This window comes from Pedobacter miscanthi, assembly GCF_032678605.1.
Classification (GTDB): domain Bacteria; phylum Bacteroidota; class Bacteroidia; order Sphingobacteriales; family Sphingobacteriaceae; genus Pedobacter; species Pedobacter miscanthi_A.
The window spans coordinates 1-57,671 of the sequence record NZ_JAVTSU010000019.1 but is presented as its reverse complement, the minus strand read 5'-3'; the positions used below and the strand labels follow the sequence as shown (position 1 = coordinate 57,671).

The 57,671-nt window shown below is 39.0% G+C and carries 39 protein-coding genes and 1 tRNA gene (1 of these 40 running past the window's edge); 21 read left to right on the top strand and 19 right to left on the bottom strand.

The features are described from left to right. Together R2R28_RS23340 and R2R28_RS23335 are read right to left on the bottom strand one after the other, a co-directional pair. Positions 1-1,073 carry the 5' portion of a tyrosine-type recombinase/integrase gene (locus tag R2R28_RS23340; protein WP_316828064.1) on the bottom strand. The gene continues 79 nt to the left of window position 1, outside the view, so the window shows 1,073 of its 1,152 coding nt (coding positions 1-1,073); its start codon is at positions 1,071-1,073; its stop codon lies off the left edge, out of view. A gap of 101 nt (positions 1,074-1,174) precedes the next feature. After that, a tRNA-His gene (locus R2R28_RS23335) sits at positions 1,175-1,248 on the bottom strand. 173 nt (positions 1,249-1,421) lie between these two features. On the opposite strand from R2R28_RS23335, the gene rnhA reads away from it, so the two are divergent. After that, positions 1,422-1,892, top strand: coding sequence for a ribonuclease HI (gene rnhA, locus R2R28_RS23330; protein ID WP_316828063.1), 471 nt, complete (start codon positions 1,422-1,424; stop codon positions 1,890-1,892). On the opposite strand, the gene fbp is transcribed toward rnhA, so the two are convergent. The 5 genes from fbp to R2R28_RS23305 all read right to left on the bottom strand — a co-directional run bounded on the left by fbp (position 1,889) and on the right by R2R28_RS23305 (position 6,639). Then, on the bottom strand, positions 1,889-2,968 hold the full coding sequence (fbp, locus tag R2R28_RS23325; protein WP_316828062.1) for a class 1 fructose-bisphosphatase: 1,080 nt from the start codon (positions 2,966-2,968) through the stop codon (positions 1,889-1,891). The genes rnhA and fbp overlap by 4 nt on opposite strands. Before the next feature lie 19 nt (positions 2,969-2,987). After that, positions 2,988-3,479 carry a metallophosphoesterase family protein gene (locus R2R28_RS23320; protein WP_316828061.1) on the bottom strand — a complete coding sequence of 164 codons (492 nt, stop codon included), beginning with the start codon at positions 3,477-3,479 and terminating at the stop codon, positions 2,988-2,990. A 186-nt stretch (positions 3,480-3,665) separates the two neighbouring features. Then, complete coding sequence (locus tag R2R28_RS23315) at positions 3,666-5,477, bottom strand: serine hydrolase (protein WP_316828060.1); 1,812 nt, start codon at positions 5,475-5,477, stop codon at positions 3,666-3,668. A gap of 75 nt (positions 5,478-5,552) precedes the next feature. Then, positions 5,553-6,254, bottom strand: a complete 702-nt coding sequence (locus R2R28_RS23310; protein ID WP_316828059.1) for a tRNA1(Val) (adenine(37)-N6)-methyltransferase — start codon at positions 6,252-6,254, stop codon at positions 5,553-5,555. Position 6,255: 1 nt separating this feature from the next. Further along, entirely contained in the window at positions 6,256-6,639 is a 384-nt protein-coding gene (locus R2R28_RS23305; RefSeq protein ID WP_316828058.1) for a VOC family protein, read from the bottom strand. A gap of 259 nt (positions 6,640-6,898) precedes the next feature. On the opposite strand from R2R28_RS23305, the gene purL reads away from it, so the two are divergent. After that, positions 6,899-10,600, top strand: a complete 3,702-nt coding sequence (gene purL, locus R2R28_RS23300) for a phosphoribosylformylglycinamidine synthase (protein ID WP_316828057.1) — start codon at positions 6,899-6,901, stop codon at positions 10,598-10,600. 872 nt (positions 10,601-11,472) lie between these two features. On the opposite strand, the gene R2R28_RS23295 is transcribed toward purL, so the two are convergent. Then, positions 11,473-11,823, bottom strand: a complete 351-nt coding sequence (locus tag R2R28_RS23295; protein WP_316828056.1) for a hypothetical protein — start codon at positions 11,821-11,823, stop codon at positions 11,473-11,475. A gap of 10 nt (positions 11,824-11,833) precedes the next feature. Next, entirely contained in the window at positions 11,834-12,682 is an 849-nt protein-coding gene (locus R2R28_RS23290; protein ID WP_316828055.1) for a TonB family protein, read from the bottom strand. Positions 12,683-12,885: 203 nt separating this feature from the next. On the opposite strand from R2R28_RS23290, the gene R2R28_RS23285 reads away from it, so the two are divergent. Both R2R28_RS23285 and R2R28_RS23280 read left to right on the top strand, forming a co-directional pair. Then, positions 12,886-15,060, top strand: a complete 2,175-nt coding sequence (locus R2R28_RS23285; RefSeq protein WP_316828054.1) for a glutamine synthetase III — start codon at positions 12,886-12,888, stop codon at positions 15,058-15,060. A gap of 645 nt (positions 15,061-15,705) precedes the next feature. Then, complete coding sequence (locus R2R28_RS23280; protein ID WP_316828053.1) at positions 15,706-16,887, top strand: AIR synthase related protein; 1,182 nt, start codon at positions 15,706-15,708, stop codon at positions 16,885-16,887. Positions 16,888-17,012: 125 nt separating this feature from the next. Here R2R28_RS23280 and R2R28_RS23275 read toward each other — a convergent pair whose 3' ends face one another. The 3 genes from R2R28_RS23275 to R2R28_RS23265 form a co-directional block, all read right to left on the bottom strand. Further along, positions 17,013-18,212, bottom strand: a complete 1,200-nt coding sequence (locus R2R28_RS23275) for a M12 family metallopeptidase (RefSeq protein ID WP_316828052.1) — start codon at positions 18,210-18,212, stop codon at positions 17,013-17,015. Between the two features lie 435 nt (positions 18,213-18,647). Then, on the bottom strand, positions 18,648-19,172 hold the full coding sequence (locus R2R28_RS23270) for a hypothetical protein (RefSeq protein ID WP_316828051.1): 525 nt from the start codon (positions 19,170-19,172) through the stop codon (positions 18,648-18,650). Positions 19,173-19,213: 41 nt separating this feature from the next. Continuing rightward, positions 19,214-22,555, bottom strand: a complete 3,342-nt coding sequence (locus R2R28_RS23265) for a TonB-dependent receptor (RefSeq protein WP_316828050.1) — start codon at positions 22,553-22,555, stop codon at positions 19,214-19,216. Between the two features lie 697 nt (positions 22,556-23,252). Between R2R28_RS23265 and lpdA the strand changes: the two genes are divergently transcribed. The 9 genes from lpdA to R2R28_RS23220 all read left to right on the top strand — a co-directional run bounded on the left by lpdA (position 23,253) and on the right by R2R28_RS23220 (position 33,095). Next, entirely contained in the window at positions 23,253-24,641 is a 1,389-nt protein-coding gene (lpdA, locus tag R2R28_RS23260) for a dihydrolipoyl dehydrogenase (protein ID WP_316828049.1), read from the top strand. 35 nt (positions 24,642-24,676) lie between these two features. After that, on the top strand, positions 24,677-25,918 hold the full coding sequence (locus R2R28_RS23255; RefSeq protein WP_316828048.1) for a hypothetical protein: 1,242 nt from the start codon (positions 24,677-24,679) through the stop codon (positions 25,916-25,918). A gap of 148 nt (positions 25,919-26,066) precedes the next feature. Continuing rightward, a complete protein-coding gene (locus tag R2R28_RS23250) occupies positions 26,067-26,906 on the top strand; it encodes an MBL fold metallo-hydrolase (protein WP_316828047.1) in 840 nt (279 codons plus the stop codon). Further along, the gene (locus R2R28_RS23245; protein WP_316828046.1) at positions 26,907-27,467 is read left to right on the top strand and encodes a GNAT family N-acetyltransferase; all 561 of its coding nucleotides are present in this window, start codon (positions 26,907-26,909) and stop codon (positions 27,465-27,467) included. A 113-nt stretch (positions 27,468-27,580) separates the two neighbouring features. After that, positions 27,581-27,940, top strand: coding sequence for a hypothetical protein (locus R2R28_RS23240; protein WP_316828045.1), 360 nt, complete (start codon positions 27,581-27,583; stop codon positions 27,938-27,940). A 527-nt stretch (positions 27,941-28,467) separates the two neighbouring features. Beyond that, on the top strand, positions 28,468-28,995 hold the full coding sequence (locus R2R28_RS23235) for a ferritin (RefSeq protein ID WP_025146143.1): 528 nt from the start codon (positions 28,468-28,470) through the stop codon (positions 28,993-28,995). A 602-nt stretch (positions 28,996-29,597) separates the two neighbouring features. Then, the gene (locus R2R28_RS23230; protein ID WP_316828044.1) at positions 29,598-31,046 is read left to right on the top strand and encodes a circularly permuted type 2 ATP-grasp protein; all 1,449 of its coding nucleotides are present in this window, start codon (positions 29,598-29,600) and stop codon (positions 31,044-31,046) included. A gap of 10 nt (positions 31,047-31,056) precedes the next feature. Next, the gene (locus R2R28_RS23225; protein WP_316828043.1) at positions 31,057-31,992 is read left to right on the top strand and encodes an alpha-E domain-containing protein; all 936 of its coding nucleotides are present in this window, start codon (positions 31,057-31,059) and stop codon (positions 31,990-31,992) included. 110 nt (positions 31,993-32,102) lie between these two features. Further along, positions 32,103-33,095, top strand: a complete 993-nt coding sequence (locus R2R28_RS23220; protein ID WP_316828042.1) for a transglutaminase family protein — start codon at positions 32,103-32,105, stop codon at positions 33,093-33,095. Between the two features lie 72 nt (positions 33,096-33,167). On the opposite strand, the gene R2R28_RS23215 is transcribed toward R2R28_RS23220, so the two are convergent. Beyond that, on the bottom strand, positions 33,168-34,499 hold the full coding sequence (locus tag R2R28_RS23215; protein WP_316828041.1) for a MutS-related protein: 1,332 nt from the start codon (positions 34,497-34,499) through the stop codon (positions 33,168-33,170). Positions 34,500-34,751: 252 nt separating this feature from the next. Here R2R28_RS23215 and asnS point away from each other — a divergent pair, with 252 nt between their 5' ends. Next, the gene (asnS, locus tag R2R28_RS23210) at positions 34,752-36,200 is read left to right on the top strand and encodes an asparagine--tRNA ligase (RefSeq protein ID WP_316828040.1); all 1,449 of its coding nucleotides are present in this window, start codon (positions 34,752-34,754) and stop codon (positions 36,198-36,200) included. 471 nt (positions 36,201-36,671) lie between these two features. Here asnS and R2R28_RS23205 read toward each other — a convergent pair whose 3' ends face one another. Continuing rightward, positions 36,672-38,333, bottom strand: coding sequence for an FMN-binding glutamate synthase family protein (locus tag R2R28_RS23205; protein WP_316828039.1), 1,662 nt, complete (start codon positions 38,331-38,333; stop codon positions 36,672-36,674). An 84-nt stretch (positions 38,334-38,417) separates the two neighbouring features. Between R2R28_RS23205 and R2R28_RS23200 the strand changes: the two genes are divergently transcribed. The 7 genes from R2R28_RS23200 to R2R28_RS23170 all read left to right on the top strand — a co-directional run bounded on the left by R2R28_RS23200 (position 38,418) and on the right by R2R28_RS23170 (position 50,378). Next, positions 38,418-39,038: an L-threonylcarbamoyladenylate synthase gene (locus R2R28_RS23200; RefSeq protein ID WP_167293758.1), complete on the top strand. Its 621-nt coding sequence runs from the start codon at positions 38,418-38,420 to the stop codon at positions 39,036-39,038. 975 nt (positions 39,039-40,013) lie between these two features. Then, positions 40,014-45,782 (top strand): CehA/McbA family metallohydrolase, encoded by a 5,769-nt coding sequence (locus tag R2R28_RS23195; protein WP_316828038.1) that lies wholly within the window; start codon positions 40,014-40,016, stop codon positions 45,780-45,782. Between the two features lie 38 nt (positions 45,783-45,820). Next, positions 45,821-46,711, top strand: coding sequence for a PorP/SprF family type IX secretion system membrane protein (locus R2R28_RS23190; RefSeq protein ID WP_316828037.1), 891 nt, complete (start codon positions 45,821-45,823; stop codon positions 46,709-46,711). Positions 46,712-47,419: 708 nt separating this feature from the next. Beyond that, positions 47,420-48,577, top strand: a complete 1,158-nt coding sequence (gene nhaA / locus R2R28_RS23185; protein WP_316828036.1) for a Na+/H+ antiporter NhaA — start codon at positions 47,420-47,422, stop codon at positions 48,575-48,577. A gap of 386 nt (positions 48,578-48,963) precedes the next feature. Further along, a complete protein-coding gene (locus R2R28_RS23180) occupies positions 48,964-49,383 on the top strand; it encodes a transposase (RefSeq protein ID WP_316828035.1) in 420 nt (139 codons plus the stop codon). A gap of 122 nt (positions 49,384-49,505) precedes the next feature. Continuing rightward, positions 49,506-50,099: a transposase gene (locus tag R2R28_RS23175; protein WP_316828034.1), complete on the top strand. Its 594-nt coding sequence runs from the start codon at positions 49,506-49,508 to the stop codon at positions 50,097-50,099. Between the two features lie 15 nt (positions 50,100-50,114). Continuing rightward, positions 50,115-50,378 (top strand): hypothetical protein, encoded by a 264-nt coding sequence (locus tag R2R28_RS23170; protein WP_316828033.1) that lies wholly within the window; start codon positions 50,115-50,117, stop codon positions 50,376-50,378. 457 nt (positions 50,379-50,835) lie between these two features. Here R2R28_RS23170 and R2R28_RS23165 read toward each other — a convergent pair whose 3' ends face one another. The 5 genes from R2R28_RS23165 to R2R28_RS23145 form a co-directional block, all read right to left on the bottom strand. Further along, positions 50,836-52,242 (bottom strand): TolC family protein, encoded by a 1,407-nt coding sequence (locus R2R28_RS23165; RefSeq protein ID WP_316828032.1) that lies wholly within the window; start codon positions 52,240-52,242, stop codon positions 50,836-50,838. After that, positions 52,229-55,432: an efflux RND transporter permease subunit gene (locus tag R2R28_RS23160; RefSeq protein WP_316828031.1), complete on the bottom strand. Its 3,204-nt coding sequence runs from the start codon at positions 55,430-55,432 to the stop codon at positions 52,229-52,231. Before R2R28_RS23160 ends, R2R28_RS23165 begins: the two co-directional genes overlap by 14 nt. A gap of 24 nt (positions 55,433-55,456) precedes the next feature. Beyond that, positions 55,457-56,659, bottom strand: coding sequence for an efflux RND transporter periplasmic adaptor subunit (locus R2R28_RS23155; RefSeq protein WP_316828030.1), 1,203 nt, complete (start codon positions 56,657-56,659; stop codon positions 55,457-55,459). 72 nt (positions 56,660-56,731) lie between these two features. After that, on the bottom strand, positions 56,732-57,337 hold the full coding sequence (locus tag R2R28_RS23150; protein WP_316828029.1) for a TetR/AcrR family transcriptional regulator: 606 nt from the start codon (positions 57,335-57,337) through the stop codon (positions 56,732-56,734). 117 nt (positions 57,338-57,454) lie between these two features. Further along, positions 57,455-57,671: hypothetical protein (locus R2R28_RS23145; protein WP_316828028.1), on the bottom strand; the 217-nt coding region annotated here is incomplete at its 5' end.

The window sequence follows — 57,671 nt, the reverse complement described above, 5'->3', positions numbered from 1 at the left end:
AAACTCGAATGTCCTAACTGCTGTTGCAGGCTCTTTATGTCGATCCCTGCACGGTAATGCTCCACGACACCGGTATGCTTCCAGCTGTACAGTGTGTAATCACTACCGTATTCCAATTGTTTTACGATTGCCGCGTGCAGCTTCCCTGCAAAATTTTTGGAAAGTGTTTCATTACCCGGGTGCAGATTTTTACCGAAAACATTATCGTTACTTTTTGCTTTTTTAAGATCGAGGGCTTGAATAACTTCTAAAAAATTATGCGATAACCTCACATAACGAATTTTACGGTTTTTGGTTATGTTCGCGGGCATTACGATCTGCCTATTTTTAATGTCGATCATGTTTACCTTTAAACGGCCTATTTCTGCCGGTCTGATGAAGCCATAAAACATAAACTGCACAAAGTACCACAAACGGATATTTTTTTCGGTCATGACCTCTTTTAAGGCTTTTACCTGGTCGGGATCGTAAGCGATATTTTTTCCGATTTCTTCCGGTTCCTTCTTTATGCCTGCCGCGGGATTGGCCTCGATCATCTTACGTTCGACCATCATACCGAGCATGGCCTTTATTGCCGATCCGTATTTGTTCCTGGTTACATTGTTCAGTCCGTTTGCCTGTTTATAATCCAAAAAACCGATTACATCCTCTTTTTTAAGCGATTTGATCAACCATTTTTCCCAGCCTTGTATTTTGCAGTAGGCAATAAACAGGTTGGCAATGGATGAATAGCTGTTGAAGGTAGCGAGGCGCCGGCTGTTCTTTATCGTCTGAACGATTATTTTGAATGCCTGGCCAATGGTGTGTTCGTTACGGAGGTTGACGGCAATAATTTTCTGTTCCGCGTGTTTTGCTTCGTGGATATGAAACCCGTTTGTAAGCATTTTGTTTATTTCCCTGATCCGGATTTCTGCAAAAGCTTTTTTGGCTTTTTTGTTCGGCTGTTTATCGACCTCATAATCGCGTTTACGAACTAAAATGCCTTTTTGGGCATCCCAAACGTAGAATACGATATACCAGCGTAAAGTTTCGCTTTCGATCAGTCTTGCAGGTTTATAGGGAGGTTCGGGCATTTGGTCGAGGTCATCAATTAGTTTAAATCTGTCTTTTACTGACGCTACAAGTGCCGCAAAAAAGAAAAAACCGCCCTCACATATATGTAAGGGCGGTAACGGGTGGCTGATGGGGCTCGAACCCACGACCCTCGGCACCACAAACCAATACTCTAACCAACTGAGCTACAACCACCGTTTTTAGTGTCACAAAAGTACGACTTTTAATATTTCCTGCAAATATTTTTTTCGAAGTTTTTACAACAAATTTTTAATTCCTTAACATTCAATTATTTGAAATCAAAATAATTTTCAATAAGTAGATAAAACAAGCTATTTTAAACCTAAAAACATAACTTTACAACGTTTATGATCGAAATTTATACAGACGGAGCAGCTAGCGGAAACCCCGGACCAGGTGGTTGGGGTACCATTTTAAGGGCAGGCCAACACTATAAAGAATTGAGTGGTGGTTTTAGGATGACCACAAATAACCGCATGGAGTTATTGGCTGTAATAAAAGGCTTAGAAGCTTTAAAAAGTTTAAACCAGCAGGTAACCGTTTATTCTGATTCGAAATATGTGGTTGATGCTGTGGAGAAGAAATGGGTTTTCGGCTGGGTAAGTAAAGGTTTTAAAGACAAAAAAAACAAAGATCTTTGGTTGCGTTTCCTCGAGTTAAATAAAATGCACAAGGTAAAATTCATCTGGATCAAAGGTCACAACGATCATCCGGAGAATGAGCGTTGCGACCGTTTAGCTGTTTTTGCTTCACAAGACAAGCAAAATTTAGCGATAGATACTTTTTTTGAAGTGGAAAGAAGTAAAGCACAGCTTTAGTCTATTCCACCGATTACATTTAAATCTTCTAGTTTAGCTTCTACCCTGCTATCAACTGAAATTGATTTTGCGGTATAAAGCAACATCATTTCTTCTGCTTTTTCTACCATTTTTCTGGAGCCGATAAAAACAGGAACCCGTTGGTGCAGTTCAGAAGGCTGGATATTGAGTATACGATCGAAACCTGTGCTTGCCTTACCTCCAGCCTGTTCGATAATAAAAGCCATTGGGTTACATTCATACAGTAACCTTAATTTTCCGTTCGGCGAGCGAGAAGTAGTTGGATAAATATAAATTCCACCCTTAATTAAATTACGATGAATATCGCCCACCATTGAGCCAATATAACGTGAAGTATATGGGCGTTTGGTAGCTTCATCTTCTACCTGGCAATATTTGATGTATTTTTTTACCCCATCAGGAAAATGAACGTAATTTCCTTCATTTACTGAATATAAATAGCCCATTTCAGGTATTTTCATTTGAGGGTGCGAAAGGCAAAATTCACCGATGGATGGATCGAGTGTAAAGCCGTTCACTCCTTTTCCGGTAGTATATACCAACATCGTAGAGGAACCATAAATAATATAACCTGCAGCAACCTGTTCGGTTCCTTTTTGCAATACATCATCTAAACTGGCTCTTCCTTCTACCGATTTTCTACGGTAAATAGAAAAAATAGTACCGACTGCAACATTCACATCCGTGTTAGACGAGCCATCTAAAGGATCGATGCACACAATATATTTGGCATTTTGCGAAACAGGTGATTCGATATGAATAATCTCATCTTCTTCTTCGGTAGCCACAATACAGCATTCGCCACCACTGGTTAAGGCGGCAATAAACTGTTTATCGGCATAAACATCTAATTTTTTTTGCTCTTCTCCCTGGATATTCGTGGTTCCCATATCGCCAAGAATATCAACCAAACCAGCCTTGTTAATTTCGCGGTTTACAATTTTTGCTGCAATGGCAATATCCCTTAATAATCTGGAAAGTTCACCTTTGGCATAAGGGAAATCTGCCTGTTTTTCTATAATAAATTGTCCTAGTGTTTTAACGCCACAAACCATACTTAGTGTACATTTTACATTATCTACCCGATAATTCTATAACCTCTAAGGTATGAATATTTTCGTCAGTAATGCAAAATCTGATCAGCGTACGCACCTTATGCCAGCCATGTTTTCCGGCCGCACCGGGGTTTATATGCAAACATTTTATTTTCTCATCAAACATCACCTTCAAAATATGGGAATGCCCGGTGATGAATAATTTCGGAGGGTTAGTGTATATTTCAGGCTTTACGTAAGATGAATATTTACCAGGATACCCGCCAATATGTGTCATCCACACATCAACCTTCTCGCAGCTAAATCGATTTTGTTCAGGAAAGACTGATCTTATTGCCCCGTCATCAATATTTCCGAACACACCACGCAAAGGCTTAAATTCAGCTAAAGGTTCGGCCACGTCAGGACCAAAATCGCCCGCATGCCAGATTTCATCCACCCCATCAAAATGCTTAAAAACGGCTTCATCCAAAAAACCATGCGTATCAGAAATTAATCCTATTTTTTTCATGAGGTAAAGTTAATACCAATCTTGTTTCCCCTATTTAACATCCTTAAAAATTATTTTTCAATCGCAGAAAACCCTTTAAAAAAACATTTTTTCTAATTTGAGAAATGGGTAAACCAAGAGAAACAATCAATTTTTATCTATAGGATATTATCATCGGTACTGCTCATAATTTAAAGGTATAGCCTATTAATTCTGTCTTACCTGTTTAAATGTTCCGTTTGGCTGTATAAACGAAACAGCTGAGGCTTTCGCCTCCCCTTCTTTCTTTTCGAATTTTAAGCTAAAGTCCTTTAAATTTTTAAAATTAAAAGTATCATTCCCCATAGAAACGGTTTCGTACTCTGGCTGGCCGGGTACTGATACAAATAATACTTTACCCTTTAAATATACTTTACTCATTCCTTTTTCACCATAACTACCAATGTAGCTTTCTAACACTGCAGTGCTTAAATCAACCATTTTGGGTTTGTAAGTAAAAATAGCTGGCTTCATTCCCCTTTCTAGTGGAATACTGATGCTTTCAATTTTACCATCCTGTCCGGTGATAAAATTAAACCGCAAATCGCTTACAGCAGTATCAATTTTACCACTTTTATCTATCCCACTAATGCTGAATACATCGTAATGATAATGTCTGAATAAAAGTTTTTCTTTTCCCATCACTGCAAATAGTGAATCGTTTTTAAATGATACACTGATTACTCCATAAGCAGGATTTTCAAACAAACCATCATAATCTTTTAAAAGATGCGAAGGTTTGGTATTTAAAACATGGGCATTTTCAGCCGTTTTCTTTGCAGTCTTTTCCCTTTCTTTCGCCTCAGCTTTTTCTTTATTGGTTCTGCCGTTCCAATCAATATTTTTCAATCCCAACAACCTGTCGGCAATGCTGCTGTATACAATTTCCGGAACATTAGAAGTATTTTGATTGGTTAACACCACAATCCCTAATTTATCAGTAGGAAAAAAGGATACACTAGCGGAGAAACCATTGATATTACCTCCATGCTCTACCATATAATGCCCCCTGTAAGAATTGATCATCCAGCCAAAACCATAGGTAGAAAGGTAAATGTCCTGATCTTCAGCCGGCAAGCCTCCGGCCCTAACCATTTGAGAACTTGCAGCCTCTCTCACATAAGATGTAGGTAAAATCTCTTTCCCTTTGTAAGTACCACCATTGATCCAGACTTTTAACCAATGTGTCATGTCATTTACACTACTATTGATACTTCCTGCAGGCCCCATTCCATCGATATTGAAATAATCGACCTTTTCAATGGCATCTTTACTATTTACGGTGTATGGTAAAGAAGCTTCGCTATCCTTTTCAAACTCAAAAATATTGGTATTGGAATGGCTCATTTCCAGGGGATCGAAAAACTTTTCTTTAATATTCTGTTCCCATGTTTTTCCGGTCAGTTTTTCAACAATCATACCCTGCGCCAAAAACATAAAGTTATTGTATTGCCATTTTTCGCGTATGCCAGCGGTTGGCTCCATGTAACGCACCCTTTGTATAATACTATCGCGATTGGAGGTATTGAATATAAACCAGGATAAATCATAACGCGACAAACCCGTGCGGTGGCACATCATATCGCGCACCGTAATCTGGTTGTTCATATTATCGTTATAAAACTTCAGTTGTGGTAAATAAGAGGTTGCAATACCATCATACGATAGCTTTCCTTCTTTTTGCAGCAAACCAATAAGTGAAGAAGTAAAGGCCTTTGTGCTCGAGCCTATTGCAAAAAGCGTATTCGGGGTTACCGGTTTTTTATTTTCCACATCGCGGTAACCAAAACCTTTGCTATAAATTACCTGGTCGCCTTTTACAACTGCAACCGCAAAACCGGCTACTTTCTGGTCCTTAAGCACCCTGTTTAATAAGGTATCAATCCCGGCTAAAGGATCTGTGTTTTTTTGTTTTTTTGATTGAGCAAGAGATGACAGTGCTATGAAGCATAGCATTAGCACATTTAGGGTACGTTTCATTTTAATTTAGGTGAGATTTACACGCCCTAAATTACAAATGATTGCGGGATTACAAACTGAATAAATTTCAGCTATTTAATAAGCCAGAAAAAAATCTTTAAGTAAACCCTTATATTCATCCGTATGCTCTTTTAAAGATTCATAAATATTAAAATCACTTTCTTTTAAAAGCGCCTCACCTTTTTTCAAACCAATCATCTGCCTGAAAGTGGGTTTATTCTGATCAGAATGAATATTGATTCGTTCAGCAAGCGATAAGCCATATTGAAATGCAATATCGATTACCTCACTAGACTGTTTAACAGGAAGGACAAACCAGATCTGCCCTCCATCAGCCAAAAGTGCGTTTGATTTTTCAACCAGCATTGCAAAAAAGTCTTCATCGGCATGCCTGGCAATTCCTTTCCTAACTTCCTCATTCTTTAAATCATTTACAAAAAAAGGCGGATTGGAAATGATCAGGTCAAATTGCTCCTTATTGTTATATTTTTCAATTGCTACATGCTCAATGGTTAACCGTTTATTAAAAACTGACTGCTGAAAATTCCTTCCGGCGGTTTCAGCGGCTTGTTCATCAATCTCTACAGCCTCTATAAGTGCATCAGGAAAACGTTGTGCCAGCATCAGGGCAATTACCCCTGTACCTGTTCCAATATCTAAAATCCTTTTTGGCGAAGGATGCGAAGCTTTTGCTCCAAGCAACACCCCATCGGTATTGATTTTCATCGCACAGCCCGTTTGATCTACTTCAAATTGTTTGAATTTAAAAACACCCATCTTAAATTTCGTACAGCTCTAAAGGTAAACCATCCGGATCGGCAAAAAAAGTAAAACGTTTATCTGTAAATTCATCAATTCGGATCGGTTCGGTTACGATTCCCTGTTTATTTAAGCGCGAGATTTCTTTTTCAATATCATCAATTTCAAACGCTAAATGACGCAAACCCTGCGCTTCTGGTCGTGAGGGCCTCGCCGGAGGATTTTCAAACGAAAAAAGCTCGATCTGATACACGCCATTTACCGCTAAATCCAGCTTATACGATTTCCGTTCGGCCCGGTAAACCTCGGCTAAAACCGTAAAGCCTAATTTATTGACATAAAATTCTTTCGATTTTTCGTAATCAGAACAGATAATGGCGATGTGGTGGATTTTATTGAACATAGATTTAATTTTTATAAATTTTGTACTGCATTTCACAACCACTAACGGGCTTTACAAAAATGAATGTCATCTCGACTGGAACGCAGTGGAATGGAGAGATCTGATTCGGATAGATCTCTCGACTACGTTGCACTCCGCTCGAGATGATCGTTAATTGGAGATAAATTAAAGTCAAAAGTAATAAAAGCGCAATTATATTGTCTACTACAATAAGCTTTTTAAATTTTTAACGCTATTTTTGCAACTTCAAAAAAAAAGCATGATTCATTTCTTCCATTGTCATCCTGAGCCTGTCGAAGGGCAATCGCAGGCGATTTTTGTTCTACAAACAGACAAAGCGCTTTCTACCACTGATATTACTAAACTCGAATGGTTATTTGGCGGTGCCAAAATCTCTCAGGAAACAGCCCTAACAGGCTTTTTTGTTGGACCAAGAGCAGCAATGATTACTCCATGGAGTACCAACGCGGTAGAAATTACCCAGAATATGGACATGCAGGGCATCATCAGAATTGAAGAATTTAAGCAGGTTGATGCAGATTTTTCAGATTTCGACCCGATGCTTTCTCAAAAATACGACAAACTTGATCAGGAGGTTTATACCATCAACATCAAACCTGAGCCGATTTTAGAAATCACTGATATTGCCGCTTATAATAAACAGGAAGGACTTTCTTTAAGTGATGAAGAGGTTGAGTACCTAAATACACTAGCGCAAAAACTAGAAAGGCCTTTAACCGATTCTGAAGTTTTCGGTTTCTCGCAGGTAAACTCGGAGCATTGCCGTCACAAAATTTTCAATGGTAAATTTGTAATTGATGGTGTAGAGCAGCCTACTTCTTTATTTAAACTGATCCGCAAAACTTCTGAAGAAAACCCTAACGATATTGTTTCGGCTTATAAGGATAACGTAGCTTTTATAAAAGGTCCGAAAGTACAGCAATTTGCACCTAAACGTGCCGATGAGCCTGATTTTTATACCACAAGTGATTTCGAATCGGTAATTTCGTTAAAAGCAGAAACGCACAATTTCCCTACTACTGTTGAGCCTTTTAATGGTGCAGCAACAGGTTCGGGAGGTGAAATCAGAGATCGTTTAGCTGGTGGACAGGGCTCACTACCTTTGGCAGGAACAGCAGTTTATATGACAGCACTTTCGCGCCTGGAAGATAACCGCCCATGGGAAAAAGGTGTTGAAGAAAGAGCATGGTTATACCAAACCCCGATGGATATCCTGATCAAAGCATCAAACGGTGCTACTGATTTTGGCAATAAATTTGGTCAACCACTAATTACAGGTTCAGTTTTAACTTTCGAACACGAGCACTTCGACAAGCTCAGTATGACATCGCGCAAGTTAGGTTTCGATAAAGTAATTATGCTTGCAGGCGGTATCGGTTACGGTAAAGCCAGCCAGGCGCAAAAACTTAAACCACAGGAAGGCGATAACATCGTTATCCTTGGTGGCGAAAATTATAGAATCGGGATGGGTGGTGCAGCCGTTTCATCTGCTGATACCGGTCAGCACGGAAGCGGCATCGAATTAAATGCGATCCAGCGTTCAAATCCTGAAATGCAAAAACGTGCAGCCAACGCAGTTCGCGGTATGGTAGAAAGCGATCACAATTCGATTATTTCTATCCACGATCACGGTGCAGGCGGTCACTTAAACTGTTTATCAGAACTGGTTGAAGAAACCGGTGGGTTAATCGACCTCGATAAATTACCCGTTGGCGACCCTACCCTTTCGGCAAAAGAAATTATCGGTAACGAATCGCAGGAAAGAATGGGATTGGTAATCGGTAACGAACATATCGAAACCCTTCAAAAAATAGCCGATCGCGAACGTTCGCCAATGTACACCGTTGGTAAAGTAACCGGCGATCACCGTTTTACCTTTAAATCGGCAACAACAGGTTTAAAACCGATGGATTTAGAACTGGCCGCCATGTTTGGCAGTTCTCCAAAAATCGTAATGGATGATAAAACCATCGACCGTAAATACGAAGCCATTGAATACAACAACAACGAATTAAACACCTATTTAGAGCAGGTGCTTCAGTTAGAAGCTGTTGCAGCTAAAGATTGGTTAACCAATAAAGTAGACCGTTGTGTGGGTGGCCGTGTAGCCAAACAACAATGTGCTGGTCCGTTACAGTTACCATTGAACAACTGTGGTGTAATGGCTTTAGATTTTCAGGGTAAAGAAGGTATTGCCACTTCAGTTGGCCATGCACCACTTTCAGCTTTAATCGACCCTGCAGCGGGTAGCCGCAATGCCATTGCCGAATCGCTTTCGAATATTGTTTGGGCACCTTTAAAAGATGGCTTAAAAAGTGTTTCACTTTCTGCCAACTGGATGTGGGCCTGTAAAAACGAGGGCGAAGACGCCCGTTTATATGCAGCCGTAAAAGCCTGTTCTGATTTTGCCATCGATTTAGGAATCAACATCCCAACCGGAAAGGATTCGTTATCGATGAAACAGAAATACAAAGATGGTGATGTAATTGCGCCGGGTACTGTGATTATTTCTGCAGGTGCTAATTGCGATGACATTACCAAAGTAGTTGAGCCGGTATTGCAGAAAAATGGCGGATCGATTTATTACATCAACCTATCAAACGATAGCTACAAGCTAGGAGGTTCATCTTTTGCACAGATTTTAAATAAAATTGGTACAGAAACGCCTGATGTAAAAAATGCTGGTCGACTTAAAACAGCTTTCAATACACTTCAACAATTAATTAAAGCTGATAAAATTCAGGCTGGTCATGATATAGGTAGCGGTGGTTTAATTACCACTTTATTAGAAATGTGTTTTGCTGATCGCAATTTAGGTGCTTCGATAGATTTATCTTCATTAGCAGAGGCTGATAGCATTAAAGTATTATTTGCCGAAAACATTGGTATTGTTTTCCAGGCCGATGCTTCGGTTGAAGAAACCTTTACACATGCTGGTGTTGCTTTCCACAAAATCGGTGAAGTAAACGAATCGGCTAAATTGGAAGTTAAAAATGCTGCAGATAGCTTTAGTTTCGATATCGACCATTTACGCGATGTTTGGTTCAAAACCTCATACTTATTAGATAGTAAACAAACGGGTAACGGTTTAGCTAAAGAACGTTACGATAATTACAAAAACCAGGTTTTAAACTATACTTTCCCATCGCAATTTGATGGTAAAAAACCGGTAATTGATGCTGGCAAACCACGTCCGAAAGCAGCCATTATCCGCGAAAAAGGCAGTAACTCCGAACGCGAACTCGCCAACGCCATGTATTTAGCAGGTTTTGATGTGAAAGATGTACACATGACCGATTTAATCACCGGCAGGGAAACTTTAGAAGATATCCAGTTTATCGGTGCAGTTGGTGGTTTCTCTAACTCTGATGTTTTAGGATCAGCAAAAGGCTGGGCTGGTGCATTTTTATACAACGAAAAAGCAAAGGTGGCTTTAGAGAAATTCTTTGCCCGTCCTGATACTTTATCGGTTGGCGTTTGTAACGGTTGCCAGTTATTTGTAGAGTTGGGCTTAATTAATAAAGATCATGCAGAAAAACCAAAAATGCTGCACAACAAGAGTGGTAAGCACGAAAGTATTTTCACTTCCTTAACCTTACAGGAAAATAATTCTGTAATGTTATCAACCTTAGCGGGAAGCACATTAGGGGTTTGGGTATCGCATGGTGAAGGTAGATTCTCCTTGCCTTACGAAGAAAATAAATATAAAATCGTAGCAAAATATGCTTACGAAACCTATCCGGCTAGTCCGAACGGTTCTGATTACAACACCGCAATGATGTGTGATGAAACCGGCCGTCACCTGGTAATGATGCCACACATTGAGCGCTCATTGTTCCAATGGCACTGGGCAAATTACCCGCAAGGCCGTAAAGATGAAGTTTCGCCATGGATGGAAGCCTTTGTAAATGCACGTAAGTGGATTGAGAACAAGGGGTAATACCTTGATGGAAGATGTAAAATGGATGATGGAATTTAAAAACCATCATTCATTTGTTTACAGACCACCGTGCCACTATCGATGAAAATCGGGATCAACACTAACAAACTGCATTCTGATTGATTGCTTTATTAGGAAATGAGCGTTCCGCTTTTCATAGCTGCTGTACACCCGCCATCTCTTATAGTCCTCGTTTCGTTGCACTACACTGCGGGCTAACCGCTCTGTCAGGTTTATTGAACAAAAGCCTGTTCTTCGACATACGGCCTTTTTCTGCGCTCGCAATAAACCTTTAATAGCGATACCTGCCCTGCCACCTAAACCCGACCAAAGTGGAAAACCCGCAGCCTGAGGTGTGAGGGCGGGGATTTGAAACAAAGGGCGGGACTGCAATTACAAAAAGGTACTTTGCCTGCTTTCCAAAAAACAGTGATAATATTTAATATTATTAATGCAAAACTAATTGATCTTATAGATTTCTCCATTTCGCTACATTAACAGACTCTAATAAAAGTTCGTCCTCTCGGCTGAAACGCAGTGCAATGGAGAGATCTGTCTAAAGATAGATCTCTCGACTTCGTTGCACTCCGCTCGAGATGACGATCTGTGATGGGTGGCTAAACAAAAAAACGGCCCGGGCACCGCCCAAACCGTTTCAATTTATCCAACCCTACATTTCCTAAAAACCTGGAGCGTTAATAGAAAATTCATCTTTTAATAAAAAAGGAGGTGTCATCCTGAGCGTAGTCGAAGGATCTTTTTTGATTTCTCATATAATATTAGGTCTTCGGCTACGCTCATACTGACAACGAGTACGTGTATGCAATTGACGCCCCTCCATCATCCATTTCCCACCTCACATCATTACATCATCATATCCCCTGCACATCCTTCCTCACTTCTTTTCTCCAACCCTTTCCATATTTCTTATCCATAAAAGAAGCCACTACTTTATTATAATCTTCAATCGAAATATTTGAAGGCATTACACATCCAAAATCACGGTAAGCAATGCCATACTTTTTTTCAAATATTTCCTGCCCTTTAACATAAGTAGATACGATCCCACCGCGGAGCAAAAACTTCACACTTCCGTTTTTTAAATCGGTATCGGCCAGTTTAATACTGTACTTTTTTGAAGTATCTGCAGGATTTACAACTTTAGCATTTAAATAAGTAGCCGCTAAGCAAACCAACATTAATATTAACAGGGACTTTTTCATTTTTAAAAATTTAATTAGAAATCTGGAAATTGATTGCCATATTATACCTCACCCGTACCGGAACACCTTTATTTTTACCTGGTTTCCATAATGGCGATTTTTTAATCACTTTCATTGCTTCTTCGTCACAACCAAAACCGATTCCTTTAATTACTGATACATCAGTGATGGAACCATCTTTCTCTACCACAAAACTTATAAATACTTTTCCTGTAGCATTTTCCTCCTGCGCCCTTGATGGATACCTTAAATTACGCTCCATATATTTAGACCAGGCTTTGGCACCGCCTGTAAACTCAGGGTACTCATCAACGCCAGTTGTAGTATATTCTGTATTATCGATCGTTCCTGTACCTTCTTTAGCCGTTCCGGTTCCATCACCGTTACCTTTATTAACATTAACAACGGCAGCTGGTGCTATAATCCCTTCCTGCGTTCTATCGCTAATTACTGCTAATTTTATATCATCAACTGTTGGCGGTGGCGGAAGTTCTACTTTATTAACCACTACAATCTGCGATGGAAGTGCTATTGTTTTAACCTTTACCGGATCGGCTTTTGCAGGTTCAGGCTTTTTTTCTTCTGGTTTAGGAACATCCGGTTTCATTTGATGAATAACTTTATCAAGGTTAACAACGGTTGGCGGAGTTTCAACTACAATTTCTTTTGGAAACAACTTTGCATAAATTAAAGGCGAGAAACACAACAGTACAAATAAACTACCTGATACAAAAAGTGCCCTCGTCATAATCTTTGAAGATTTAGACCTTAAATCGTAAGCACCATAGTTTTTGTTGCGGTTTGCAAATACAAGATCGAGCCACTCGGTTTTGTATACGTTAATAGAAGAGTTGAACATAGCTTTTAAGTTTTATTGGATGATGCAGCAAAATCACCGATTCCATAAAACATTTAAAAAATCTATTTTCTTTGCAAAAAATGAAATTTTCCATCTGAAAAACATTTTTTTATTTCATTTTCAATAAAATTCACATATTTCTTACGATTGTCTTACAAAAATTAATAAAATATACTATTTTTGACAAAAAACATAACAAATTAATGAAAAGCTTAAGAACCATCGCATTAAAAGAGGCTCAAAATAGAATTTCACCTGAAGTTAAATCCCCTTCAGCTAAAATTTCTGATTTTTACGGCTCGAATGTATTTGATAAGAAAAAAATGAGAGATTTCTTATCTAAGGACGTGTATGAAAAATTAATTTCATCTATCAACCAAGGTGAATTAATCAATTCTGACGATGCTAACCAAATTGCAACAGCGATGAAAGCTTGGGCAATGAGCGCTGGCGCAACGCACTACACGCACTGGTTCCAACCATTAACAGGTACAACAGCTGAAAAACATGATTCGTTTTTTGAGCCAAGCGGTGATGGTGCTATCGAAAAATTTGCTGGTAGCGCATTAGTTCAACAAGAACCAGATGCATCAAGTTTCCCTAACGGCGGTATCCGTAATACTTTCGAAGCACGCGGTTATACTGCATGGGATCCTTCATCTCCAGCTTTCATTATGGAAAGCAAAGCAGGTAAAACCCTTTGTATCCCTACCGTTTTTGTATCATACACTGGCGAAGCCCTTGATTATAAAGCGCCATTATTAAAAGCATTAGCTGCGCTTGATAAAGCTGCTGTTGATGTTTGTCAATATTTCGATAAAAGCATTACTAAAGTAAACGCATCTTTAGGTATTGAGCAAGAATACTTCTTAGTTGATGAGTCATTATTTAATGCCCGCCCGGATTTATTGTTAACCGGTCGTGCTTTATTCGGACACATGTCTGCTAAAGGCCAGCAATTAGAAGATCATTATTTCGGTTCTATCCCTGAGCGCGTATTCAGCTACATGGTCGATTTCGAAAATGAAGCTTTAAAATTAGGTATTCCTTTAAAAACCCGTCACAATGAGGTTGCACCTTCTCAGTTTGAGTGTGCTCCGATTTATGAAGAAATCAACTTAGCGATCGATCACAATCAATTATTGATGGATTTGATGGAAAAAGTTGCCCGTCGTCACCATTTCCGTGTATTATTACACGAAAAACCATACGCAGGTATCAACGGATCAGGTAAACACAATAACTGGAGTTTAATTACCGATACCGGTAAAAACTTGTTGGCGCCAGGTAAAACGCCTAAAAACAACTTAATGTTCCTTGCTTTCTTTGTAAATACCATTAAAGCGGTTAGCGAGCATGCAGATTTATTACGTGCAAGTATTGCATCAGTAAGCAACGATCACCGTTTAGGTGCAAACGAAGCGCCACCTGCAATTATCTCTATCTTCTTAGGTTCTCAATTGAACGATGTATTAGATGAGATCGAGCATTCACGTATCAGCAAAAAAATTAAAGAAGATAACGCACTTTGGTTAGGTATCCCTAAAATCCCTCAGATTTTGTTGGATAATACCGACCGTAACCGTACTTCTCCTTTCGCATTTACAGGTAACAAATTTGAGTTGAGAGCTGTTGGTTCATCAGCAAACTCTTCTGCTCCGATGACGATCTTAAACGCGATTATGGCCGAGCAATTGGTTAAATTTAAAGTTGAGGTTGATAAATTGATCAAAAAAGGTGATAAAAAAGACATCGCTTTATTAACGGTGATCAAAAAATACATCAAAGAATCTAAAGGTATCCGTTTCGAAGGTAATGGTTACAGCCAGGAGTGGGAAGATGAAGCTGCAACACGCGGTTTATCAAACATCAAAACCACGCCAAAAGCTTTAGATGCTTATTTAACTGAAAAATCTGCTGAGTTATTTGCTACTACAGGTATTTATAGCACACGTGAAATTCATGCCCGTCATGAAATCATGTTAGAAAACTTCTACAAAAAACTTCAGATTGAAGCACGTGTAATGGGCGAAGTTGCCAATACAGCCATTATTCCGGCTGCTATTGCTTACCAAAACTCTTTAATTACAAACGTACAAGGTTTAAAAGCAATTGGTGTAGAAAGCAAAGTTTCGATCGATATCGTTAAAAAACTATCTGAGCATTTAGAAATTGTGAAAACCAATATCGATGCGATGTTAGAAGAACGTAAAGTAACCAACAAAATCGAAGATACCCGCGAAAAAGCGATTGCCTACGATGAAAAAGTTAAATCTTACTTCGATATCATCCGTTACCATGCTGATAAATTAGAACAAATCGTTGACGATAGCGTTTGGCCTTTACCAAAATTCAGGGAATTATTATTCATGAAATAAGAAAGGCGTAAGCTAAAAGGTTTAAGGCGTAGGGTTTACTCTGCGCCTTTTTTTGTTTCTATAAATTCGCCACTGGTAGAGGTTAGCATTTTTCAAATACATCGGCGATTTAATTACAGTGCGTAGAATCGTCATTGTCAGCTCTGACTGGCGATCGTAATGCCTTGGTAGGGGTGGCAGGTTGCGGCGGCGGACCTGTACCGATTTTCCATCGGTAGCCGGGGAAAGACTGTGCGGATGTACAACGTCCATTAATATTGATTTTTATACCATAAATTATCCCTCAGGATTGACAAAAATAGTTAACTGTAATTACAACTCTACCCTTCACAATCAGTCTTCCTACCCGGGGTGTCATCTCGACTGAAACGTACTGAATACTCGGGAGAGAGATCTATTTCCTATATTTTCCATTTCAAAAGATCCTTCATTGCATTCAGGATGACCATCCATCTAGAGTTTTTCAACTCTTAACATGATCGCTATTGGTAATTGATTATTGGTCTATTAGTGATTGAAAAAAACCGGTTACCTGTCGCCAAATGACATATGCCAAACTTATCCTTGCTCGTTTAGCACAACAATTTAAAACCTTTTACCTTTTACCTTCCACCTTTTACCTCTAATCGCTATCTTTGCGGCAACATGAGTGATAACAGGTACAATCAACGTGGCGTTTCTGCCTCAAAAGAAGATGTGCACAATGCCATCAAAAATATCGATAAAGGAATTTTCCCTAAAGCGTTCTGCAAAATCATCCCTGATATTTTAGGTGGTGATGAGGAATACTGTAATATCATGCATGCCGATGGCGCGGGTACCAAATCTTCCTTAGCTTATGTTTATTGGAAAGAAACCGGTGATATTTCGGTATGGAAAGGCATTGCACAAGATGCCATCATCATGAATATCGACGATTTGATCTGCGTAGGCGCTACCGATAATATCCTTTTATCATCAACCATTGGCCGCAACAAAAACCTGATTCCTGGTGAAGTAATCGCAGCGGTAATTAACGGAACAGAAGAAATTTTGGCCGATTTACGCGAACAGGGCATTTCCATTTATTCTACGGGCGGCGAAACTGCTGATGTTGGCGACCTTGTTAGAACCATTATTGTTGATTCTACGGTAACTTGTCGTTTAAATCGGGAAGATGTCATCAGCAACGATAACATTCAACCAGGCGATGTAATTGTAGCCCTGGCATCATACGGACAAGCAACCTACGAAACAGAATATAACGGTGGCATGGGATCGAACGGATTAACTTCTGCCCGCCATGACGTTTTCGAAAAATCTGTTGCCAATACCTACCCTGAAAGTTTTGATCCGGCCGTTCCTTTCGATCTTGTATTTTCAGGCCAGAAACAACTTACTGATGAAATTGAAATAGAAGGTCATGGCAAAATAACCGTAGGTAAATTGGTGCTCTCTCCTACCCGCACCTATGCTCCGGTAATTAAAAAGATATTAGAAAAGCATGCAGGTGAAATTAATGGCATTGTACATTGCAGTGGTGGTGCACAAACAAAGGTATTACACTTTGTAAATGATGATATCCATGTCATCAAGAACAAGCTGTTCCCTATTCCACCGCTATTTAAATTGATACAAGAGCAATCGGGCACCGATTGGAAGGAAATGTATAAGGTATTTAATATGGGGCATAGAATGGAGCTATACGTACCACAGGAAATTGCAGATAGTATTATCGAAATATCAAAAAGCTTTAATATCGATGCTCAGGTAATTGGCCATGTAGAAAAAGGCGATAAAAAACAGGTAACCATCGAAAGCGAAAAAGGTACTTTTGTATATAATTAAGCAATAACATGATAATTTAAAAAGCCTGCTGAAATTAAATTTTCAGCAGGCATTTTTGCGTTGTATATAAACTTGTGAAGACCTTGTTTAAGTAAATGGTTTTGATTATAATAAAATTAATCTGATTATGTTCCTGGTATAATGTAACCTACCCCCTTCTCAGCAAAAACATTATAATAGTTATGAAATCGATATTGCCCATAATCCATATAATATTCTTCAATATTCTGCCCAATAATAACTGAATGAGTACCAGAAGGTACAATGACCTTTGATTTAACAGGATTATCGTTGTAATAATTGATTATATTAATAGATAAAGGGCTAGAAAAAGTCATAGGGAGTGTTAATTCATAATTACTATAGAGCTCTATAGATATATCAAAAACAGTTTTCACATCATCAGTCCCTCCTTGGCTATTAAAATAGGATTCATTTTCATTATAATTTGCAACATATTTTATATAGATTTTAGGATTATAAAGAAAATTTACCCCATTTATATCTCCTTGTGAAAGAACATCAGAAGCATACCAAGTGGTTCCATCTTTTCTTGTCATTTGTGGAGTAGTGTTTCCAGGATAAGCAGGATTCCCAGTCCCCCCTGCATAAGAAGGATAGATCATAACTGATTCGTAATCAAATGGTCCTATTTGATAGCCAGTTCCAGGATTAAATATAGTATATTCAGAAACCCAACTCTGTTGAATATTGGAGTAATTTATGTTAATATACTGATCCCTGTCAGCTCTTAATTGTTCGTGCATTAAACCAACTGCATGACCAATTTCATGTATCACCGTCCCAGATCCCGAATAAGGTTGAAGCTTAATTGCTTGCCGCCCTCCTACCATACCCAATTGCGAAGAACCACCTCCTTGTGACGGAGCGCCACTAAAATCAACATAATTCGTTTGATTTGTCCTTTGTATAAAACGTATTGGAGTATTTGCTTCCCAATGATTTATAGCTGTTGCGATACTTGAGCTATTAGTAGGATCGTTAACAGTATAATAAACGATACCATCCGTCCATAGCTTTTGAAATTCAGCAGTAAAAGTACTTCTTGGGGTAGTCTCTTTACCATTACCAACTTTATTGTATTCCAAATAAGCAATCTGGTCTTTTGATAAAATAACGTCACCCCCAACAACATATTCTCCTTTGCTATTAATTTGAGCGGTAACTTGTCCTCCATTCTTTAAATGATAGGTAATTACATTTCCTGGATTATCTTGTGATTGTTCTTCTTTAACAGAAGTTTCCTTCTTACATGCGCTCAAAAAAATGAAGAGTACTGCAATAGCGTAATAGATTTTTTTCATGTTTAGATGTTTTTAAATTTTAATTCATACTGATTTAATCATTAGGTAAAACAATAGATGATTTACTATAAAAAGCACAAAAGTTTAGGTGTTAAAATTGAATTAGATTTGGAGGGATGAACTACTAATAACAGAGCAGCACATAAATAACCTAATTAGCGAAAAGGAATGTTTTCTGAGAGAGCGTGCGTTTCATAGTTTTTTTGTTTTCCGTATTAAAAATAAACATCAACTATTAAAACGGTTATTTTTTTTACATGAAGTAGTTGGTTTATTACATGAAAGTCTTATCATAACACATCTTTAAAGTAAACTGCATAAATTATATTTTATATAAGACGCAATAAATAAATTTAGTTCGTTTTTAAAACAATAAGAAAACGAAAAGCCGCAGACGATTAAATCTGCGGCTTTAAAACTATTTATGTTTATTACTTAGATTGTTTTGAAAAACGATAACTGAGTAATAACAGATGTTTTTGTACCATCAGCACTTAATGCAGTAGCCCTTACTGAATAAGTACCACCTGCTGTTAAACCAAGTGCACTCAATTTAAGTAAGATACTTCCGGCATAAACACTAGTCGTAGGATAAGTTGTATCCTGTAAAGTATATGAAATACTGTGTGGGCCATTCGGTACATTTGAAGTGATTACACTATCATCCTTACCATTCCAAGAAGGAAAATTAACGGTTTTAATCACAGGTGAAGTGGCAGCTGTACCATTTAGTATTTCAATCTTAAATGCCCCTGTAGAAATACCTGTAGAAGTTGCTCCAAAATTAAGTTGCAAAACTGTTGTTGGTATAGTAAAAGGACCAGTTTGTTGATATCCCAAACTACTTAACTGTAACGCTGGGAGTTTTGTTTCGATACCTGCTACGTCTGCTTCTTTTGTACAAGAAGCAAGGCTTATTGTTAAAAGTGCAAATAAAGCTATTGATATATATTTTTTCATTTTATCTTATTTAATGTGGTTAACAATAGAAAATCAGCTACTTAAAAAATGTATTTAGCGCCAATTAACAAACTCCAGGTTGTTGCCGCAGTAGCTACATCTTGGAATGGTTGAGTTACCAATTTACCATTCAATTGACGCATGTTATACGATGGAACACCATTGGCATCAATACTTACGTAAGATAATGGATTACTGTATGTTACTTGTTGTTGTACTCCCCAATATTTATTCAATAAGTTAGGTAAGTTTATCACAACAGCACTTAACTGTAATGTATGTTTAGTATTACCGGTTTTGATATAAAAATCTTGCAATATGCTTGCATCAACACGATTGTACCATGGTAAAAATGCAGCATTTCTTTGTGCGTATTCGCCTCTGTGTTTTCTTAAATAAGGAGTATTATTAATGAATTGCTCTAATGCAGCTGCCTGTTGTGCAGGTGTATAATTATAAACAACGCCATTTACAGTTGCTGAGTATGGAGCAAAAGTAAGTTCATTTACTTTTTTAGGGATATACATTAAATCAGAGCCTGATCCATTACCATCACCATTTAAGTCACCATTGATTGTATAACTGATTGGGGTAAGACCACCAGCCTGTCCTTGATATGTTATACCAATAGTAGTAGATGCATGTTGCAAATAATCAAATTTGTAAGAGAATGATCCAATAACACGATGGGGCACATAAAACTGAGTATATCCCATCTCTACATCATTTGTTGTCCCAACATTTGCAGTTGTTGCCCAAACACTCGCAGCAGTTGATCCTGCAGTTGCAAAAGCTTCTTTAGCAACGGTATATGTATAGGCTAGGTTTGCATTAAAGCCACCTTCAAATGCTTTATTTACTTGAGCAGTTAATGAAGCGGCATATCCTTTGCTTGTGTTTTCTAAAACAACTACAGAAGAAAGATTAGGATAAATTGCTCTATCGTTTGCTGTAACCGTATTATTTGCTCCAGTACCTACATAACGCACTCTAGTCATATCACCTTCAGTAATTACACCAGTTGGCGATTTTAAGTTAGCATTACGCATTTTAGTAGCATTAATATCTTTTGTAAATAAACCTTCTATGTTGGCTGATAATCCATCGCCAAAGTTTTTCTCTAGCGCTAAATTAACCCTGAAAACCTGAGGAAATTTATAATTCTTATCGATAACTACTGTTGAGGGTTGAATCGCTGTACCAGCAGATTGAGGAAACAAATTAGCATAAACACTTGGATCGGCGTTTAATTTAATATTTTGCAATTGTGCTGCTGTTGCAACTGCTCCAAAACTATACATGGCACTGTTACTTGGGCTATTTGTTAAGTATACATAAGGAATTCTTCCTGTAAAGATACCCATGCCACCACGAAGAACTAACGAGTTATCCGCTAACAAATTAGCTCTGAAACCAACCCTAGGAGACAACATGATTCTTGATTTTGGCCAAGCACCAGAATTGTAAGAAGTTAAGTTGCCATTTGCATCAGGAAGCTGTAAAGCTGTAATCTGAGGATTTTCAATCGGGTTTTCTAAATAAATACTTTTATCTGCACGCAATCCATAAGTAATTTTAAAATTACTATTTACAGCATACTCATCCTGAGCATATAAACTCAAAGTACCTACCTTAAGGTTAGCAGAGTAAACCTGATCCTGTCCAGGAACTAAAGAATAATTGTATGTAAACTGAATTGGAGCTCTGTCATTTAAGAAATCATCTAATGAATTGTAGATGTACGAACCCGCTGCACCAGGCATAAACGAATTACCTACTCGTTGGAATTCATAATTAACACCTGCTGTAATGGTGTGCTTACCTGCGTAATAAGTTAAGTTATCATAAATACTCGTTGTATTATCAATAACCGCATTATATTTAGTATAAGGATCAGAACCTGCAGTAATATAATTGCTTCCCTGTCCATTATAAATATCAATTGTTGGAAAAATACTACCTTTTGATGTACGAGGATTGTCGTATCTTTTAAATGTAAATAACAATTGATTAGAAAAACTAGGACTGATTTTACTGTTTAACTCAGCAGTTCCGGTGGTTACTTTATTTAAAAAACCGTAGTTAGAATTTTCGAAAGCAATTGATTGGTTGCTGTAACGACCATTTACTAACCCTCCCGTACCACGGGTTGTTGGTACGTTGGTAGTTGTATTTGTCCATGTGTAGGCACCATTGTTAGGTGTACTGGTTGAATTAACAATTTGATCGTTATTTGCATTTAAATAACTATATTTCAGTGTCAATTTGTTTTTGTCATTGATATTCCAGTCAACTTTAGCTAAGATTTTATAATTTTTATCTTGAAAAGCAGGGAAATTATCATAACCTCCAGTTTCATAACCATATTTTGTTCTCAAATAATTTGATACAGATTGCAGATCAGCAACTGTGGTAGCAGCCTTTACTCCAGAACCACTTCCGCCAGTTGGGTAAAAACCTATACCAGGAGAAGTTGATTTCTCTTGCTCAAAATTTGCGAAGAAAAACAATTTATTTTTAATAATTGGTCCACCTAAAGTAAAACCATAAGTTTTTGTACTTGCCTTAGCAACATTACTACCAATATTAAGATCACCTATATTTGTACCATTAAAAGATTGATCCTTATAATATGTGTATGCCGAACCATGGAAAGTATTGGTACCACTTTTAGTAGTAGCATAAATACCAGCGCCTGTAAAACCTGATTGTCTCACATCAAATGGCGCAATATTAATAGATAACTCATCATAAGCTTCGATAGAAATGGGCTGCGCCGATCCACCAGGTAATAATGAAGACGAAGTACCAAAAGTATTGTTCAGGTTTGCTCCATCTACAGTTACACTATTTAAACGTGCATCACGGCCTGCAAAGTTTCCATTACTTGATTGTGGTGTTAAACGTGTAAAATCCGTTATACTTCTAGAAAAAGTCGGCAAACTGGCAAGAGCTGTTCTGTTTACGTTTGTACTTGCTCCTTGTTTGGCAGTTGCAATTTTCTTAGTTCCCGTTACAGTTACTGCTGCCAATTCTGTACCAGTATCTGATAATGTAGCATTAACGAGGAAGGGTTGACCTAACTGTAAAGTGATATCAGTGTACGTAGTTTTATTATAACCTATAAAGCTAACTTCAACCTTATAAGGCCCACCAATTCGCATTGCTGGAAGATTAAATAAACCATCTTTATTAGAAACAGCTGTATAAACTGTTCCAGAAGGTAAATGTGTTGCTTTAACACTTGCTCCAGGCAGGGCGCCTTTAGCATCTTTGACTGTTCCTGTTATCGACGATGTAGTTACTTGCGCCTGAGCACCAAAAGTAATACCTACAAATGCAACAATAACGAGTACTAATCTTAAAAGTAAAGATTTCTTCATACTTTGTTTTTTAAATGTTTTTTGTTGTTGAATAATAATCTAATAGGGATTTTATTGCTGCAAATGTCCTAATAAAATTTAACACATTTTAACATCCAATGTTAAATAATTATTAAGTCCGGCAAAACTTTTCAACATTTAACACATATTGCGGGGTTTATAACTTTCAGTTTATCAATACATTGATGATAAAGCTAAATTATTAGTAACGATACTATCAGTTGATTATAATTTAAGCATAAAAGTTATGTTAACATTGGTATTTTTCTAATTATATATATTAACAACAATTTTTATACCCTAAACATCTTAATTATTTAACTTTTGGTTACTGAACCCATATATTATTCTGCAAATCGCCATGATTATGGCTGGAATTTTAAAACAGATTAATCAAAACAATATTCACCCATTGTAATTTTTAAATGCTATCTCAATATTGCCCTATTCAATTGACATTTTTTTTTTAGTTTTGAGCGATTATTGAGGAATTAATCTTCCTTTAATTTTTGTAATGCAAAGGTTTAATCCTTTAATCGGGAAAGAATCTGAACATTACATGATAAATGCAAAACAGTTAAGAAACAAATCTCTTTAAAACTTAGATATGAACCGTCCATAATTAAAATGTCTGTAAATGATGATTTAATTATGGTAAGCTCCATCTGACAGATAAATAACAAATTAAAAAAAACAGATGAATTACGACGTTATTGTTTTAGGCAGCGGCCCAGGTGGTTATGTAGCTGCAATCAGAGCTTCACAATTGGGACTAAAAGTGGCCATTGTTGAGCGTGAATCATTAGGTGGTATTTGTTTAAACTGGGGCTGTATCCCTACTAAAGCCTTATTAAAAAGTGCTCAGGTTTTCGAATATATTAATCATGCTGCTGATTACGGAATTACTACTGCCGGTGCAACTGCAGATTTTGCAGCTGTGGTAAAACGCAGCCGTGGCGTTGCCGATGGCATGAGTAAAGGTGTTCAGTTTTTAATGAAGAAAAATAAAATTGACGTAATTATGGGAACTGGTAAAGTTAAACCAGGGAACAAATTAGAAGTTAAAGGTGCCGATGGTTCTCAACAGGAGCTTAGCGCTAAAAACATCATCATTGCAACAGGTGCTCGCTCAAGAGAATTACCTAACCTTAAACAAGACGGTAAAAAAATTATTGGTTACCGCCAGGCAATGGTCCTTCCTGAATTACCAAAAAGCATGGTGGTTGTAGGTTCGGGTGCTATTGGGGTAGAATTTGCGTATTTTTATGCAACCATGGGCACCAAAGTAACCATTGTTGAGTTTATGGATAACGTTGTTCCGGTTGAGGATGAAGATGTATCTAAACAATTATTACGCAGCTTGAAAAAAGTGGGTATCGATGTAATGACTTCAGCAAGTGTTGAATCGGTTGATACCAGCGGTGCAGGTTGTAAAGTTTCTGTTAAAACAGCTACGGGCATGCAAACTATCGAAGCCGACATCGTACTTTCAGCAGCTGGTATTGTGGCCAACATTGAAAACATTGGTTTAGAAGAAACTGGTATTAAAACCGAAAAAGGTAAAATTGTTACCGATGAGTTTTATAACACTTCAGTTAAAGGTTATTATGCCATTGGCGATGTGGTTGGCGGGCAAGCCCTTGCACACGTAGCTTCTGCAGAAGGCATTATCTGTGTAGAAAAAATTGCTGGTCAGCATGCAGAACCATTAGATTATAACAACATCCCGGGATGTACTTACTGCACACCAGAAATTGCTTCTGTAGGTTATACCGAAAAAGCAGCAAAAGCGGCTGGTTACGAACTGAAGATTGGTAAATTTCCATTCTCAGCTTCAGGTAAAGCAAGTGCTGCTGGTGCTAAAGATGGTTTCGTAAAATTAATTTTCGATGCTAAATACGGCGAATTATTAGGCGCACACATGATTGGTGCCAACGTTACCGAAATGATCGCCGAAATCGTTGTGGCACGTAAATTAGAAACTACCGGACATGAAATGATTAAATCTGTTCACCCTCACCCAACCATGAGCGAAGCCATTATGGAGGCTGCTGCTGATGCATACGGAGAAGTAATACATTTATAAAATAAACAGCTGGATTAACACCTCAATTTTTTACTTTGAAAAAGACTTTTTTTCTAGCAGTGTTTACAATCGTAAGCACTGCTCAATTATTATATGCCCAAAAAACTATTCTGAAGGGTTATATCATTAAATTAAATAACGACACCGTTAAAGGTTATATTGATTATAAAAACTGGAACAAAAATCCTGTTTCAATCAATTACTATCCTGCTTTAAATGATAAGCCACAAACCTTGGATGTAAAAAGCATCAACGGTTTTGGAATAACGGATGATAAATACAACGAATCTTATATTTCAAAAACGGTTAAACTTGAAACATCCCCACAACAATTAGGCAAATTAGGTTTTGATAAAGAACCTGCGTTTGAAGATAAAATTCTTTTTCTTCGTGTTTTAAATCAAGGTGATTTAACCTTATTTAAGTATGTTGACGACAGAAGTCACTTTTTTATCGATAATGGAAGCAAAACGGAAGAATTGATTTATAAGCGATATTATGTAAATGAGTCTAAAAATCAGATTGCATACAACTCAAATTATAAAGAACAACTTAAAAATCTGTTTATCAACAATAAAAACATCAGTGATGATGAAATAGAAAAAGTTAGCTTTTACGAGGGTGATATTATCAAAATAGTTCAAAAACACAATCAGTCTAAACCAAACTCATATAAACCTGTAGCTTATAAAAACGAGAAGTTAGTCGCTAAGTTCGGTCTTATTTTAGGTGGAAGTTATTCAACACTATCTTTCAGAGATGTTGATTTTAAAGGTTCAACTGGTATTATTCCAGGTGTGTCCTTATTATTAATAATACCCCGTTCATCAGAAAAATTGGGTATAAACTTCGATTTAGCCTATCGTTCATTTAAATTTGATGGCACATACCAAAATAAGCAATCTGATTTTCAGTATTCAAATCAAACTTATGCATTTGATGGGAAATATTTAAAGCTGAGCGCAATGTTCAGATACACTTTCGCAAATACTTCACTTAAACCTTTCCTAAATTTAGGTGTAAGTAGTGCTTATGCTTTTAAACTTAAAGAAAATACCATTTTCGAAGATACTTTCCATTCAACAACAACTATAAGCCAGCATAATTTCTTTGATGAGCTTAGAAAGTTCGATCAAGGTGTTCTTTTTGGTGCAGGCTTAGTCATTAAACACTTCAGGATTGAAGCCAGGGGAGAGATCTCAAATGGATTTTCAACAATAACCGCTATAAAAACGGGGATAACCAGTGGCAATCTCTTAGTGAACTATCAATTTTAGTTCCTCCTACAGTAATTAAGAAAACCCTTTAGTTAATCCTAAAGGGTTTTCTTATTTTTAACCAATTCCAATCTTGATACTTGATACTTGATACTAAATACTTGATACTTGATACCATAATACCTCATAACAAATCCTTGATACTAAAATGAAACTCCATACCATAAACACAGGCTTATTTAAACTCGACGGTGGTGCCATGTTTGGCGTTGTACCCAAAGCCATCTGGCAAAAAACCAATCCAGCCGATGCTAACAACCTTTGCACCTGGGCCATGCGCTGTTTATTAATTGAAGAAGGCAACCAATTGATTTTAGTGGATACAGGCATCGGAAATAAACAGGATGAAAAATTTTTTAGCCACTATTATCTTCATGGTGATGATTCGATAGAAAAATCGTTATCACAACTGGGTTTAAGTACAGGCGATATTACTGATGTTTTCCTTACACACTTGCACTTCGATCATGTGGGTGGAGCAATTGTTAGGGAAAACGATAAATTGAAACCAGCTTTCAAAAATGCAACTTACTGGAGTAACGAAAAACACTGGCAATGGGCAGTTGAACCAAACGCAAGAGAAAAAGCTTCATTCCTAAAAGAAAACATCCTGCCTATACAGGAAAGCGGCCAGCTTAAATTTGTGGATGAAATAGAGAATATCGAATGGCAGAAAAATATCAACATCAGTTTTGCTTATGGCCATACCGACGCCATGATGTTGCCAAAAATCAATTATAAAGGAAAAACCATTGTTTATATGGCCGATCTCTTACCTTCAGTTGGTCACTTGCCCCTGCCCTATGTAATGGCTTACGATATGTTCCCTTTAAAAACATTAACAGAAAAACAGGCTTTTTTAGAGGAAGCTGTTAATAACAACTACATCTTATACTTAGAGCACGATCCCATTAACGAATGCTGCACCTTACAACGCACAGAAAAGGGCATCCGCGTAGCCGAAACCTTTAACTTAAGTGATATATAGATGATAAGAACGGCCAAACCTACCGATGCAGAAGCAGTTGTACCGTTGATTATCCAGGCGATGGGTAAACTGGCCAATAAATTAACCAACACAGCAGATGAAGAGGTAATAAAAGAAATATTCACTCATTTTTTTAAACAACAAGGCAATCAGTACAGCTACGAAAACACCTTAGTTTTTGAAGAGGCCGGAAAGGTATTGGGATCTATTAATGCTTACGATGGTGCAAAACTAAATGACCTTCGCAAACCTTTCATGGCCTATTTGGCCGAACATCATCAGGCCGGCAACAACAATCAGGGCTCCGAAACTCAAAGTGGCGAATTTTATTTAGACAGCATCAGCGTTAATCCCCAGGCCCAGGGCAAAGGAATTGGAAAACAATTGATTAAAGCCGGTATAAACTGGGGCAAAAAATTAGGCCACCATTCCATTGGCCTCCTGGTAGAACAAAACAATAAAAACGCATTAAAGCTTTACGAAAAAATGGACTTCGTTATTCAAAACGAAAAACAATTTATGGGCGGAATGTACCACCACATGGTTTTTAAAATCAGGTAATTAACATCTGACTGTTAGTTTTGAACTGCCTGGCGCTTTTCCCTAAGCCCTTTCTAAAATTTATTTCCATTTTTATTTGTATTTAATCTAAATAATACCAATTTTTGTAACAGATGGAAAAAGCATGTATCGATATTAATGAACTGGTTAACGTATTCTCAAATACCCAGGGTTCTATTTATCAATCAGATAAATTAAATTGCTTTTATGTAGATTTCGGCGGCAAGTTTGCACGCTTTAATTGCCTGTCTCTTCAAAAATTAAAAAAAGTTGTTGAGGATATTGACATCGAAGCCCTACTTTTAAACACTAAAAAGGCAGATTTCGAATTGGTTACCTTTAATGGCTGCGAACATATCTATTTATTAAGCGCATTAGAAATTATCGCCTTAAAAGATTTGCTTCAAGGTACCTTTACCATGTTCAAACTGAATCATATCATCAGCGATTGCCTGTATCGATTGGTTTATTAGTTCAGTGGTTCATTAGTCATTTGTTCATTGGTAATACGAAATGGTTAACCGGTTAACTGCCACCTGCATTGGTTTATTAACCATTAGTTTATTTGTACTGCAGCCGCATTAATTTGCTTAAACTGCTAATTGATTCTGAATTTCGACTTCTTATAGCCATATTGCTTACAAGAACCACTAAAATCTTAATTCCCTTAACTTCTTAATGGTCAAAATTATTGGCTAACTGTACAAATAGTTAATTGTAATTCTATGCGCACACCATCTAGCCAAAATCGTCATTCAACTGCTCATTGGTCACTACCACTAAAACTATTAACTAAAAACCGGTTACTATACTTCTGATCTTCAAGCAGTATCCGTTTCGCGTCATCCTTCATTTTACATCTTCGTTCATATTCTCCCTCTTATTTAAACTGATTACAAATAACTAATTATCAGCAATTTAGACTAATTTCATATAGCAAATAAATTATAATGATGAACAAATTCGGTTTACATTTGTATTGTTATTAAAGTACAGAAATATGAAAGATCTAATGCGTATCAAATGTTTAATTTCTCAGGATATTGAAACATTATTAAATCAGCAAATCAAAAAAGAAGCTCATTCTTCATCACTATATTTATCAATGTCATCTTGGTGTGACCAAAATGGATTCGATTTTTCGGCAGATTATTTTTTAAAGCAATCTGAAGAAGAAAGAGTGCATCAATTAAAATTATTCAAATATGTATTGGATATGGGTGGTAACGCCATCTCTCCTGAAGTAACTGGTATTAAAACCGACTTCGCAGGATTTAGAGAAGTTTTCGAAGATGCACTGGAAGCAGAAATCGCCATTACCCAGAGTTTTAAAAACCTGGCCGCAAAATGCCACAAAGAACAGGATTTTGTAACCATGGAATTCTTAAACTGGTTCTTAAAAGAACAACGCGAAGAAGAATACAAAGCGCGCAGGGCTTTAGAATTATTCGAAGTAATTGGCGAAGAAGGTACAGGAAGATGGGAAATTGATAAACACGTCAATAAAATCACGTACTCAGAAGCATAACAACAACAAAACATATATTGAAAAGCTATCCGGATTTGGGTAGCTTTTTTTTATGCCAAAAATTTTGACGAGGTATCGTTTTCGAGCCATACGGTTTAGCACAAGTATAGAACTGGTAATTTATTTCAGTACATATTTGCCTTATCAATAGTGCTAAAGCATTAAGATCCCCGCATGTGCGAGGATGACGACATTTCTCTACTTTCTGCCACCCTTTATCCGATAGTTAATGGATCGATCTGATGATGCCTATAAAAAAGAAAAGCCCCAGTTTTTCTGGAGCTTTCTTAGTTTAGGTTGTTTGGTTTATGTTGATTATGAATAAGTCTTGAATTTTGTAAAAAAAGCGCCGTTACCAGCGCTTTTTTTAAACCAAATATATAATAATAATTAACGAGCATCACAAAAGTACAAATTATATTCATATTAGCAAGTATTTTTATTAAAATATTTAATTATTTTAATAAAAAACTCATAAAACACTAAAATACAGACTATAAAATTATCGTAAATAGATATTAATCATGTAAAAATTAAAATTTTAAACAAAAACATTAGTTTTTTACTTACAAAATCATAATTTAAGGAAATATTTAAGCAAAATGATAGAAGATTTTATAAAAAATTACTTTAATCATCCCAAAACTTACGATGAAATGTTTCTAAATGGTGATCATTACCGAGACCACTATTCGAACTTCATCAGAAATTTCTCTAAAGAATCTCTCGAAAACCTAAACAAAAAGGAAGAACTCGCGAAAAAGCTATTCATGAGCCAAGGTATTACCTTTACGGTATACGATAGTGGAGAAGGCATCGAAAAAATCTTCCCTTTTGACATTATTCCGAGAATAATCACATCAACTGAGTGGAATTTTATAGAAAAAGGAATAAAACAACGTCTAAAAGCACTAAATCTCTTTTTAAAAGACGTTTACAGCAATCAATTTATCTTAAAAGATAAAATAGTACCTATAAATGTCATCTATTCGTGTCCACATTTCTTAAGAGAGATGCACAATGTGAATGTACTGCACGATATTTATATCCACATTGCAGGAATAGATTTAATCAGAGATCACGATGGTACATTTTACGTACTCGAAGATAACCTCCGCACACCATCCGGTGTAAGCTACATGCTCGAAAACCGAGAAATCACCAAAAGGTTATTTCCCGATCTTATCCCGCAGTGCGGCGTAAGAAGTGTAACCGAATACCCTTCCCTATTGTATAAAAACTTAATGTCGCTCTCACCGAGAGCTGTTTCTAATCCAACAATCGTATTGCTAAGTCCAGGCATGTATAATTCTGCCTATTATGAACATACTACATTGGCCCGCTTAATGGGAGTAGAATTGGTAGAAGGGCGCGATCTTGTAGTTAAAGATCAAAAGGTATTTATGAAAACCACCACCGGCCTACAGCAAGTAGATGTGATTTATCGGCGTGTAGACGATGATTACCTTGATCCTTTAGTATTTAATCCAAACAGCGTACTTGGTGTTGCAGGCCTAATGGGCGCTTACCGCAAGGGCAATGTAGCCATTATCAATGCAGTTGGTAATGGCGTGGCCGACGATAAGGCCGTTTACACCTATGTACCAGACATGATCAGGTATTACCTCAATGAAGAACCCATTTTAAAAAACGTACCCACTTATCAACTGAGCAATCCAGACGAGCTGGAGTATGTTTTTGCAAACATCAATACCATGGTAATTAAAAAAACCAATGGAAGCGGAGGATATGGCATGTTAATGGGACATGCAGCCACCGAACAGGAAACCGAAGAATACAAAATTGAAGTACTGAAAGATCCACGCAATTTTATTGCCCAGCCCACCATCAGCTTATCCTCTGCCCCTTGTTTTATTAATGGCAAACTGGCACCAAGAAGGATTGACCTTCGCCCTTTTGCTCTAAATGGGCCAGATGGCATTTCAATTGTTCCCGGCGGACTAACCAGGGTTGCCCTAAAAGAAGGTTCGCTAGTAGTAAACAGCTCGCAAGGCGGCGGTAGTAAAGATACATGGGTTTTAACTTCTTAGAATATAGAATATGTTAAGTAGAGTTGCATCAAGCTTATATTGGCTAAGCAGATATGTTGAGCGCAGCGACGGTATGCTGCGCATGTTAAAAATAAATTACGCTTCCTCACAAGATACCATACAAGAATTTACCTGGAAGCCGGTAATCAGGATCTTTTCATCTGATGACGAAAACGAACTGTTGAATATCCAGCACGATAGCCGCGCTGTGATCGAATACCTTTTACTGAACCGCGAGAATCCAAATTCAATTTTAAACATCGTTACCCTAGCCCGCGAAAATGCAAGGAGCGTTCAGGAGCATATCCCAAAGGATTTATGGCAATGTTTAAACGAATATTACCATACCGTTAAAGATGAAAAATTGCTGTGGTATGTAAAAAAAGACGATCCAGTTACCGCATTAGATATCTTAATCAAACAGGTAATGCTATATAACGGAACAGCTGATAGTGTAATGGAGCGTGGCGAAAGCAGAAGTTTCATGAATATTGGTAAACACCTGGAAAGAAGCATCCAATCGGTTGATATTTTGGACATTAAATTCAGCTCCATAAGCAGCAATCCCGATCTATTAACCGATATATCATACTGGAAACACTTACTGCTGTCGTTAGGCGGTTATGAACTCTACCTTAAAACCTACAGACAAGGTTTCGATGCAAAAAACATCATCGAACTGGCCATGCTTAACAATGATTTCCCACGCTCGGCTTTATATGCGATGAATAATATCGAAAGGTATTTTAACCGTTTAAAGAGTGAAAGTAATATTGGCCACTACAACAACCTATCATTTAAAATAGGTCGGTTAAAAAGTATGATTACCTATAGTTCTGTTAATACGATGAACGAAGAACAACTGCACCATTACCTTACAGAAATCAAGACAGAACTTTTTGGTATCGGTAACCTGCTAAATGAATATTATTTCGCAAACTCCTAATTTTTAATTTTTTAACCACATAAGCTCAAATCAACACAGATATTATTCTTTTATATATTCAAATCTGTGTTCATCCTTTTTATCTGTGGTAAAAACATAATAACAGCCTTATGCCAATTTTCAAAATCAAACATATCACCAATTACAAATACGAATTACCTGTTCGCGATAGCGCCAACCAGATTATTTTATTTCCGATTAAAGATGATTTCCAAAAAGTGGTTAAACACGATCTGAATATCTCCGGAAGTCCGGAAATTGAAATCTTTATCGATTATTATGGTAATGAAGTCGGCACCTTCACTCAAAACGAACCGCATACCCAACTCAAAATCTTTTCAAAAGTAAGTGTAGAAACATTTGCCAAACCCTTACCTCAAGATGATATGTTCAGCAGCGAGCAATGGAACAGCCTAAATGCACTGAAATACGAAGTTCCTTATATTGATTATTTGCGTCAGGAAAGTTTTGATGGCATTGTTCAGCTAAAAGAAACAGCTTTAAGCATTAAAGGACCTGAAGATACACCCTACCAAACCGCAATAAAATATTGTGCCGATGTATTTAACAATTTCGAGTACATTAAAGGTGTAACCGCAGTAGATACTACCATTAACGAAATCTTGAAACTTAAAGCAGGCGTTTGTCAGGATTTTGCACATGTATTAACTGCAATGTTGCGTTTAACAGGAATTCCGGCAAGATATGTGAGCGGTTACATCTGCCCCAATAGAGATGGAATGCGGGGTGAGGGCGCCACCCACGCCTGGGCCGAAGCTTATCTTCCTGAGTATGGTTGGCTAGGCTTAGACCCTACCAACAACTGTATCGTTAACGAAAACCATGTGCGTTTAGCAGTTGGCAGAAACTTTACCGATTGTTCGCCCGTAAAAGGCGTTTACAAAGGTGGTTTCGAACACCTAATGGAAGTTAATGTATCAGTAGGTTACAACGATGAAGATTTTAACGACAACGATACCTATTTCCAACCCAAAGAGGTTAATTACACTAAACCTACAGGAACGATCACTAATGTCAGAACACAAAACAGCTATCAGCAATACATGGAAGCAATTCAACAGCAACAACAGCAGCAACAGTAGTTGGTTTCAGCTATTGTTTCTCGATTTTCAGTCGTTAATTAACCGTTTCAAATACACAACAGCAGTGGAGATCTACATCAAATCTCTACTGCTTAATATTTCATCAATCCCCTCATTTTCAATAATCCACATGCCTATACGCTCATCGGTGATTCCATCCATAAGTGTATATGTAAATGTAGGCTTATTGCCTTCCATTTTGGTAAATAGATATTTGAACATAATATTTTCATTATCCTTCAACATTTCAGCCACTTCAATAATATGTGTCGAAATCATAAAATAACAATCTTTTATTTTAGAAAATGATTTAATAATAGCTAAAGATCCATCAAACGCGTCTTTTACATTTGTTCCTCTAAACAGTTCATCAAAAATTACAAAAATATGCTTAGCATCCCTAATCTTTTCCGCAACGTGTTTTACCCTTAAAACTTCATTATAGAAATGACTATAACCTTCATTTAAGTTATCGGGTAGGTTTATGGTCGATATCAATCCTTGCCAAATACCTGTTTCCATATATGCTGCAGGAACCGGAAGTCCTAAATGTGCCAGATAAATCGAAATGCCTACCGATTTTAGAAAGGTCGATTTCCCGGCCATGTTACTGCCTGTAAGAAAGCAAACATTTTTCCCTGTCTCAAATTCAACATCATTAACTACCGGATAGTCTAAAAAAGGGTGAAAAACACCCTTAATTTGGAGATGATGATTGTTTACATCTAATTTTGGTAGTGTAAAATTATATTTCTGCCCTACTTTAACTACAGAAAAATAGGCATCAATTTGATGGATTAAATCCAAAAACCGTTTAACTACACTTAACACTGTCCCCCGAAATATAAAATCAAGCTGCTCTAATTCGAATAAGCTAATCTTCTTTTCATCCCGTTCAACAATGGTTTTAATTAATTGTTGTTTAAATAAGGTTAGCACTATATCATCAAACGTTCTAACCAACTCGGGCTTAGCTTCCTGATCCAATTCAGCAAAAACTTCGATCAACTTTTTAAGTAAGGAAACAATTTCTTTTATGCCTTTTTCTTTTAAATAATATGCCTGATTTGGATAAAAGAAATAATTGATGGATTTGGCTAATGCCGAAATCTTAGTATAGAATTTGATTTTACCATTCTGTATCAGATAACTTTCAACAAACTCTATATTGGTGCGATCAAAGTTTAAATTACCCTTATAGCTAGATAGATACCTAATTAAACCTTGCCTTTGCTTTATGATCTCAATATCTGTAGATGGTGCTTTAAAAATTTCGAGCAGTTTATCACTGCCTTTAATTGTAGATGTGAAGTTGAATAAAGAAAAGAGACTTTTATTTGAGCCATAAGCATCAAATATGTTTAAATCAGTTAAGGTTTGTTTATCTATATCAAATTTATTCATGAGGCATCTTTTAGCATTAAAGCAAATGGTCAACTAAAAATTAAGTTAAATATAGATTGAATATGGCAAAATTAATTTGATATTAAAATCATTTAAGGATAAGAATTTGGCACAAATTACAACAGCATCCAATTTGCAGTTTCCAGTTGACTGTTCAGATTGCCCCAAGCTAAAAAAACTGAAAACTGTGCACTGAAAACTGCTAACCGATACATTTTTTTTTCTAAATTTGCGCCTTTTACAAATAACAATATGATTAAGAGACAGCAAATTAAAGATTTATTAAAGTCGACAGCATTTGACACAGAAGTAACGGTTATGGGATGGGTTAGAACTTTCCGTAATAATCAGTTTATTGCATTAAATGACGGGTCTTGCATGAGCAATATCCAGGTAGTGATCGATTTTAATAATTTGCCTGATGAGCTGTTAAAAAGAATAACAACAGGCGCAGCCATTTCTGCAACCGGTAAACTGATCGAATCGTTAGGTAAAGGTCAATCTGTTGAAATTAAAGCTACAAGTGTTGAAATATTAGGCGATAGCGATCCTGAAAAATTTCCGTTACAACCAAAGAAACACAGTTTAGAGTTTTTACGCGAAATTGCACACTTGCGTTTTCGCACCAATACTTTTAATGCCGTTTTCAAGGTGCGTCATGCATTGGCATTTGCCATTCACCAATTTTATAACGAACGAGGTTTCGTATATATGCACACCCCTGTAATTACCGCTAGTGATGCAGAAGGTGCTGGTGAAATGTTTAAGGTAACTACTTTAGATTTCGATAATACGCCACGTACAGAAGATGGCAAAGTAGATTTCTCTCAGGATTTCTTTGCCCGTGCCACCAACTTAACGGTATCTGGTCAGCTGGAAGGTGAATTAGCGGCAATGGCTTTCGGACAGATTTATACTTTCGGACCAACTTTTAGGGCTGAAAACTCAAATACAACGCGCCACCTGGCCGAGTTCTGGATGATTGAGCCTGAAGTTGCCTTTGCAGATTTAGAAGACAATATGCAGCTTGCAGAAGATATGATGAAGTATGTAATTAAATATGCTTTAGAGAACTGCAAGGATGAATTGGAATTCCTAAACACCCGTTTAGCTGAGGAAGATAAACAAAAACCACAGAACGAGCGCAGCGAGTTTAGCTTACTAGAGAAACTGGATTTCTGTTTGGCAAACGATTTTGAACGTTTAACTTATACAGAGGCAATCAGGATTTTAAAATCTTCGAAGCCCAACCAAAAGAAACAGTTTAAATACCTGATTGACGAATGGGGTGCTGATTTACAAAGCGAGCACGAGCGTTACCTGGTAGAAAAACACTTTAAAAAACCGGTAATCCTAACCGATTATCCTGCAGATATCAAATCGTTTTACATGCGCCAGAACGAACCAGATGCAGAAGGAAGAAAAACGGTTGCCGCCATGGACATCTTATTCCCAGGTATTGGCGAAATGATCGGAGGATCGCAACGTGAAGAGCGTTTAGACCGCTTAACAAGACGTATGGAAGAGTTAAACATCCCTCAGGACGAACTTTGGTGGTATTTAGATACCCGCCGTTTTGGTTCTGCCCCGCACGCTGGTTTTGGTTTAGGTTTCGAACGTTTGGTATTGTTCGTAACCGGAATGACCAACATTCGCGACGTAATCGCTTTCCCAAGATTCCCGAAAAACGCAGAATTTTAATGGGTTTAGGGTTTAGGGTTTAGGGTTTAGGGTTTAGGAAAAACAAACCTTTGTACTAAAGAAGTCAAGTTTTAAAAAACTTGACTTCTTTTTTTTTGCGTCATACTGAACTTGTTTCAGTATCTATCATGCAACAAAGATCCTGAGCTGAATCCGATAGCTATCGTATCAGGATGACGACCAAATCAATATAAGCTCGCACCAATTAAGCATTTCAAGCAAATCGTCCTAGCGTGACGCCTCATGGGTAAAAAACGTTTGGTGGGTTACACATTAATAGATCCCCTATCCCTGCCACCTAAACCCGATTGAAGCGGTAGCTCCTGGCTTCATGCCAGGACTACAAGCAAAAAGCGGGACCGAACAGAACCCATGCACCACTGCACCTGATTTTCTAAAAACCCTTATTTTTTCCCTTTGGCTACACCACCGAAGTTCTGCCTACACTTATCCCCCAAAGCCTCTGCGCTATTAACGCCCATCATCATGCATTGTATCTCCGTATGGATTGGCATGTGCATAATCAACCGCAGATACTTTATAATCGGTTGGCGCAAAACTTTGCGAAGTACTCAACGCCATGCCCAGTTCGTAACGGGTTGGATAAGGTGTTTGTAATAAACTACCTGCAGGAATATATGGAAAACTCTCTAAATAACTCTGTATCACACTCGGACTCACCCTCCTGTTGATGTAAGCACGGCTTAGCTGATGCGTTTCCCTTAAACCTGCGGCCCCCAATAGTTCAACAGCACTGGCCACGGTAAGGTTATGGAAGTTTTTAACACGAACGGTTTTATCTTCTACCACAAGGCCTTTCATTAAACTCTGATCTTGTGTGGCTACACCAGTTGGACAGGTATTGCTGTTACATTCTAAAGCCTGAATACAACCTAAGGCAAACATCATTCCACGGGCCGCATTACACATATCGGCACCCAATGCTATATTTTTAACCAGATCGAAACCTGTTGCCACTTTACCAGAGGCAATAATTTTAATGTGTTTCTTTAAATCGAAACCGTTTAATACATCATAAACAAAAGCCACACCCTCACGCAAAGGCATACCTACCGAATTCGAAAACTCTTGTGGTGCAGCACCTGTACCACCCTCGCCACCATCTACGGTAATAAAATCAGGATAAATCCCCGTTTCTATCATCGCTTTACAAATGGCATAAAATTCGCTTTTACGACCGATACAAAGTTTAAACCCTACCGGTTTGCCTCCTGATAAATCGCGAAGTTTTTTAACAAATTCGATCAAACCAATCGGTGTATTAAATGCCGAGTGTGCCGGTGGAGATAATACATCTTTACCTTCGGGCACCAAACGGATCCTGGCCACCTCTGGTGTTACTTTTTTAGCTGGCAACATCCCGCCATGACCAGGTTTAGCCCCTTGCGAAAGTTTAATTTCGATCATTTTAACCTGATCGGTTTTTGCCCGCTCGGCATAAGCATCGTAATTGAAAGTGCCATCTGTATTGCGACAGCCGAAATAACCGGTACCAATCTGCCAGATTAAATCGCCACCGGGCTGACGGTGGTAATCGCTGATGCCGCCTTCGCCGGTGTTGTGGGCAAAATTGCCCATTTTGGCACCGCCATTTAAGGCTAAAATGGCATTCTGACTTAACGAACCAAAACTCATGGCCGAAATATTATAGATACTGGCCGAATAAGGTTTCGTGCAGTCTGGTCCGCCAACGGTAACGCGGGGATCTAAATTTAATTCGTGGTGTGAGATGGCCGCAATGCTATGGCTTAACCACTCGTAACCATTATCATATACGTTTAACTGCGTTCCGAATGGAATGGTATCATTATCTTTTTTGGCACGCTGATAAATCAACGAACGGTTTAACCTGTTATAAGGTGTACCATTGGTATCGCTTTCTACAAAATATTGATAAACTTTCGGCCTCAACTCTTCCATAAAATACCTTAAACGGCCAAATACCGGGTAATTTCTTACAATACTGTGTTTAGGCTGGTATAAATCGTACACGCCAAGCAGTACAAAAGGACCTGTGAAGATGAATGTCCACCATAAAAAAGGATGGTACAAGCCCAGCATAATGGTTAGGGCAATTAAAAATCCGGCAATTGCGACGAAAGCTTTTCTCATAAATAATAGATTAGCGTATGTTTTGTTGATACAAAGATTAGGATTATTAAACAACTGACACCATTAAATTGTTATTTTTACGCTATGCTTATTAAGATTTATCCAGAAAACCCAAACGAAAGGGCCATTGAACAAGTTGTAGAGGTACTAAAAAAAGGTGGCCTGATCATCTATCCAACAGATACGATTTATGGTTTGGGCTGTGATATCACCAACCCGAAAGCGATCGAAAAAATCTGCCGCATCAGGGGCATAAAACCCGAAAAGGCAAATTTCTCTTTCATCTGTCACGATTTAAAGCATATTTCTGATTATATTAAACCTATTGATAATACCACCTTCAGGGTGTTAAAAAAAGCTTTACCAGGTCCGTTTACCTTTATTTTTAACGCCAATAACAACGTACCTAAATTACTAAGTTCTAATAAAAAAACAGTGGGTATCCGTGTACCCGATAACAACATTGCACGCTGTATTGTTAAGGAGTTAGGCAACCCCATCCTTTCTACTTCGATAAAAGATGATGATGATGTAATTGAATATTCTACCGATCCGGAACTGATCCACGAAAAATACGAAGACCTGGTTGATTTAGTGATTGATGGCGGTTTTGGTGATAATGAAGCTTCAACGGTGATTGATTGTACCACAGGTGAATTTGAAGTGATTCGTGAAGGGAAAGGAAATATTGAAGAGTATTTGTAGCTAAAGGGTAAAACCAATATTTTTTAGCCACAGATTGACACAGATGCATACAGATAGAAAAGTTTAAGCCAATTCGAATCATCAGGGAGTGAATTTTATTCCCACAAACCGCTAATTTAAACGCATCTTTTTAAATATGATTTTAGGCATTGTGCTAACTCCCTCTAAAAAACTCAACTGCCTGTACCGAAGAACGCCGTCAATCCCAAGTGGCGGAAGGATCAAAAAAACAGTTGCAGTAGAGCACAAATGGCACCGCCAAACCTGAAACGCAGTGGTTTTGTGTTCGTAAACGATCATTCAAAAGCTTTAAGTGAATTGAACACAAAACAATGCCGATGTTTTTTTGATGAGCGTGGGATGGTGAGAAGCCACATTGCCGGATTGACAAAGCATTTTTGCATACTTTTGATGCCTCAAAAGTTTGATGCCCCGAGGCATAGAGCGGGAAGAAAAATCTCCTTACCCATTATATCTACTTAACCGAAAATCTGCAGATCTGCAAAAACTCCCCAAATCCTCAGAATTTATCAACATCTAACCTAAATATCAAAGAAATATATAAATTTATATTTTTAAAAGTTTACTCCCCAAGCTTTTAACCAAACTAACAACTAAATTAATATACCTGTAATACTGAATTAACATGTTACCACTATTTTCGTAACCTAATTACTCTATATGGCGCTACAATTACTTCAATAATACTGGCTTCCCAGTTAGAATCATCTGCCAGACAAATGATTTCCCAAAATCCGAGTTATAAATAGCCTTAATCAATAGTTTGAGTAGTTATTTTACCCTGGATCATTAAAATTTTCTAATCCTTATTATTCTTTATGGCAAAACTCTACTTCAAAGTAACCACACCTTAGCGGGATCGTTCCCTGAAATTCCGTAAGCAACATACCCTTATTTTGCTGACCAACTTATTCTAAAAAATCATTCATCATTTCATATCCCTAAAAAAATTATATGAAAAAACTTTTATTATTTTGTTTTACAATGCTTTTGGCAACTTCATTGTTTGCCCAAAGTTTTAACGGAACCTACAGTTTCAGTAGTGTTTCTACTACCACTGGTAAAACAGACCCCACTGCGGTTCCAACTGCAACCGGAGTTACCTTTGGTTCTTTTACCGCTAACGGGGCCGTTTCTGCCAATCCCAATGCCGGCGGAAGGTTTTCTTTCACTAGTCAGCCTACGGGCGCAACCAATGCCAGCGATGTTTTTACCGGTGCCATAGATTTAACCAAATACTATGAGGTTACCATTACACCTGTTTCGGGTTTTACCTTAAACATCACCGGAATCAAATTTACCTTACAACGCTCCGGAACCGGGATCAGACAGTACAGTGTACGATCAAGCAAAGATGGTTATGTCGCCAATTTACCAGCATCTGTATCTCCTGCCAATGCAGATCTTCAGGTAGTAACCGGGAACATTTTTCAGGTGCAGGATGCAGCAACAGCTGCTGAAGCAGGCAGTACCATTACATTAACAGGTTTTACCAGCATTACTACCGCAACTACTTTTCGTTTTTATGGTTACAATGCCGAAGCTGCAGGCGGTACCTTTAGTATTGATGACGTAGCCATTTCTGGTTCTGCCCTCTCTGGCACCGATAATACGCCCCCTGTAAATACAGCTTCATATCCTAAAACATCAAATATTACCTCAACCTCTTTTAGCCTGACCCATAATATTGATGAGCCGGGTAAAACTTATTACGTGGTTACTCCATCAGGTAGTCCCGCTCCAACACCTGCCCAGGTAAAAGCTGGCTTAAATGGAAGTGGCACAGCAGCCATTAAATCTGGTTCTTTAATTAATGCAGCCAATACCGATGTGAGCACTTCAGTTACCGGATTAACCGCGACAACAAATTACGCCGTTTACGTTGTGGCAGAAGATGCTGCAAGCACACCTAATTTACAAACTTCGGTTGCGCTTCTTAATGTAACCACACTGGGCACGGCTGATGTTACCCCACCCCTAACTGCAGCAACTTACCCAAAAACCACAATGGTTACCACAACTTCGGTAGCTTTCGTTAATAACATCAACGAAGCGGGTACCACTTATTACGTTTTAGCCCTTTCCGGAGGCACTGCACCAACACCTGCACAAGTTAAAGCTGCACAGGATGGTACCGGAGCTGCTGCTTTAAAATCTGGATCGTTTGCCAATGCCGCAAATGCAGATGCCAGCGCATCCATTACCGGCTTAACAATTGCAACAGGTTATACTTTATATGTAGTTGCACAGGATGCTACCGGCAATTTACAAACCACAGTAGCTACTGTAGATGCCACAACCGCTAATCCTCCTTTGGTGAGCGCACCGGTAATCATCAGTCAGTATTACGAAGGTACCTCAGTAAACAAATGGATTGAATTAACCAACCTCACCAATGCCCCAATCAATACCGCATCACCTCAGTTAAAATTAGCCTTATACAATATTTCGGGCGATGCAGGAAATATCAACATTACGGGTGCACCATCTCAAATTGTTGATTTAAACTTCACCATCCCTGCACTTGGATCGGTATTATTAGGAAATACGGGCAACAGCAATACCGAAGTCCCTTACCTTAGTCCCGCCAGCGCCATATTAAACAGCAATACCGTAATCAATTTCAATGGAAATGATGGCGTAGCTTTATTAGATGCGAATAACAACATCATCGATGCTTTCGGGCAAGGGGTAAATGCCAAAGATGTTTCTTATGTAAGAAGCCTCAATGTTACTGCACCTAGTTCAGCTTTTATTGCCGACGACTGGACCAGAACACCTTTAGCTACCGTTCAGAATGCCATTGATGATGACGATGCCAACAGATTAGGCGTACATTTTCCGCCAAACCTGCCTACCTGTGCTGCGCCAACCAGCCCGGCAACTGCATTAACTTTTAGTGCAGTAACCACAGGCAGCATCACCGCTACTTTCACTAAATCAACTGATGCCAACGAATACCTGATCATCAGAAGTTTAAACACAACTTTAAATGCAACCCCGGTTGATGGCACCGCATATACCATTGGCTCTGCTTTTGGCGGTGGTACAGTAGTGAATAAAATTGTAAGCAATACCTTTACCGATAACGGTTTAACCAGCTCTACCACTTACAATTATTTTATTGTTCCCTTAAATAACCTTTCTTGTACAGGCGGACCGAAATATTTAGCCACCAATATTTTAACCGCTGCACAAACCACCAAAACTTTATTGCCTTGTGCCACTCCAACCGCACAGCCCACAGGTTTTACCATTACTTCTTCTAACTATAATTTTATCCAGGCCTCTTTCACTGCTCCAAGTTCAGCTGATGAATACCTGGTGGTGATGAGCACCAGCAATACTTTAACCGCAGCTCCGGTAAACCAAACGGTTTATAACGTGGGCGACGCTTTAGGTGGTGGTATCGTAGTAAAAAGAGGAACAGGCACTTCGTTTATCAGAAATGGCCTGACTCAAAACACCAATTATTATTTCTTTACCTATGCCGTAAACAGTGCCTGCAGTGGTGGCCCATTGTATTTAACTACACAGCCACTTTTGGGGAACTTTAAAACCGGTATCCTGGATGTAAATAAATTAAATTTCTACTATGGCAACTTACACAGCCACAGCAGTTATTCTGACGGAAATAAAGACGATTTAACCAAAAAGCCAGAAGATGATTATGCCTTTGCCAAAACGGCAATGAACCTCGATTTCCTGGGGATATCAGAGCATAACCACACCCAGGCAGGCATGTCATTAGCCAACTGGCAACCGGGTATCGATGCCGCTAAAAGAGCAACAACTTCTACCTTCGTGGCCATGCACGGTATGGAATGGGGCGTAATCAGTGGCGGCGGACACGTAATTGTATACGGTATCGATTCACTGATCGGCTGGGAATCTGGCGAAAATCAGATTTATGTACCTAAAAGCACCTACACTGGTCCTGCAGGTTTATTCAGGATTATTAACCGCCATGGCTTAAATGCCGTAGCCACCCTGGCCCACCCCAATACAACCGATTACAACAACATTTCGGCTACTTACGATTTAAGTGCAGATAGCGCCATTGTAGGTACCGCGCTCGAAAGTGGTCCTGCTTTTTCAACCAATGTTACCTATTCAGATCCGGCCAGCTCGATGAGTTATTTAAGCTATTACAACCGGATGCTTGCTAAAGGTTATCACCTTGGGGCAACCATTGATCATGATAACCACAATTTAACTTTTGGCAAGCATACCCGTGCCAGGTTAGTGGTATTGGCCCCTGCCCTTACCGAAAATGATTTATTGGATGCCATTAAAAAGATGCGTTTTTATGCTTCAGAAGATTCGGCTGCTAAAGTGGTTTTCACCATTAACAAACAACCCGTAGGTAGCGTATTTAAAACAGCTGGTGCGCCACAAATCTCCGTGAGTTCGATTACCACCAGCCCGGTAACCAGTATCCGGATTTTATACGGAACACCTGGAAGCGGTACCAATCCCGTAGAGTTAACCACCAGCCCAACAGCAAGTTTAACTTACACCGATAATGCCTTGGCCAACTTAGCCACCGGCTATTATTATGCTGATATTGTGGAAACAGACGGAAGCCGGATCATTACCTCTCCTATCTGGTACAGCAGGGATGATGCAACCGTTAAAAAAGACCAGACCATTACTTTTACAGCCACCAGAACCGCTACTTATGGCGACCCTGATTTAGTTGCAGGCGCTACCAGCGATAATACCGCGATAAACATTACTTATGCCAGTAGCGATACCAATATTGCCACCATCAGCAATAACGATATCCACATTGTAAAAGCAGGTACCGTAACCATCACGGCCGATCAGCCTGGCGATACTTTCTTTAACCCGGCAGTAGCCAAACAACAGGTATTAACCATTGCCCCTAAAGCCATTGCCGTTACGGCAGATGCCAAAACCAAGGTAGAAGGCACCGTTGATCCGGCATTTACCTATGTTTCTACCCCGGCATTAATTGGTACCGATGCCTTTACAGGCACATTAAGCCGTGTTACCGGCGAAACTGCCGGCGATTATGCCATTCAGCAGGGCACATTGGCCTTAAGCACCAATTATGCCATTAACTATACGCCGGCTAACCTAAAAATATATGCCAAACCAGTTGCAGCCTTAAGTGGTAATATTTCTATCCCTGTAAATACAACAGCGCCGGTTATTACCTTTACCGCAACCGCAGGTACAGCGCCATTTACCTTTAGCTATAATATTAATGGTGGTGCCAGCCAAACTTTAACATCAGCAACCAACACGGCAACTGTAACAGTGCCAACCAATACCGTAGGTACTTTTCTTTATACCGTTACCAGCATTACCGATGCTTACAGTACCCAGCCGCAAAACATCTCCGCTACGGTTAAAATTAATCCTATTCCCGTGGCTGGCATTGCAGGAACTACCGCTTTATGTTTAAACGGTACCGCACCAACGGTTACATTCACTGGTGGAAACGGAACGGGCCCGTACGTGTTTACCTACAACATTAACGGCGGCACAAGCCAAACCGTTACTACAATGGGTACAAACACTACTGCTACTTTAACCGCTCCCGCAAACGTTGCAGGTACTTTTAACTACAATTTGTTAAACGTTAGCGATGTAAACGCTGGTCAGGCACAAAGCGGAACAGCAACCATCACGGTGAGGGCTTTAGCTACCGCAGGTATTTCAGGATCAACAGCTGTACCTAACCTGGCCGCAGCACCTAATATTACCTTTACTGGTGCCAACGGAACCGCACCATACACATTCACCTACAACATTAACGGTGGCACAAACAGAACGGTTAGTTCAACAGGCAATACCGCAACCGTTTCGGTGCCAACCAATACAGTGGGTACTTTCGTTTACAATTTAGTAAACGTGGCCGATGTAAACTGCGGGCAGCCGCAAACCGGTTCAGCAACCGTAATTATCCGTCCGCTGCCAGTGGCTGCTATTGCAGGTACTACATCCGTGTGTAACTTCGGTTCATCGCCAAACATTACTTTTACCGGTTCCGTAGGTACAGCGCCTTATACCTTTACTTATACCGTAAACGGAGGCAGTAACCGTACCGTAACCGCCAGTTCTACTACCGCAACGGTTAGTGTACCAACCAATTCAACAGGTACATTTACCTACGCTTTAGTTAGCGTAACCGATGCTTATGCCAGTCAAACACAAGCCGGATCGGCAACTGTAACCGTAAACGCTTTACCCGTAGTTTCCATCAACAGCAATAAAGGTTTATCCATTTCTAAAGGTGATGCCATCATCTTAACAGCTACCGGCGGTACACAATACAGCTGGTCTGGTTCAGATATCGTTAGCGGACAAAATACTTCAACCTTAACCATCAGGCCAAAACAAAGTGGATCTTACCGCGCTACCGTAACCAATGCAAGTGGTTGTGTAAGCGATCAAACCATTGTTATTACGGTAATAGAAGATTATAAACTGGAAGCCAGCACCGTGGTAACACCAAATGGTGATGGGTATAACGATAAATTTATCGTGAAAAATATCGATTACTATCCAAACAATACCTTAAAGATATTTGATAAGGCCGGGCGCATGTTATACACCAAACATACCTATGCCAACGATTGGGACGGAACGATAAACGGTAGTCCGCTAAGCGAAGGCACCTATTACTACATCATCGATTTAGGGAATGGTATCGGTACATTTAAAGGTTATATCAACATCATTAGAGACTAATTACAGACATGAGAGCAATTACAAAAAACATAAAGCAAATGCGTCGCGTAACGTTTCTATTTGCTGCAACTACATTATTTTTAGGATCTGCAAAAGCGCAGATCCTTCCACTAAACGCACAATATTTCCAAAACCGTTACCTCATTAACCCATCTATGGCCGGTATTGATGAAGGTTTCAACATTAACGGAAGTTTCCGCAAACAATGGTCGAACATTCCTGGTGCACCTATTACCCAGAGTGTAACCTTAGATCAGCAGGTAAACAAAGTGGGCTGGGGGGTAAATATCTACAACGAAAAATCGGGTGGCATTCAGCGCACCAAAGCGGTGGGTACTTTTGCCTATCACCTGCCATTAAATAACGACGACCAGAAGTTAAATTTTGGGATCTCTTTTGGCGCAAGTCAGGATAAACTCGATTTAAGCAGTGTAAGAAACAGCGACATCAACGATCCATCCATCGCCCGTTTTAACGACAGGGGTTATTATTTAGATGGCGATTTCGGGATCTCTTATACTTCAAAAGGATTAACGGTTGAAGGTGCCGTACCCAACATGCGTTCTGTTTTCAGGAAAGATGATTTAAACTTTGCCGATAAACCAACCTTTTATTCGGCAGTGAGTTATAAATTCGCTTTAGGATCAGGCATCGATGGAATCAGTTTAGAGCCAAAAGGTGTTTTCAGGGGGATTAAAAACTATGATAATTTGTGGGATGCAGGTGTAAACGCAAACTTTGCCAACGATAAATTATACCTGATGGCCATGTACCACAATACACAAAACGCCACCATAGGTTTTGGAATGAACTATAAATCGACCTTGTATTTTATGGCTTATTACAATACCGCCACTTCAGCCATCAGCGGTTATACCGATGGCGATTTCGAAGTGAATATCCGGGTAAATATTGGCAAGAAACCGTAATTAAAGAATAATCGTCATCCCGAATTAATTCGGGATCGTAATGCAACAAACTTTAGGATTCGCATCCGGAAGGAAAAACCGAATGACTTAAGCCGCAGACCGAAAGATCTGTGGCTTTTTTTATTGATCGCAGCCCTCACCCCTATACGCCTTCGGCACCTTTCCCTGAAAAGGGAAAGCGCTAAAAAACAAATTACCGCATACTGCACTATGCACCCCACTATCTGCTCCCTGCTATCCGGCCTGGCAGATTTTCGTAGGAAAAAGCACGGAAATCTTTGCACTTCCCCCTCATTACCCCACAACCCAAGGCAGGATCAAGCGGGAGCGCAGGCCCAAAGCAAGGGTAAGAGCCTCGATGCTGCCGCAATAAAGATTTCCGTAGCTTTTTACAAGAAAGGATGCAAGCCTTGATTTTTGGTTACCTTTTTATTGAGTGGCTGTTGCACAACTAACAGCCACTCAAGAGAAAAGAAAGAGCCCCTCGGTGGCGGCGAACCGATAGAAATTTCCATCGGTAGCCGATAAAAATTTTCATCCGTAACCGAGGCAAGCCCGAGCCAAGGGAAGCCCATTAGCTAGTGAATAAACACAAACAAGTGATATACACTCAGAGATCCTTCGTGCCTCAGGATGACAGAAACTTACCATGAATAAAAACAACCCTTTTCCTTACATCATCCCTTCATTTTTATTACTTTTACCACTATGGCTAAATTAATCAATCTGGAAGCATTTCAGCGTTTCTTCCGCTCCGGACAAGTAGGTGGTTTTTTACTGTTAATCTGTGTAGCCATCTCCTTAATCATTGCGAACACATCCTCAAAAGAAGGTTTCGAAGCCTTTTTGGAAACTAAATTAGGTTTTGGTGAAATTAATTACAGCATCCTGGCCTGGATTAACGATGCCTTAATGGCGGTATTTTTCTTATTAGTGGGACTCGAAATTAAACGCGAACTCGTAGAAGGTGAGTTATCTTCCATTAAAAGTGCAGCCTTACCCGTAATTGCAGCCTTAGGCGGCATGCTTATTCCCGCAATTATTTATTCTTTATTTAATAAAGGTGCAGAAACCGCCGGAGGCTGGGGTATACCCATGGCTACCGACATTGCCTTTGCCCTTGCCATTATCGCCATGCTGGGTAAAAGTGTGCCCACCAGTTTAAAAATATTCCTCGCCGCGTTGGCCATTGTAGATGATCTTGGTGCCATTCTCGTCATCGCGATCTTTTATACCAACCAAATCCATTTCCAATACCTCGCCATGGCAGCTGGTGTATTAGCGCTATTAGGCTTAATGAATTATTTCGGGGTGAAGAAACTGGTCTTTTACCTCATCCCGGGTGTATTCCTTTGGTATTTCATCCACCACTCAGGCATCCACGCCACCATTGCAGGGGTATTACTGGCTTTCACCATCCCCACCAACGAAACCGACATCGAATCGCCCTTAGAAAAACTGGAGCACTTTTTAACTACTCCGGTAAATTACCTCATTATGCCCGTTTTCGCACTGGCCAATACCAATATCACTTTCCAAAAAGAAATACTTACCGGACTGGTTTCACCCCTCGGCCTCGGCATTATCGTCGGTTTATTTCTTGGCAAAACCATTGGGGTAACCTTTTTTAGCTGGCTCGCCGTGAAACTGAAATGGGCCGATTTACCCACCGGAGCAGGCTGGAAACATATCTTAGGTTTAGGCATGCTGGCCGGAATCGGTTTTACCATGTCGATTTTTATTGCCCTGTTATCTTTTAGCGATGTATTGCATGTTTCAGAAGCCAAGTTTGCGATATTAACAGCATCAATCTTATCGGGCGTGGTGGGTTTCGTGTTTTTGAAATCGGTTAAAGCTAAGGGTTAACTACAAATTTTAACCACAGAGATCACAAAGAAAAAATCACAGAGCGGCACAAGGACCCCTATCCGCCTATCGGCAGCTTTCAGCTGAAAAAGAAAGAGTTTGAAAAGACAAATTACTGCGCACTGCTATCCGGCATCGGAAATGATGGAAGGAGAAAACGTTAAAGCTTTAGCACTTCCTTTCAACTTACCACGACTACGAGGCAGCACGCCCTCCCCGATTTTTCATCGGGGCTTGTGCTGGCGACCAAAAAGCTTTGACGAATTTATCCAACATCAGATCCAGGCCTTGATTGTTTGTTTCTTTATCATCAAGTGGCTGTTGCACAACTAACAGCCGTTGATAACTTAACTTCAGTTTTTTCTAGTTTCTCCGTATTTTAAGTCATGCAAGGAAAAAAGCACTTTCAGGAAAAGCTATTTGTAAGTTTCCAGCTTTCAAATGCGGTTCCTGTCGACAATATTTACCGAAGACTTAAAGATCTCATCGATTTTAGCTTTATGTATAAGGCAACTTGTAATTATTATGGTGGAGAGGGACAAAAAAGTATTGATCCTGTTGTTTTTATTAAATTAATGTTGGTTGGTTATCTTGAAAACCTGAACAGTGACCGCCGGATTGTCTCTACTTCTAAAATGCGAATGGATATACTTTTTTTTCTTGGATATGATCTTGACGAGGAACTTCCATGGCATAGTACCTTGAGCCGTACCAGACAGCTCTATGGGCAGAAAGTATTTACCGAAGTGTTCCAACTGGTACTTAAGCAGTGTATCGACAAGGGGATGATATCAGGACGAAGGTAAGCAGTAGACGGGGTTTATGTAAAGGCCAATGCTTCATTAGATAGCATGGTTGAAAGGGAGATCCACCTAAAAAGAACCCCGGCAACAAGACACATTACAGTCCATCAGACCCGGATGCAAAAATGTCGGTTAAGCCGGGCAAGGCAACGGCACTTAACTTTTTAAGTCAGGTAAGTGTTGATACTGCCTCACATGTGATTACCCATATTGAGGCATTTAGTGCAGATAAAAGAGATAGCCAATGCCTTGAAGAAATGGTAAAAAAAGTAAAAAACACCCTCAGCTCCCATGGTCTTATCCTGGAAGAGGTTATAGCGGACGCCGGTTACAGCAGTGGAGAGGCACTAAAGGCTCTTGAAGAAAATAATATTCAGGGATATATACCGAACTGGGGCCAATATATACATGAACGCCCCGACTTTCCCTACAATGCTGAAGGTGATTTTTATACCTGTCCGAACAATAAGAGATTGACCTATAGGGGAAGCCAAAAAGATGGCAATTACATTAATAAGCACTATAGAACTAGTATAAAGAACTGCCACTCATGCTCATTTAGAAATAACTGTAGTGCATTGAAAACTCAAGGCCCGCTTATAAAACAAACCGAGGATAGCCCCTATTACGAGCGGATGCATTATCGCATGCTTACCAAAAAAGCAAAAATACTGATGAAAAAGAGGCAAAGCACTGTGGAACCTGTAATTGGCTCGTGAGTTAATAACAATGGCATGAAAAAGATAAATACAAAGGGGCTAGCTCAAGCAAATAAATGCATGACTATGGCGGCAGTTGCCTATAATCTGAAAAAGCTATTAAGGTTTACCGAGCGTAAAATTCAGGTTAACTACATGGCGAAAGCAAATTTACAACGAATAGTCAAAAACAGCTTCAGAACAGCCTGCTTAAATGTATCAAGCGCCATAGTTGTCGTCAAAAACCATTTGCATTTCAGCCAGTCAATCAGACAAATGCTCACACTGACAGCAAACTAAAATAAAAATAAGAAACAGCTTGATTCAATATTGATGTTGCGCAACAGCCACTCAAGAGAAAAGAAAGAGCCCCTCGGTGGCGGTGAGCCGATAGAAATTTTCCATCGGTAACCGAGGCAAGCCCGAGCGAAGGGAAACTTATTAGCTAGTGAGTAAACACAAATAAGTAATATACACTCAGAGATCCTTCGTTCCTCAGGATTGACAGCAATAGGGGGAAAACGGAGTGGGCGTGGTACCGATGGCGGATAACCCATAGTAGTAAGATTGTTTCGTGCTTCGCAATGTCGGAGTTATTGTTAAATGACGAAATGAGGGAAATAACGGACTAGGCACTTAGGATGACAACAAAATAAAAAAAGCACCAAGAACATCGCGCTCTTAGTGCCTAAATTTATACACAAATCCTTAAAAAAACCTATCAGGTTTTTAAAACCTGATAGGTTTTAAAGTCAAATTAATTCCAGCCGCCGCCCAATGAGCGGTATAAGCCTACAACAGCATTTAACTGCTCTGTTTTAATCGAAGCCAGTTCAAGCTCGCTTTGCAATAAATTGCCTTGTGCCGTAATCACCTCTAAATAGTTGGCCATACCGCTTTTAAACAATAAACTTGCATTTTTTGAAGCCTGTTGTAAAGTCAACGTTCTTTTTTCAGCAATGCTATATTGCGTTTTCAATTTCTCTACTTTCGTTAACTCGTCTGACACTTCGCCAACCGCATTCAATACCGACTGACGGAACTGGATCACTGTTTTTTCACGGTCGATTTTAGCCAGCGCTAAATTGCTTTTTAACTGTCCACGTTGAAAGATTGGTTGTGTAATACCACCAGAAACCAATCCAAATAACGAAGCAGGTACATTAAACCAGTTACTTGCTTTAAAAGAGTTTACGCCCCCACTTGCGGTAATTACCAGCGAAGGATATAAACTTGCTTTCGCTACACCAACCTTTGCGTTGGCTACCGTTAAAGCTAACTCTGCACTTTTAATATCTGGCCTGCGGCTTAACATAGCCGACGGAAAACCTGAATTTAAATCCTGTGGGATTACCATTTTATCCAAACGGCTTTCACGGTTGATTGATTTTGGCAGCGTACCGATTAACACACTTAAAGCATTTTCCTGCAAAGTTACATTCTGCTCCAAACGAGGGATTAGTTGTGCCGCGACCAATTGTTGTGCCTCAGCCTGTTGTATCGCCAGCGAAGTAACCTGACCTGCATCAAACTGTAAATTGATAATCCTTAACGTGCTATCGTTCAGTTTTAAGTTCTTTCTGGCAATTTCCAGTTGTGCATCAAGCATTAACAGGTTATAATAACCTTGTGCAACATTGCTCACCAAACGGGTTTGTACTGCCTTACGCGCTTCCTCTGTCTGCAAAAAACTGGCTAATGCGCCAGCTTTTTGATTACGGATTTTCCCCCAGATATCAGCTTCCCAAAACACACCTAAATTAGCACTGTAATCTTCAATGTGTGTAGAACCTGTAAACTGGTTCAGACTTAAACCATTTAAACTGTTATCAGATGGACGGCTTGTACTTGCCGCAACCTGCAATTTCAGTTCAGGTAAATAACCCAGTTTCGATTGTTTAAACAATACCTCAGCTGCATCGATATTTTTCAATGCAATTTGCATGTCGTAATTTTTAACCAGTGCTGTATCAATTAAATTTTGAACAGTAAGGTCGTTGATAAAACTTTTCAAGGGCATAGTGCCAATGCTCGAAGAGTCTTTTGGTGATGTGTTTCTGAATAAGCCTGGCACAACATTTGGCAGGGCTGTATCTTTCGAAACCGAACATCCGCTCCAGATTAAAGCAAGGAGCAGGATGGTAACTATATTAAACCGTTTCATAAACTGCATGATTATTTACAGGTTCTTCATGGTGCTGAACAACCTCATTTGATGATTTTTTTGATATTTTTTCCTGTAAAGCCTGGAAGATGACGAAAAGTACCGGAATGATAAATAAACCTAAAATTACACCTGACACCATACCGCCGGCAGCACCAATACTAATGGAGTGGTTACCCTGTGCCGATGGACCCGTTGCAATACTCATCGGGAATAAACCGAATACAAACGCAAGTGATGTCATAATGATCGGTCTGATCCTTAATCGAGCCGCTTCTATAGCCGAATCAACCAAACTCAGCCCTGCTTTTCGTCGCTGCACCGCAAACTCTACAATCAGGATGGCGTTTTTAGCCAGCAACCCGATTAGCATAATCAGCGCTACCTGTACATAAATGTTATTTTCGATACCAGTTAAACCCAATACCACAAACACACCGAATATACCCGTAGGGATAGATAAGATTACCGCCAATGGTAAGATGTAACTCTCATACTGTGCAGATAATAAGAAGTAAACAAACACCAAACAAAGCAGGAATATCACTGTAGATTGTCCACCTGAAGAAATTTCCTCACGTGTTTGTCCCGAGAATTCGTACGCATATCCCGTTGGTAATTGTTCCTTAGCCGTTTCCTCTATCGCTTTAATCGCATCACCAGAACTGAAACCCGGTTTAGGGATCGCATTTACCTCGATGGAGTTAAACAAGTTATAACGCGAAGCCGTTTCCGAACCATACACACGCGTTAATTTAACCAGCGTACTAATTGGCACACTTTCTCCCGCCTTGTTTTTAACAAACACACGGTCAATACTTGCAGGATCAGTTCTGTCGGCAATATCAGCCTGAACCACCACACGGTAGTATTTACCAAAGCGGTTAAAATCTGATGCTTGCGCAGTACCAAAATAAGTCTGCATCGTTTGCAAAATATCTTTTTTGCTTACGCCCAGCTGATCCGCTTTTTCGTCGTTAACATCCAGTTGTAACTGAGGATAATCTGCTTTATATGAAGTAAAAGCATAAGCAATGGCTGGTTTCGCCATTAACTTTCCGATAAAGTTATTCGCTACTCCACTAAATTTATCCAGCCTGCCATTCGTTTTATCCTGTAACATTACGTTCATAGCCTCAACGTTACTAAAACCCGGTACCGTTGGAAAACTGAACACGAAGAAGGTACCGGCAGATATAGCGGCCATTTTACCCCTTACAATATTTTGTATTTCATCGATATTTTTAACCGCCCCCCTTTCTTCATTTGGTTTTAACAATAAGAAAATCTGACCAGCCGAAGGACTGTTTGATGCCGTTAAGAAATTATAACCTGCTAACGACATGACAAATCTTGCAGATGGCATAGCCCTTAACTCTGCTTCAGCCTGTTTTAACATTTTATTGGTATTGGCTAACGATGTTCCTGATGGACTAGCCACCGCAATAGCCACAAAACCCTGATCCTCTGTAGGAATAAAGCCCGTTTTTGTTTTGCTTACCAAAAGAACAGTAACCGCAACGATTAAAGCAAGCCCTGCCATACTGATCCATTTATGACGGATAAGTACTTTTAAGCCACCAATATAACGGTTGGTCATGTAATTAAACCCGCCATTAAAGCCTGCATAAAACTTGTCAACAAAGCCTTTTTTAGGTGCTTTATGTCCGTGTCCCCCTGCTGCATGTTTGTTCTTTAAAAATAAAGCAGCCAATGCAGGACTTAAAGTTAAAGCGTTAACCGCCGATATAATAATGGCTATCGCCATGGTTAAGGCAAACTGTTTGTAAAATATACCTGTTGAGCCCGTCATAAAACCAACCGGTAAAAATACCGCTGCCATTACCAGTGTAATCGATATAATGGCCCCGGTAATTTCATTCATTGCCTGGATGGTTGCCTCTTTCGGTGTAAGCGTAGGGTCTTCTTCCATTTTGGCATGCACCGCTTCTACCACCACAATCGCATCATCTACCACAATACCAATGGCCAGTACCAATGCGAACAGTGTTAAAAGGTTAACAGAGAAGCCGAACAACTGCATAAAAAAGAACGTACCAATAATCGCTACCGGAACCGCAATGGCAGGAATTAAAGTAGACCTGAAATCCTGAAGGAAGATAAATACCACGATAAATACCAGTAAAAAAGCTTCGATCAAGGTATGCTCCACCTGGTTGATGGATTCATCAAGATCGGTTTTGGTACGGTAAAACTGGTTGTATTTAATACCTGCCGGAAAATCTTTTGATAATTTTGCCAACAGTTTATCAATCGAAATCTGGATTTCGTTGGCATTCGAGCCTGATAATTGGATTACACCAATGGTAATACCATCATGTCCGTTTAAACGGTTTACACTACCATAACTGTAAGCACCCAACTCTACACGGGCCACATCTTTTAAACGTAATATAGAACCATCCGAATTAGAACGGATCGCAATATTCTGATATTCCTCTGGTTTGGTAAGTTTACCTTTATACTTAATGATATATTCAAAAGCCTCATTACTACGTTCACCAACTCTACCTGGTGCTGCTTCCAGGTTTTTATCCTGAATGGCAGTAATCACTTCATTAGGGGTAATTTTATATGTGGCCAGTTGACTTGGGTTTAACCAAACACGCATCGAATAATCTTTAATACCACCAAATACACTGGCAGAACCTACACCCGGGATACGTTTAAGTTCGGGAATGATATTAATCTGCGCATAGTTATTTACAAAAACAGCATCGTATTTTTTGGGGTCTTCTGAGTAAACGCCGATAGCACCAATAAAACTATTTTGTTGTTTAGTAGTGGTGATACCATATTGTACAACCTCCGAAGGTAACTGGCTTGTGGCCTGCGAAACACGGTTTTGCACGTTAACCGCTGCCTGATCGGGGTTGGTACCTTGTTGAAAGTAAACCGTAATCGCCAGGGTACCATCATTACTGGCGCTGGAGGTCATGTAGGTCATGTTTTCCACACCATTAATTGCTTCCTCCAGTGAAGGAGTTACCGAACGCAAAATCGTTTCGGCATTGGCCCCGGGATACACAGCAGTTACCAATACCGAAGGAGGTGCGATATTTGGAAAGCGCTCTAAGGGCAACTTTGTTAAGCCCAGTATACCAACTATTACCAATAAGATGGAAATAACAGTCGAAAGTACAGGCCTGTCTATAAATTTCTGAAACATGACTTTTTAAATTTTATGGTCGTATTATTTTTTTGTTCTTGCAACAGCTACTTTATCTGTTGCTTTTTGAGGCTGGATTACCATACCCTCCTGTAATTTATCAACGCCGCTTAACACAATCTGGTCGCCAACCTTTACCCCGTCTTTAACCAGGTAATTTTCGCCGCTTTTACCAACAATGGTAATGGCTTGTTTCTTAACCTTGCTGCTATCGCCTACCGTAAATACGAATACTTTATCCTGCATTTCTACTGTAGATGATTGAGGTACCAAAATGGCATCATCATGTTGCAAGCCTAAACGGATTTTACCCGTATTACCCGAACGAAGCACTCCGCTCGCATTAGGGAAACTTGCCCTTAAAGTAATCGCACCGGTGTTTTTATCAAACTGACCATCAATCATATCGATTTTACCTTTAATTGGATAAGCAGAGTTGTCGGCCAATAAAAGCTCAACTGCAGGTAAATGTTTAATCCTGTCGGCAGGTGTTTTACCCGGGTAGTTTGCATTAAAATTGTTGAAATCGTTTTCAGCAAGTGCGAAATAAACATGTACTTCGTGGATATCCGATAACTGTGTTAAAGCAACCTGATCGCCTGGAGAAACCAAACTCCCTTGTTTTTTAGGGATACGGCCAATGTAACCACTTACCGTAGCCTTAACATTGGTATAACCTAAGTTGATCTGTGCAGAAGCTACACTCGCCTTAGCCTGTTCCGCATTGGCCTGGGCAATTTTATAAGCCGTTTTAGCGGTCTTCAACTGAAAATCAGAAACAACTTTGTTTTGAACCAGCGGGGTTAACTTATCCACTTCAAGCTGTGCGTTTAAAATGGCAGCTTCAGCAGCGTGTAAGCTTGCTTTCGCATTGTTTAAAGCCTCGCGGAAAGGGTTTTCGTTAATTTTGAATAAGGTTTGTCCGGCAGTTACATAAGCACCTTCATTAACCAAAACACTTTGTAAGTAACCACTCACCTGCGGGCGGACATCGATATCAACAGCGCCTTGAATAGAGGCCGGATATTCGATATACGTGGTTTCTGTGCTTGAGTTAATGGCGCTTACCGGCAATGATGGCGGAGGTGGAGCACCAGCTGATTGCTCAGGAGATGATTTACAGCTAAGCAAAATTATAGAAAGAAGAGAAACTGTTAACATTGATTTAATACCATTAAACCATTTAACGGTGTTAAGTAAAGGATACAAGCGATGTAGAGATTTCATATAATTAAATTTAATTGGATTATTGTGTATAAATAATTTAACAGTGTTAAATTACGGTGTAAAAAAAATATTTTAACTGTTAATTGATAACGTGATGCCTTTGATGGCATCTTTTAAAATTTGTTGGTTTAGTTCGTCGGTTGTTCTTCCGTTGGGGCGAACAAGATTGATGGAAATTAACCCGTGGATGATTGACCAATAAGTGTAATACTTCATACAGATATCATCTTCAGAAACCGGTTTCTTTTCGAATAACGATTCAATTACATCGCCTAACATACTTCCTACGTTTTCGGCTTCGGCCATTGAATTTTTAACGGTACAACAAACCATATCCACACCATACATCAACTGATAAAATTCTTTGTGGGCAAAGGCGAAATTCCAGTAGGCAATCCACATGGCTTCCATTTTATCTTCTGCTGATTCGTGTTTGTCCCTCGCTTCGCGGATATCTTTCGCCAACAATAAATATCCTCTTCTGGTAAGTTCCAGTAAGATACCATCTTTGTTAGAAAAGTATTCGTAAATAATGGGGGCAGTATATTCAATCTGGTCGGCAATTTTACGCATACTCAATGCCTGCCAGCCCTCTGTTTGAACAATGTTCAAGGCAGCATCCAGAATTTTTGTTCTGGTTTCATCTTTTAAACGTAGAATTCTTTCTTTACTTCCCATGACTGGAATATTAGGTGTAAATAATCTAACACCGTTAAGCAAATGTAGAACCAATTCCAGAATTCACAATCATTCATTTGTCATAAACATTTTATTACCTGGTTTTGCACCTAACAATCAATCTTTAAAGCATTTAAATGAACATTTTTGAGTTGATCCATTTATTAAAAAATTACAGATCATGATTTTTCGCGCTACAAAAACAACTGACATCGCAGCGATACAAATTGTCAGGTTTAAGGTAAAGACACCCATTTTGGCAGATCCGGCATAAATTATCGTCATTGCGAGAAGGCTTTTCAGCCGACGAAGCAATCTTTCTAGCAGGATCCTT

Bases quoted from the DNA above. Each gene is read 5' to 3' on its own strand.
- rnhA (WP_316828063.1), top strand. From the start codon at position 1,422: ATGATCGAAATTTATACAGACGGAGCAGCTAGCGGAAACCCCGGACCA.
- fbp (WP_316828062.1), bottom strand. From the start codon at position 2,968: ATGGTTTGTGGCGTTAAAACACTAGGACAATTTATTATAGAAAAACAG.
- R2R28_RS23320 (WP_316828061.1), bottom strand. From the start codon at position 3,479: ATGAAAAAAATAGGATTAATTTCTGATACGCATGGTTTTTTGGATGAA.
- R2R28_RS23315 (WP_316828060.1), bottom strand. From the start codon at position 5,477: ATGAAACGTACCCTAAATGTGCTAATGCTATGCTTCATAGCACTGTCA.
- R2R28_RS23310 (WP_316828059.1), bottom strand. From the start codon at position 6,254: ATGGGTGTTTTTAAATTCAAACAATTTGAAGTAGATCAAACGGGCTGT.
- R2R28_RS23305 (WP_316828058.1), bottom strand. From the start codon at position 6,639: ATGTTCAATAAAATCCACCACATCGCCATTATCTGTTCTGATTACGAA.
- purL (WP_316828057.1), top strand. From the start codon at position 6,899: ATGATTCATTTCTTCCATTGTCATCCTGAGCCTGTCGAAGGGCAATCG.
- R2R28_RS23295 (WP_316828056.1), bottom strand. From the start codon at position 11,823: ATGAAAAAGTCCCTGTTAATATTAATGTTGGTTTGCTTAGCGGCTACT.
- R2R28_RS23290 (WP_316828055.1), bottom strand. From the start codon at position 12,682: ATGTTCAACTCTTCTATTAACGTATACAAAACCGAGTGGCTCGATCTT.
- R2R28_RS23285 (WP_316828054.1), top strand. From the start codon at position 12,886: ATGAAAAGCTTAAGAACCATCGCATTAAAAGAGGCTCAAAATAGAATT.
- R2R28_RS23280 (WP_316828053.1), top strand. From the start codon at position 15,706: ATGAGTGATAACAGGTACAATCAACGTGGCGTTTCTGCCTCAAAAGAA.
- R2R28_RS23275 (WP_316828052.1), bottom strand. From the start codon at position 18,212: ATGAAAAAAATCTATTACGCTATTGCAGTACTCTTCATTTTTTTGAGC.
- R2R28_RS23270 (WP_316828051.1), bottom strand. From the start codon at position 19,172: ATGAAAAAATATATATCAATAGCTTTATTTGCACTTTTAACAATAAGC.
- R2R28_RS23265 (WP_316828050.1), bottom strand. From the start codon at position 22,555: ATGAAGAAATCTTTACTTTTAAGATTAGTACTCGTTATTGTTGCATTT.
- lpdA (WP_316828049.1), top strand. From the start codon at position 23,253: ATGAATTACGACGTTATTGTTTTAGGCAGCGGCCCAGGTGGTTATGTA.
- R2R28_RS23250 (WP_316828047.1), top strand. From the start codon at position 26,067: ATGAAACTCCATACCATAAACACAGGCTTATTTAAACTCGACGGTGGT.
- R2R28_RS23245 (WP_316828046.1), top strand. From the start codon at position 26,907: ATGATAAGAACGGCCAAACCTACCGATGCAGAAGCAGTTGTACCGTTG.
- R2R28_RS23240 (WP_316828045.1), top strand. From the start codon at position 27,581: ATGGAAAAAGCATGTATCGATATTAATGAACTGGTTAACGTATTCTCA.
- R2R28_RS23235 (WP_025146143.1), top strand. From the start codon at position 28,468: ATGAAAGATCTAATGCGTATCAAATGTTTAATTTCTCAGGATATTGAA.
- R2R28_RS23230 (WP_316828044.1), top strand. From the start codon at position 29,598: ATGATAGAAGATTTTATAAAAAATTACTTTAATCATCCCAAAACTTAC.
- R2R28_RS23225 (WP_316828043.1), top strand. From the start codon at position 31,057: ATGTTAAGTAGAGTTGCATCAAGCTTATATTGGCTAAGCAGATATGTT.
- R2R28_RS23220 (WP_316828042.1), top strand. From the start codon at position 32,103: ATGCCAATTTTCAAAATCAAACATATCACCAATTACAAATACGAATTA.
- R2R28_RS23215 (WP_316828041.1), bottom strand. From the start codon at position 34,499: ATGAATAAATTTGATATAGATAAACAAACCTTAACTGATTTAAACATA.
- asnS (WP_316828040.1), top strand. From the start codon at position 34,752: ATGATTAAGAGACAGCAAATTAAAGATTTATTAAAGTCGACAGCATTT.
- R2R28_RS23205 (WP_316828039.1), bottom strand. From the start codon at position 38,333: ATGAGAAAAGCTTTCGTCGCAATTGCCGGATTTTTAATTGCCCTAACC.
- R2R28_RS23200 (WP_167293758.1), top strand. From the start codon at position 38,418: ATGCTTATTAAGATTTATCCAGAAAACCCAAACGAAAGGGCCATTGAA.
- R2R28_RS23195 (WP_316828038.1), top strand. From the start codon at position 40,014: ATGAAAAAACTTTTATTATTTTGTTTTACAATGCTTTTGGCAACTTCA.
- R2R28_RS23190 (WP_316828037.1), top strand. From the start codon at position 45,821: ATGCGTCGCGTAACGTTTCTATTTGCTGCAACTACATTATTTTTAGGA.
- nhaA (WP_316828036.1), top strand. From the start codon at position 47,420: ATGGCTAAATTAATCAATCTGGAAGCATTTCAGCGTTTCTTCCGCTCC.
- R2R28_RS23180 (WP_316828035.1), top strand. From the start codon at position 48,964: ATGCAAGGAAAAAAGCACTTTCAGGAAAAGCTATTTGTAAGTTTCCAG.
- R2R28_RS23175 (WP_316828034.1), top strand. From the start codon at position 49,506: ATGTCGGTTAAGCCGGGCAAGGCAACGGCACTTAACTTTTTAAGTCAG.
- R2R28_RS23170 (WP_316828033.1), top strand. From the start codon at position 50,115: ATGAAAAAGATAAATACAAAGGGGCTAGCTCAAGCAAATAAATGCATG.
- R2R28_RS23165 (WP_316828032.1), bottom strand. From the start codon at position 52,242: ATGAAACGGTTTAATATAGTTACCATCCTGCTCCTTGCTTTAATCTGG.
- R2R28_RS23160 (WP_316828031.1), bottom strand. From the start codon at position 55,432: ATGTTTCAGAAATTTATAGACAGGCCTGTACTTTCGACTGTTATTTCC.
- R2R28_RS23155 (WP_316828030.1), bottom strand. From the start codon at position 56,659: ATGAAATCTCTACATCGCTTGTATCCTTTACTTAACACCGTTAAATGG.
- R2R28_RS23150 (WP_316828029.1), bottom strand. From the start codon at position 57,337: ATGGGAAGTAAAGAAAGAATTCTACGTTTAAAAGATGAAACCAGAACA.